Source organism: Paracoccus sp. (in: a-proteobacteria) (genome assembly GCF_039808215.1).
In the GTDB taxonomy this organism is placed as follows: domain Bacteria; phylum Pseudomonadota; class Alphaproteobacteria; order Rhodobacterales; family Rhodobacteraceae; genus Paracoccus.
This window is the reverse complement of record NZ_JBDHSP010000021.1, coordinates 1-50,092: the sequence shown is the minus strand read 5'-3', so window position 1 is coordinate 50,092 and position 50,092 is coordinate 1. Positions and strand designations below refer to the sequence as shown.

The window sequence follows — 50,092 nt, the reverse complement described above, 5'->3', positions numbered from 1 at the left end:
AGAGAAGCTGCGCTTCGCCATCCGCGAAGGCGGCCGCACCGTCGGCGCCGGCGTGGTGGCCAAGATCCTGAAGTAATGGTGCGGGGCGCGGGGTTGTCGCCGCGCCTGCTGCATGGGTTCAAAGGGCCGCCCCGGAAGGGGCGGCCCGCTCGCGTGTGGGGCCGAGACGGAGGACTGGTCAACACGCTGCTTGCGGTTCAGGCAGTCAGGAAGATCTTGTTCGTCGCGTCGAGATGGCGGGGATGCCCGCCCCTGCACGCAAGTTGTTCAGGCGTGGATCCTTGTGTGATGGCGACAAAATCAAGGTGGGCGCTTTTGTAATATCAGCCAATTGAGGAGAGTCGAATGACCAGTGCACGGCGTGGCAACAATCTCTCTTTCGATCTGAGGTCCGACGTGCGCTGCAGAGGCACCTCGCAGATGCCGGCCCACATCATCTTGATGGTGTCACCTACGCAAGAGGCGTGAAGTAATGGCCTCCTGGGTCGTGCGCCGTTCGAAGGTCGCGACATCGCTTTTCCGACGCGGATCGGCCTCGCCACCCCCTCCCGCTTGACGCCGCGACTCGTTTCCGGCATAGGACCGCATCGCTGCCGGCTTCTCGAGAATCGGCGGCCATCAGGCAGGGCCGCCACCAAGGCGGCCTGCCGCTGTTTTATACGGTTCGACGCTGGCGACGCGTGGTGTGTCGTCAGCCTCTCAACTTGAACTCCCCGCCAGAGGGATGAGAATGCAAAGCCAGAATATCCGCATCCGGTTGAAGGCGTTCGATTATCGCGTCCTGGATGCCAGCACGCAGGAAATCGTCAACACCGCCAAGCGCACCGGCGCTCAGGTCCGTGGCCCGATTCCGCTGCCCAACAAGATCGAGAAATTCACCGTTCTGCGCGGTCCGCATATCGACAAGAAGTCGCGTGACCAGTGGGAGATCCGCACGCACAAGCGTCTGCTGGACATCGTTGACCCGACCCCGCAGACCGTGGACGCGCTGATGAAGCTCGACCTCGCCGCGGGCGTCGATGTCGAGATCAAGGTCTGAGGAGGCTGCCATGCTGCGGACTGGTGTAATCGCCAAGAAGCTGGGCATGACCCGGCTGTTCCTGGAGGACGGGAAGCAGGTTCCCGTCACCGTGCTGCACGTCGACAACGTGCAGGTCATCGCGCAACGCACCGTCGAGACAGACGGCTATGTGGCGCTGCAACTGGGTGCGGGCGAGGCGAAGGCCAAGCGCGTGACCGGCGCCATGCGCGGCCATTTCGCCAAGGCGAATGTGGCCCCCAAGCGCAAGATAGCGGAATTCCGCGTCACCCCGGAGAACCTGGTGGAAGTGGGCGAGGAAATCGTCGCCGACCACTATTTCGCCGGCCAGTATGTCGACATCGCCGGCACCTCGATCGGCAAGGGCTTTGCCGGTGGCATGAAGCGCCACAATTTCGGCGGTCTGCGCGCCTCGCACGGCGTGTCGATCTCGCACCGCTCGCACGGTTCGACCGGCCAGTGCCAGGACCCCGGCAAGGTGTTCAAGGGCAAGAAGATGGCGGGCCATCTGGGTGCCGTGCGCGTGACCACGCAGAACCTGCAGGTCGTGCGCACCGATTCCGAACGTGGCCTGATCATGGTCAAGGGTTCGGTCCCGGGTTCCAAGGGCGGCTGGGTCACCATCAAGGACGCCGTGAAGAAGCCGCTGGCCGAGAACACCGTGTTCCCCGCCGCGACCCGTTCCAAGGCTGCCGCCCAGGCCGAGGCCCCGGTGGCCGAAGCTGCCGCGCCCGAAGGAGACAACTGATGAAACTCGACGTTATCACGCTCGATGCCGGCAAGGCCGGGGACATCGACCTGTGCGACGACATCTTCGGGCTGGAGCCGCGTGCGGACCTGCTGCACCGCGTGGTGCGCTGGCAGCGCGCCAAGGCGCAGGCCGGGACCCATTCGGTGCTGGGCAAGTCGGATGTCAGCTATTCGACCAAGAAGATCTACCGCCAGAAGGGCACCGGCGGCGCCCGCCACGGCTCGCGCAAGGCGCCGATCTTCCGTCACGGCGGCGTCTACAAGGGTCCGACCCCGCGTTCGCACGCCTTCGACCTGCCCAAGAAGGTCCGCGCCCTTGGCCTGAAGCACGCGCTGTCGGCGAAGGTTGCCGCGGGCGAGCTGGTCATCGTCGACAGCCTGAACATCGCGGATGCCAAGACCTCGGCCGTGGCGAAAGCGGTCCGGGAAAACGGCTGGAAGCGCGTTCTGGTGATCGACGGCGCCGAAGTGAACGAGAACTTCGCCCGCGCCGCCCGCAACCTCGAGGGCGTCGATGTGCTGCCCTCGATGGGTGCCAATGTCTATGACATCCTGCGCCGCGACACGCTCGTGCTGACGCGCGCCGGGGTCGAAGCCCTGGAGGCCCGTCTGAAATGACCACGAAGCCCGAACATTACGACGTGATCGTGAAGCCGCTCATCACCGAGAAGGCGACCATGGCCGGCGAGGCGAATGCCTTCGTCTTTCAGGTCGCCAAGGACGCGAGCAAGCCGGTGATCAAGGATGCGGTCGAGGCCCTGTTCAACGTCAAGGTGAAGGCGGTCAACACCACCATCACCAAGGGCAAGACCAAGCGCTTCAAGGGCCGTCCGGGCGTGCGCTCGGATGTCAAGAAGGCCTATGTGACGCTTGAGGCTGGCAACAGCATCGACGTGTCGACCGGCCTCTGACAGGACGCCTGCGGATCTGCGGCCCCGGCAGCGGGGCCGCAGGCATTTGACTGAAACGGACCAGCAACGGTCCAAAGCAACGGAAGACAGAAAGATGGCACTCAAGTCGTACAAGCCGACTACGCCTGGCCAGCGCGGGCTGGTTCTGATCGACCGTTCGGAGCTTTGGAAAGGGCGCCCGGTCAAATCCCTCACCGAGGGTTTGACCAAGCACGGCGGCCGGAACAATACCGGACGGATCACCATGCGCCGCCAGGGCGGCGGGGCGAAGCGTCTTTACCGCATCGTCGATTTCAAGCGCAGCAAGTTCGATGTCGCAGCGACGGTCGAGCGGATCGAATACGATCCCAACCGCACCGCCTTCATCGCGCTGATCAAATACGAAGACGGCGAGCAGGCCTATATCCTGGCGCCGCAGCGTCTGGCCGTGGGCGACAAGGTGATCGCCGGCGCCAAGGTCGACGTGAAGCCCGGCAACGCCATGCCCTTCTCGGGCATGCCGATCGGCACGATCGTCCACAACGTCGAACTGAAGCCCGGCAAGGGCGGCCAGATCGCACGTTCGGCCGGCACCTATGCCCAGTTCGTCGGCCGCGACGGCGGTTATGCCCAGATCCGCCTGTCGTCGGGCGAACTGCGCCTGGTGCGCCAGGAATGCATGGCGACCATCGGCGCCGTGTCGAACGCCGACCACTCGAACCAGAACCTCGGCAAGGCCGGGCGCAACCGCCACAAGGGCATCCGTCCGAGCGTGCGCGGCGTCGCGATGAACCCGATCGACCACCCGCATGGTGGTGGTGAAGGCCGGACCTCGGGCGGTCGTCACCCGGTCACCCCCTGGGGCAAGGGCACCAAGGGCAACAAGACCCGCACGAACAAATCGACCGACAAGTACATCCTGCGGTCGCGTCACGCCAAGAAGAAGGGGCGCTGATCCATGGCACGTTCTATCTGGAAGGGCCCCTTTGTCGACGCCTATGTGCTTCGCAAGGCCGAGAAAGCCCGCGAAGCCGGCAAGTCGGATGTGATCAAGATCTGGTCGCGCCGTTCGACCATCCTGCCGCAGTTCGTCGGCCTGACCTTCGGCGTCTACAATGGCAAGAAGCATATCCCGGTCGCCGTGACCGAGGAGATGATCGGCCAGAAGTTCGGTGAGTATTCGCCGACCCGGACCTATTACGGTCACGCCGCCGACAAGAAAGCGAAAAGGAAGTAATCGTCATGGGTAAGGAAAACAATCCGCGCCGCGTGGCGGACAACGAGGCGTTTGCCAAGCTGAAGATGCTTCGCACCTCGCCGCAGAAGCTGAATCTGGTCGCGGCGCTGATCCGTGGCAAGAAGGTGGACAAGGCGCTGGCCGATCTGACCTTCTCGCACAAGCGCATCGCCGTCGACGTGAAGAAATGCCTGCAGTCGGCCATCGCCAATGCCGAGAACAACCACAACCTCGACGTGGACAACCTGGTTGTCGCCGAGGCCTGGGTCGGCAAGAACCTGGTCATGAAGCGTGGCCGCCCGCGCGCCCGTGGTCGTTACGGCAAGATCATGAAGCCGTTTTCGGAAATCACCATCAAGGTGCGTCAGGTCGAGGAGCACGCATAATGGGTCAGAAGGTCAACCCGATCGGAATGCGTCTTCAGGTCAACCGCACCTGGGACAGCCGCTGGTATGCGGATGACAGGGACTACGGCAATCTGCTGCTGGAAGACCTGAAAATCCGCGATTTCATCCACAAGGAAGCCAAGCAGGCCGGCGTCAGCCGCGTCATCATCGAGCGTCCGCACAAGAAGTGCCGCGTCACGATCCATGCCGCGCGCCCGGGTGTCATCATCGGCAAGAAAGGCGCCGACATCGAGACCCTGCGCAAGAAGCTGGCGAATTTCACCGCCTCGGAACTGCACCTCAACATCGTCGAGGTCCGCAAGCCGGAACTGGACGCGCAGTTGGTCGCGGAATCCATCGCCCAGCAGCTCGAGCGCCGCGTCTCGTTCCGTCGCGCCATGAAGCGCTCGGTGCAGAACGCCATGCGCATCGGCGCGCTCGGCATCCGGGTGAACGTCTCGGGCCGTCTGGGCGGCGCCGAGATCGCCCGCACCGAATGGTACCGCGAGGGCCGCGTGCCGCTGCACACGCTGCGCGCCGACATCGACTATGCGCTGTCGGAAGCCTCGACCCCCTACGGGATCATCGGCGTGAAGGTCTGGATCTTCAAGGGCGAGATCATGGAGCATGATCCGCAGGCCCGCGACCGCCGCGCCGCCGAGGCGCAAGAAGGTCCGGCGCCGCGCGGTCCGCGCCGTGACCGCGACGCGCGCTAAGGAGAAGAAGCAATGCTGCAACCGAAACGGACGAAGTTCCGCAAACAGCACAAGGGCCGCATCCATGGCGAGGCCAAGGGCGGGTTCAACCTGAACTTCGGCTCCTACGCGCTGAAGGCCACCGAGCCGGAGCGGGTGACCGCCCGTCAGATCGAGGCGGCCCGCCGCGCGATCACCCGCCACATGAAGCGTCAGGGCCGGGTCTGGATCCGGATCTTCCCGGATGTGCCGGTTTCCTCGAAGCCGACCGAAGTGCGGATGGGCAAGGGCAAGGGCTCGGTCGATTTCTGGGCCGCCCGCGTGCACCCCGGCCGCATCATGTTCGAGATCGACGGCGTGTCCGACGAGATCGCCCGCGAGGCCCTGCGCCTGGGTGCGAACAAGCTGCCGGTGCTGACCCGCATCGTGGCCCGCGAAGACTGGTAATCCGGCCCGCGCGCCAAAGACATTGACGCCCCGCCCAAGTGGCGGGGCGCCGCCATTGCGGCCCCGGCGACAATCGGGGTTGCCAAGACCCGGCATAGCCTGTATGGGCAAGCCTTCATCACGAAACTCCACCGGAATCAGGGTGGCCCTGCGCTGCAGGGGCTCTCCGGTGATGTTGAAAGGAACAGGCGCATGAAAGCGCAGGAACTGAAAGACAAGACGCCGGACCAGCTGAAGGAACAGCTGCTCGCGCTGAAAAAGGAAGCGTTCAACCTGCGCTTCCAGCAGGCCACCGGCCAGCTCGAGTCGACCGCCCGCATGCGTGCCGTGCGTCGCGATGTCGCCCGGGTGAAAACCATTCTGAACCAGAAAGCGGCGGCAGCCGCGGCGTCGAACTGAGGAGTCCGGCCCATGCCCAAACGCATCCTGCAAGGCCGCGTCACCAGCGACAAGAACGCGCAGACCGTCACCGTGCTGGTCGAGCGCCGCTTCAAGCACCCGCTGCTGCAAAAGACCGTGCGTTCGTCGAAGAAATACCGCGCACATGACGCGGAAAACCAGTTCAAGGTCGGGGACATCGTTCGCATCGTCGAATGTGCGCCGATCTCGAAGACCAAGCGCTGGACCGTGCTGACCGAAGCCTCGGTCTGACGCCAGTTAATCGATACCCTGGGGCCGGGCCATGATCCAGGTCGTGGCGGTCCCCAAAGGTCGGGAGTAACCCAATGATCCAGATGCAGACCAATCTGGATGTCGCTGACAACTCCGGCGCGCGCCGGGTGCAGTGCATCAAGGTTCTGGGCGGTTCGCACCGCCGCTACGCATCCGTGGGCGACATCATCGTGGTGTCGGTCAAGGAGGCGATTCCGAAAGGTCGCGTGAAGAAGGGTGACGTTCGCAAGGCCGTCGTCGTGCGCACCGCCAAGGAAGTGAAACGCGAGGATGGCACCTCGATCCGTTTCGACCGCAACGCCGCCGTCATCCTGAACAACCAGGGCGAGCCGGTCGGCACCCGTATCTTCGGGCCGGTCGTGCGCGAGCTGCGTGCCAAGAACTTCATGAAGATCATCTCGCTCGCGCCGGAGGTGCTGTAATGGCTGCCAAGCTGAAAAAGGGCGACAAGGTCGTCGTGCTGGCCGGCAAGGACAAGGGCAAGCAGGGCGAGATCACCACGGTGTTCCCGAAAGAGAACAAGGCCGTGGTTGACGGCGTGAACATCGCCATCCGTCACCAGCGTCAGTCGCAGACCAGCCAGGGCGGCCGCGTGGCCAAGGCCATGCCGATCGACCTGTCGAACCTCGCGCTGATGGACAAGAACGGCAAAGCGACCCGCGTCGGCTTCCGCATGGAAGACGGCAAGAAGGTGCGTTTCGCCAAGACCACTGGGGATGCGATCTGATGCTGGACCAAGCCACCTACACGCCGCGCCTCAAGTCGCTGTACAATGACCAGATTCGTGCAGCCATGAAGGAAGAGTTCGGCTACAAGAACGACATGCAGATCCCGCGTCTGGACAAGATCGTCCTGAACATGGGCATCGGCGAGGCCGTCAAGGACACCAAGAAGGTCAAGCAGGGCGCGGAAGAGCTGTCGCTGATCGCGGGTCAGAAGGCCGTCATCACCCACGCCAAGAAGTCGATCGCCGGTTTTCGTGTGCGCGAGGAGATGCCGCTGGGCTGCAAGGTCACGCTGCGCGGCGCCCGGATGTATGAATTCCTCGACCGCCTGATCAACATCGCGCTGCCCCGCGTCCGCGACTTTCGCGGCGTCAAGGGCAGTTCCTTCGACGGCCGCGGCAATTTCGCCATGGGCCTGAAGGAGCACATCGTGTTCCCGGAAATCAACTTCGACAAGGTCGACGAAGTTCTGGGGATGGACATCATCATCTGCACCACCGCGCCGACCGACGCGGAAGCGAAGTCGCTGTTGAAGCATTTCAACATGCCCTTCAACAGCTGATCGCGGAGGTACGAAGATATGGCTAAGAAATCCATGGTCGAGCGCGAGAAGAAGCGTGAGCGCCTGGTCGCGAAATATGCCGCCAAGCGAGCCGCGCTGAACGAGGTCATCCACGACCAGTCGCGTCCGATGGAAGAGCGCTTCAAGGCCAGCCTGAAACTGGCTGAACTGCCGCGCAACTCCTCGGTCACGCGCCTGCACAACCGCTGCCAGCTGACCGGCCGTCCGCATGCGTATTATCGCAAACTGAAACTGTCGCGGATCATGCTGCGCGAGCTCGGCTCGTTCGGTCAGATCCCCGGCCTGGTCAAATCGAGCTGGTAAGGGGGCATTATGCTGATGAACGATCCTCTCGGCGATATGCTGACCCGCATCCGCAACGCGCAGATGCGCGGCAAGTCCACCGTCCGCACCCCGGCCTCGAAACTGCGCGCCTGGGTCCTGGACGTGCTGAAGGCCGAAGGCTACATCCGTGGCTATGAATCGGTCGAAACCCCCTCGGGTCACACCGAGCTGGAAATCGGTCTGAAATACTTCGAAGGCACTCCGGTGATCCGGGAACTGGCGCGCGTGTCCAAGCCTGGCCGCCGCGTCTATGCCTCGGTCAGGGAAATCCCGCAGGTCCGCAATGGCCTCGGCGTGTCCATCGTCTCGACGCCGAAAGGCGTGATGTCGGATGCAGCGGCTCGCAACGCCAATGTCGGCGGCGAAGTCCTCTGCACCGTGTTCTAAGGAGGGCAGGGATGTCTCGGATTGGTAAGAAACCGGTCGCCCTTCCCAAAGGCGTGACCGCAGAGATCAAGGGCCAGTCGATCGAGGTGAAGGGGCCGAAAGGCACCCGCAGCTTTGTCGCGACCGACGATGTGACGCTTTCGCTGGAAGAGGGTGCGGTGCAGGTTACGCCGCGCGGTCTTTCCAAGCGTGCGCGCCAGCAGTGGGGCATGACCCGCTCGATGGTCGAGAATCTGACCATCGGCGTCAGCACCGGCTTTAAGAAGGAGCTGGAAATCCAGGGCGTGGGTTACCGCGCCTCGATGCAGGGCAAGACCCTGAAGCTGCAGCTGGGCTATTCGCATGACGTGAACTTCGAAACGCCCGAAGGCGTGACGATCACCTCGCCGAAGCAGACCGAAATCGTGGTGGAAGGCATCGACCAGCAGCTGGTCGGCCAGGTCGCCGCGAACATCCGCGAGTGGCGCCGCCCCGAGCCCTACAAGGGCAAGGGCATCCGCTACAAGGGTGAGGTCGTCTTCCGCAAGGAAGGCAAGAAGAAGTAAGGGGCGCGAGAAATGGCACTGAACAAACGAGAGCTGTTCCTGAAGCGCCGCCTGCGCGTGCGGAACAAACTGCGGGCTATCTCGGACGGTCGTCCGCGGCTGTCCGTCCACCGTTCTTCCAAGAACATCAGCGTGCAACTGATCGACGACGTGAAGGGGGTCACCCTGGCCTCTGCCTCGTCGCTGGAAAAGGATCTGGGCGTTGTCGGCAAGAACAACCTGGAAGCCGCGGCCAGGATCGGCTCGGCGATTGCAGAGCGCGCGAAGGCTGCCGGCGTCGAGGACGTGATCTTCGACCGTGGCGGCTTCCTGTTCCACGGCAAGGTCAAGGCGCTGGCCGATGCCGCCCGCGAAGGCGGCCTGAAGTTCTGATCCTGCGGGTGGCGTCCGCGCCACCCCGATGATCCGGGGGCCGTTCCTTGCGGGATGGCCCACCTGGATTGACAGCAACGGCGCGGGTCGCGCCAGATGACAAGGAATGCCTGATGGCAGAACGTGACAACCGCCGGGGCCGCCGCGAAGAGCGCGAGGAAACCCCGGAATTCGCCGATCGCCTGGTCGCGATCAACCGCGTCTCGAAGACCGTCAAGGGCGGCAAGCGCTTTGGCTTTGCGGCCCTGGTGGTCGTGGGCGACCAGCGCGGCCGCGTCGGCTTTGGCAAGGGCAAGGCGAAAGAAGTGCCCGAGGCGATCCGCAAGGCCACCGAACAGGCGAAGCGCAGCCTGGTTCGCGTGCCGCTGCGTGACGGCCGCACGCTGCATCACGATGTCGAGGGCCGTCACGGCGCCGGCAAGGTGATCATGCGCACCGCCGTTCCGGGGACCGGCATCATCGCCGGCGGTCCGATGCGCGCCGTGTTCGAGATGCTGGGCGTCCAGGACGTGGTGGCCAAGTCGCAGGGCTCGCAGAACCCCTACAACATGATCCGCGCCACGCTGGACGGTCTGAAGAAGGAAGCCTCGCCCCGTAACGTCGCGCAGCGCCGCGGCAAGAAGGTGGCTGAGATCCTGCCCTCGAACGACAAGCCGGCTGACGCCGCCGTCGAAGCGTAAGGAGAGGCAGAATGGCCAAAACCATCGTCGTCAAGCAGATCGGCTCGCCGATCCGCCGTCCGGCCATCCAGCGCGAGACGCTGAAGGGCCTCGGGCTGAACAAGATGAACCGCACGCGCGAGCTGGAGGACACTCCGGCGATCCGCGGCATGGTCGCCAAGATCCCGCATCTGGCCATCATCATCGAGGAGCGCGGCTGATCCAGCCCGCTTCCCGCGACATCGAAAGCGCCCCGGATCGCCTCCTGGGCGCTTTCAGCTTTCGGCGTTAACCTTTCGCTAACCAGGCGCCGCTAGGCTTGGTTGCTGGCGCAGGTCGCGCCGGGGACCCAGGATGGCACGCGCATTCGGCTGCCTTGCATTGCTTCTGTCCCTGCTGTCTGCGGGCGGGGCTGCGGCCAACCCTTGGCCGCGGGCCGAGGGCAAGGGATTCGTCTCGCTTTCGGCCGAGGGCGACCGCGACGGCAACAGCTATGTGGCGCTTTACGGTGAATACGGGCTTGGTGCGCGCGACACGCTGGGGGCCGAACTTGGCCGCAGCAGCGGGCGCGAGACCAGCCTGATGTTCTGGTGGCAGCGGGCGCTGGATGACGGCCAGGGCCCGGACCGGCTGGCGCTGTCCCTGGGCACCGGCTTGCTGGCGCGGGACGGCGAATACCTGCCCATGCTGCAGATCGCCGCCGGCTGGGGCAGGGGGTTCGACGCCCTGCCGCTGGTCGAGCACATCCCCGGCGGCGGCTGGCTTTCGGCCGAGGCGCGGCTCAGCGTGGCCGGCGCGATGAAGGATCAGGCGGAACTGCACGATCTGGTGGCCAGCGACGCGGGACTTCTGTCCTACCTGACGCCCGAGACCTCGGCCAAGGCCGAACTGACCCTGGGCTGGCACGCAACCGAATCGCTCATGCTGATCAACCAGTTCCGCTTTGAGGAGCGCGACGATACCGGATTCGCCAGCAAGCTCTCGATCTCGGCGGTGCATGACCTGCCGGGCCCGGTCAGCCTTGAGGCGGGGCTTGTCGCGCCGCTGTCCGGCACCGGCGAGACGGCGCTGAAGATCGGCACCTGGCTGGAGTTCTGAGGCCTTGCCGAAACGGGCAGGGCCGTGCGGGCCGCCGATCTGACGGAAAGGACAGATTGCCCCCCCCCCCCCCCCCCCCGCATGCGACGCTCCGTCCAGATTTCAGGAGCGTTTGCGATGTTGACCATTTGCCGTTATGCCATGATCTGGCTGATTTCCTCGGTGTCATTTGCCCAAGCCGGCGCCTGTGACTGGCGGCCAAGCCAGTTGATCGGGGGCGGCGGCGCCGGGGCCGCCGCCGCGGGCGGCGGTGCTGCCGCCGCCGCGGGCTTGGGCATGAAGGCCGCGGGCTTTTACACGCTGACCCATGCGACATCGGGGCTGACGATGCTGGCATCGACCGCCGGGGGTGCCTCGGCGGCCGGAACGGTCGGCATCATGGGCGGAACTGCCGGCGCCATCGGCACTGCGGGCGCAATTTTGATGTCGCCGGTGACGGTGCTTGCCGGGGCGGTGACCGCGATCGGCGTCGGCGCCTATGAGGGGGTGTGCTATTTCGAGGACGAGCGGGTGACCGATTACGCCGAAATTGATGCGATGATGGCCAATTTGGGCGCGAATGCGGACCCGGTGCTTTTCCGCCATATCCCCGGCAATCGGTTTGCCGAGAATGGGCTCATCATGATCAGGAACCCGGATGGCGATTGGGACGAATACGAGATCAGGAAGCTCTACATCGTGAACGGCGTGCTCAAGGCGCGGAAATGGGGCCGGAACACGGTGATCGGCCAGGTGGGCTATGTCACGGCCCAGTTGCCTGCCGACTGAGACCCTCCGCGTCGGTCTGTCGCGCCGCAAACCTCGCCCAAGCGGCTTGAGTCTGCGGCGCTTCAAGCGTAAAAGCGCTCGTCTCGCATTTGCGCGGACGATTCGAACAAGCAAGAAATGCCGTGTCCGCCCCCCTACGCTTCCTGGGGCGCTTCCGGCTTCAAGGAGAAGCGATATGAAACTGCATGAAATCCGCGACAACGAAGGCGCGAACCGCAAGAAAAAGCGTGTGGCGCGCGGCCCCGGCTCGGGCAAGGGCAAGACCGCCGGCCGGGGCATCAAGGGTCAGACCTCGCGTTCCGGTGTGGCGCTGAACGGCTACGAAGGCGGCCAGATGCCGCTTTATCGCCGCCTGCCCAAGCGCGGCTTCAGCAAGCCCAACCGGCTGGAATTCGCGCTGGTCAACCTCGGCCAGCTGCAGGCCTTCGTCGACGCCGGCAAGCTGGATGCGGCCGCCGCGGTGACCGAGGATGCGCTGGTGGCCGCGGGGGTCATCCGCCGCAAGCTGGACGGTGTGCGCGTCCTGGCCAAGGGCGAGCTGACCGCGGCGCTGGATCTGACCGTGGCCGGCGCGTCGAAGGCCGCCGTCGAGGCGATCGGCAAGGCCGGCGGCAAGATCACCCTCACCCGCGCGGTGAAAGAAGACGCTGCGGCCGAATAAGCTGTTGAAGGGCGCGCTCGCGCCCAATAGACAGGCTTGCAAGTTTTCCAGGCGCCGCGGGATCGGGAGACGATCCGGCGGCGCTGCCACGAAGGGGCACAAGAATGGCGTCAGCCGCAGAACAGATGGCATCGAACCTTTCCTGGGGCGCGTTTGGCAAGGCGACCGAGCTGCGCCAGAGGATCTGGTTCACCCTGGGCCTTCTCATCATCTATCGTCTGGGCACCTATATCCCGGTGCCGGGCATCGACGGCGCGGCGCTGCGCAACTTCATGGACCAGGCGCAGGCCGGCATCGGGGGGATTCTCTCGATGTTCACCGGCGGTGCGCTGGGGCGGATGGGGGTCTTTGCCCTGGGCATCATGCCCTATATCTCGGCCTCGATCATCGTGCAGCTTCTGACCTCGATGGTGCCGGCGCTCGAGCAGCTCAAGAAAGAGGGCGAGCAGGGGCGCAAGAAGATCAACCAGTATACGCGCTATGCCACCGTGGCCCTGGCGCTGTTTCAGGCCTGGGGCCTGGCGGTCAGCCTCGAGGCCGGCAATCTGGCACATGACCCGGGCATGTTCTTCCGCGCCTCGGTGGTCATCACCCTGGTCGGCGGCACCATGTTCCTGATGTGGGTGGGCGAGCAGATCACCGCCCGCGGCATCGGCAACGGCATCTCGCTGATCATCTTCGTCGGCATCGTCGCCGAGATCCCGGCGCAGCTGGCGCAGTTCCTGGCACAGGGCCGCACTGGCGCCGTGTCCACCCCGGTGATCCTGGGCGTGATGGTGATGATCGCCGTGGTCGTCGCCTTCGTGGTGTTCATGGAACGCGCGCTGCGCAAGATCCACATCCAGTATCCGCGCCGCCAGGTCGGGATGAAGATCTATGACGGCCAGTCCTCGCATCTGCCGATCAAGGTGAACCCGGCGGGGGTGATCCCGGCGATCTTTGCCAGCTCGCTTCTGCTGCTGCCGATCACCATCTCGACCTTCTCGGGCAACCAGACCGGCCCGATCATGTCCACGATCCTGGCCTATTTCGGCCCCGGTCAGCCGCTTTACCTGATCTTCTTTGCGGCGATGATCGTGTTCTTCACCTTTTTCTACACCTTCAACGTCAGCTTCAAGCCTGACGACGTGGCCGAGAACCTGAAGAACCAGGGCGGCTTTGTTCCCGGCATCCGCCCGGGCAAGCGCACCGAGGACTATCTGACCTATGTGGTGAACCGCGTGCTGGTGATCGGTTCGGCCTATCTGGCCTTCGTCTGCCTGCTGCCCGAGATCATCCGCGACCAGCTGGCGATCCCGTTCTATTTCGGCGGCACCTCGGTGCTGATCGTGGTGGCGGTGGTCATGGACACGATCAGCCAGGTGCAAAGCCACTTGCTGGCGCATCAATACGAGGGTCTGATCGAGAAATCGCAGCTTCGCGGCCGGCGCGGCAAGACCGGTGCCGCCAAGCCGCGCAAGGCGCCGGCGCGCCGCTGAGGGAAAACCCGTCACTGGGGGCTAGGAGAGGGACGACATGCCGATCAACATCATTCTGCTGGGCCCGCCGGGCGCAGGCAAGGGCACCCAGGCCAGGCGCCTGATCGAGGACCGCGGGCTGGTCCAGCTCTCGACCGGCGACATGCTGCGCGAGGCGCGCAGTTCCGGCACCGAGATGGGCCAGCGCGTCGCCGCGGTCATGGACCGGGGAGAGCTGGTCACCGACGAGATCGTCATCGGCCTGATCCGCGAGAAGCTGGGCCAGGGCGGCAACGGCTTCATCTTTGACGGCTTCCCGCGCACCCTGGCCCAGGCCGATGCGCTGCAGGCGCTGATGGCCGAGATGGACCAGCGCATCAATGCGGTGATCGAGATGCGGGTGGACGATGCCGCGCTGGTGGCGCGCGTCTCGGGCCGCTACACCTGCGGCAATTGCGGCGAGGTCTATCACGACCAGACCCGGCCGACCAGGGAAGCCGGCAAATGCGATGTCTGCGGCTCGGCCGACCTGCGCCGGCGCGCCGATGACAATGCCGAAAGCCTCAAGACCCGGCTGATGGAATATTACAAGAAAACCTCGCCCCTGGTCGGTTACTACCACGTCAAGGGCAACCTGCATGCGGTGGACGGCCTGGCCGAGATCGACGAGGTTGCCGCGGCCGTGGCCAGGGTCATGGACGGGCTTGCGGGCCGGGGTTGACCTCGGCGGGCAAATCCCCTAATCCGCAGCATCCCGCCAGGGAATCATCCGGAGGTCCGGGTGTCGCTTCAAGACCCGAGAGCGAGGCTTTCGGGTCTTTGGTTGTGAAAAAAGGTTCCGGGGCTACGGAACCGCAACGATGAAAAGGAAAAACGCGTGGCTCGTATTGCTGGCGTCAACATTCCGACCGGGAAACGCGTCCCGATCGCACTGACCTATATCCATGGCATCGGCCCGAAATTCGCCGAGGAGATCATCGCGGGCGTCGGCATCGACCCGGCCCGGCGCGTCAACGAACTGTCGGATGCCGAGGTTCTGAAGATCCGCGAATACATCGACGCCAATTACACCGTCGAAGGCGACCTGCGTCGCGAGACCCAGATGAACATCAAGCGCATGATGGACCTGGGTTCCTATCGTGGCCTGCGCCACCGCCGCGGCCTGCCGGTTCGCGGTCAGCGCACCCACACCAATGCCCGCACCCGCAAGGGCCCGGCGAAACCGATCGCCGGCAAGAAGAAGTAAGGGGGAACGGACATGGCACGCGATAAAACCCGCATCAAGCGCAAGGAACGCAAGAACATCGCCACCGGCGTGGCGCATGTGAACTCGTCCTTCAACAATACCAAGATCCTGATCTCGGACGTGCAGGGCAATGCGATCTCGTGGTCGTCGGCCGGCACCATGGGCTTCAAGGGCTCGCGCAAATCGACCCCCTATGCCGCGCAGATGGCCGCCGAAGACGCGGGCCGCAAGGCGCAGGAACACGGCGTGCGTACGCTGGAGGTCGAAGTGCAGGGCCCCGGTTCGGGCCGCGAATCGGCGCTGCGCGCGCTGGCCGCCGTCGGCTTCAACATCACGGCCATCCGTGACGTGACGCCGATCGCGCATAACGGCTGCCGCCCGCCAAAGCGCCGCCGGGTCTGATCCCGCAGGAATTGGACGCGTTCCGCGTGGGGGATTCCCGCGCGGGCGCTTTTTCCCTTTTTACCTCGGGTGTTTCCGATCACCGGTCATGGATCGGAAACTGGAATGGAGGCAACGCATGATCCACAAGAACTGGGGCGAACTCATCAAGCCCGCCCAGCTTGAAGTCAGACCGGGCGCCGATGCCACGCGCGTGGCCACCGTCGTCGCCGAGCCGCTGGAGCGCGGCTTCGGGCTGACGCTGGGCAACGCGCTGCGCCGGGTGCTTCTGTCCTCGCTGCAGGGCGCCGCAATCACCTCGGTGCAGATCGACAACGTGCTGCACGAATTTTCCTCGGTGCCCGGCGTGCGCGAGGATGTGACCGACATCGTCCTGAACCTCAAGGGCGTGACGCTGAAGATGGACGTGGACACGCCCAAGCGCCTGGCGCTGTCGGCCAAGGGTCCGGGCGAGGTCAAGGCCGGCGACATCCAGGAAACCGCCGGCATCACCATCCTGAACCGCGAGCATGTCATCTGCCATCTCGACGACGGCGCCGAGCTGCACATGGAACTGACCGTGCAGAACGGCAAGGGCTATGTCGCGGCCGACAAGAACCGTCCCGAGGATGCGCCGATCGGCCTGATCCCGGTCGATGCCATCTTCTCGCCGGTCAAGCGTGTCAGCTATGAGGTCGCACCGACCCGCGAGGGCCAGGTGCTGGACTATGACAAGCTGACGATGAAGGTCGAGACCGACGGTTCGCTGACCCCGGAAGACGCCGTGGCCTATGCCGCGCGCATCATCCAGGACCAGCTCTCGGTCTTCGTGAACTTCGAGGAGCCCGAGACCGCGACGCGTTCGGACGCCGAGGACGGGCTGGAGTTCGACCCGCGCCTGCTGAAGAAGGTCGACGAGCTGGAACTGTCGGTGCGTTCGGCGAACTGCCTGAAGAACGACAATATCGTCTATATCGGCGACCTGATCCAGAAGACCGAGGCCGAGATGCTGCGCACCCCGAACTTCGGCCGCAAGTCGCTCAATGAGATCAAGGAAGTGCTCTCGGGCATGGGCCTGCACCTCGGCATGGATGTCGTGGACTGGCCGCCGGAGAACATCGAGGATCTGGCCAAGCGCTTCGACGACCAGTTCTGAGCCATACCGGGGGCGTGCGCGCCCCCGGAATCCGGGCAATCCCGCCCCAAGGAGAGCGGCCCGCAACGCATGGGCTGCCGGACAAAGAAAACACGTCATAGGAGACCATCATGCGTCACGCCCGCGGCTATCGCCGCCTGAACCGCACCCACGAGCACCGCAAGGCGCTTTTCGCCAATATGGCCGGCTCGCTGATCGAGCATGAGCAGATCAAGACCACCCTGCCCAAGGCCAAGGAACTGCGCCCGATCGTCGAGAAGCTGATCACGCTGGCGAAGCGCGGCGACCTGCACGCGCGCCGCCAGGCCGATGCACAGCTGAAGCAGGACCAGCATGTCGCCAAACTGTTCGACGTGCTGGGTGCCCGCTACAAGGACCGCCAGGGCGGCTATGTCCGCATCCTGAAAGCGGGCTTTCGCTATGGCGACATGGCGCCGATGGCGATCATCGAACTGGTCGACCGCGACACCAGCGCCAAGGGGGCGGCCGATCGCGCCCGCGTCGAGGCAGAGTCGGCCGACGAATCGTAAGCGGAGCGGCGCCTTTGCGCCGTTAAGCAAAGGTTTAAGCCCGCGACCGCGCATCGGTCGCGGGCTTTTTTGCCACAGTGCGGGATTTCTTCGGGCAAGGGTGCTTTTGCGGCTGCAGCAAGGCCCTGCCGCAGCGGTTGTCCCGGGGGTTCGGAAAACAAACAGAAATTGCGCAGCCGGGGTCGGGCCGCTGCGGGTGTTTGGCATCGGCGGAATCCCGCCGCAGGCTCAGGTTGACCCCGGGGCAAGCCGGAAATCGTCAATTGGTGGCGCAGTAGCGCTTGAATACATTGGCAACCGTGTCATTTTCCATGATACCTGCAGGAAATAGCAATCTGTCCAAATCGTCATGTCATCACGCGCCGAAATAAACGCAGCCCTTGCCAAGCTGAAAAAAATGTCGCCCGCGGGCTATTTCATCGGGCTGCATATCCGTTTTGCGGCGCCGCTGATGCAGTTCCAGACCTATAACAAGGACTGGGCGCAGCGCTATTCGGAACGTGCCTATGCGCTGCGCGATCCGACCATCGCCTGGGGGTTCTCGACCACCGGCGCCTGCCGCTGGAGCGTGCTGCCGATTCCGGATCCGTTCTCGATTCTGCAGGATGCCGCGGATCACGGGTTGTCCTACGGTCTGGCCGTCGCCCATGGCCCGATCAAGTCGCGCACGATCTGCTGCTTTGCCCATGACAAGCGGGAATTCACGGATGACGAGATCGAGGTGATCTCGACAATGATTCGGCGGCTGCATGAGATCACGGAGCCGCCGGAGAGCCTTACCAAGGCTCAACAAGAGGCCCTGAGGTGTATCGCAGAAGGGGATCGTCATGCAGCAGCGGCTGCCAAACTTGGCATTACCGAAAGCGCGTTCAAGGCTCGACTCATATCGGCGCGTGAAAGACTGATGGCACGCACGACGGCCGAGGCGCTGCAAAGGGCCAAGGATTACCGTTTGCTGTAGGGCGGTTCTCCGCAGCTGCGGTCCACCCCTGGGGGCCACCACCACAACCCCAGGAGAAGACCATGCAGACCACCACCCTTTCCTTCGCCAACCTGCACAATCACGGCGAACTGTTCGCCAATATCTTCCGCGCCCGCAAGCAGAGCTTCATCGTCCAGAAACGCTGGAACCTGCCCCAGACCGACGACATGGAGTTCGACCAGTACGACACGCCCATGAGCCGTTGGGTGGCGATCCATGAACATGGCCGCGTGCTGGCCGGCGTGCGCCTGACGCCCACGACCGCGCGCTGCGGCATGTACAGCTACATGATCCGCGATGCGCAGCAGGACCTGCTGGGCGGCTCGATCCCGCAGAACCTGCTGGACGCCGAAGCCCCGGTCGAGGCCGGCACCTGGGAGGCGAGCCGGCTGTTCGTTGATCACACCATCCCCCAGCGCGACCGCCGCCGGGTGCATGCCACGCTTGTGTCCGAGATGACCAACTCGGCGCGCGAGCTGGGCGCCTCGCGGCTGATCTGCCTTGTTGCCGCCACCTGGCCGCGCTGGCTGCGGCCCTGCGGGCTGGACGCCCAGGCCATGGGCCCGGTGGTCTGGATCGACGACGGCTATTTCCAGTGCGTCTCGATCAACCTCGCGACAAAGATGCATTGAACGGCGCATGGATCGAGGGCCTTTCGCGCGCCTTGCGGGCGCCGTAACATGGTGCCCGCATGGCAGACCTGTTCGATACCGCGCCTGCGGGCGCCCCGCCGCGCGACGCAGCGCGTCCCCTGGCCGACCGCATCCGGCCGGCCCGGCTGGCCGATGTCATCGGCCAGGACCGGGTGCTTGGCCCGGACGGCCCGCTGGGCGCGATGCTGGCGGCGGGCAGCCTTGGTTCGCTGATCCTCTGGGGGCCGCCGGGCGTGGGCAAGACCACCATCGCGCGGCTGCTGGCGCAGGAGACCGAGGCGGCCTTCGTGCAGATCTCGGCGATCTTTTCCGGCGTGCCGGAACTGCGCAAGGTCTTCGAGGCGGCGCGGCTGCGCCGGGGTCAGGGGCGCGGCACGCTGCTGTTCGTCGACGAGATCCACCGCTTCAACCGCGCGCAGCAGGACGGCTTCCTGCCGCATATGGAGGACGGCACGATCACCCTGGTCGGGGCCACCACGGAAAACCCGAGCTTTGAACTGAACGCGGCGCTGCTGTCGCGGGCGCAGGTGATCGTGCTGGAACGGCTGGGTCCGGCCGATCTGGAGCGCCTGGCGCAGCGCGCCGAGCAGGAGCTGCAGCGGGCGCTGCCGCTGACCGGCGAGGCGCGCGCGCGGCTGCTGGACATGGCCGACGGCGACGGCCGCGCCGTGCTGAACCTGATCGAGCAGGTCATGGCCTGGAAGCTCTCGGACCGGCTGGACCCCGACCAGCTGGCGCAGCGGCTGATGCGGCGCGCGGCGCGCTATGACAAGTCGGGGGACGAGCATTACAACCTGATCTCGGCCCTGCACAAATCCATCCGCGGCAGCGACCCGGATGCGGCGCTTTACTGGCTGGCGCGCATGTTCGAGGGGGGCGAGGACCCGCGCTATCTGGCCCGGCGCCTGACGCGCATGGCGATCGAGGACATCGGCCTGGCCGATCCGGCGGCGCAGCGCCATTGCCTGGACGCCTGGGCGCTGTATGAACGCCTGGGCAGCCCCGAGGGCGAACTGGCGCTGGCGCAGGCGGCGATCTATCTGGCGCTGGCGCCGAAATCCAACGCGGGCTACGCGGCCTACAAGCAGGCGCGCGATCTGGCGCGGCGCTCGGGCAGCCAGATGCCGCCCAAGCACATCCTGAACGCGCCGACCGGGCTAATGGCCGAGCAGGGCTATGGCAAGGGCTATGCCTATGACCATGACGCCGAGGATGCCTTCTCCGGGCAGGACTACTTCCCCGAGGGCATGAAACGCCCGGTTCTTTACCTGCCGGTCGAGCGCGGATTCGAGCGCGAGTTGAAAAAGCGCGTTGAATGGTTCGCCGGCCTGCGTCACAAGCGGCGCATCGAGGGCAAGACATGACACATACTTTCCTGCAGGTCGCGCTGGGCGGCGCCCTGGGTTCAAGCGCGCGTTACGGCGTGAACATCCTGGCCGGGCGCCTTGCCCCCGGCCTGCCGCTGGGCACGCTTGCGGTGAATATCGCCGGTTGCTTCCTGATGGGCGTGCTGGCGGCGGGCCTGGCGCATCGCGGCGGCCAGCATCTGGCGCCCTTTCTGCTGACCGGGGTGCTGGGCGGATTCACCACGTTTTCCGCCTTTGCGCTGGACACGCTCAGCCTGTGGCAGCGCGGCGCCGCGGGCATGGCGGCGGCCTATGTGCTGGCCTCGGTGGCGGTGTCGCTGCTGGCCGTCGGCCTCGGGCTGGCGCTGGGCCGGGGGGTCTTCGCATGAGCGTGCAGACCATCCGCATCGCCGCCGAGGAGGGCGAGCAGCGCCTTGATCGCTGGCTGAAGAAGCGCTTTCCGCAGCTGACCCAGGGCGCGATCGAGAAATGGTGCCGCACCGGGCAACTGCGCGTCGATGGCGGCCGCGTCAAGGCCAGCAGCCGCATCGACGCCGGGCAGGAGGTGCGCGTGCCGCCGCTGCCCGATGCGGCCCCTGCCGCGATCCGGGCGCCAAAGCCGCGCGTCAGGCACAGCGACGCCGAGATGATCCAGTCCTGCGTGCTGTGGCGCGACGAACATATCATCGCGCTGAACAAGCCGCCGGGCCTGCCCTCGCAGGGGGGCTCGGGCCAGGGAGACCGGCATGTGGACGGGCTGACCGAGGCCTTGATGTTTGGCTACAAGGACCGACCCAAGCTGGTGCACCGGCTGGACAAGGACACCTCGGGCGTGCTGCTGCTGGCGCGTACCGACCGCATCGCCCGCGCGCTCTCCGAGGCCTTCCGCCACCGGTTGACGCGCAAGATCTACTGGGCGGCGGTGGCGGGCGTGCCCAGCCCGCGCATGGGCTCGATCAAATACGGGCTGGTGAAGGCGCCGGGCCGCGGCCGCGGCGGCGAGGGCGAGAAGATGATCGCCGTGCATCCCGCGCAGATGGCCACGACCGAGGGCGCCAAGCGCGCCCATACCGATTACGCGGTGCTGGACGCGCTGGGCAGCCGCGTCAGCTGGGCCGCCATGGTGCCGGTCACCGGCCGCACGCATCAGCTGCGCGCCCATATGGCCGAGATCGGCCATCCGATCGTCGGCGACGGCAAATATGGCGGCTCGGGACAGGAAAATCTCGGCGACGGCTGGGGCGCGCAACTGGGCGGAGAGATCAGCCGCAAGCTGCACCTGCACGCCCGCCTGATCCGTTTCGAACATCCGATCAGCAAGAAGCTGATCACCATCACCGCGCCGCTGCCCGAGCACATGGTGCGCACCTGGGCGACGCTTGGCTGGTCCGAGAATGACGTGCCCGAAGACCCCTTTGCCGAGGCGCCATGAAACTTGTCGTATTCGATGTCGATGGCACGCTGATCGACAGCCAGCACATGATCGTCGCCGCGATGGCTGCGGGTTTCGAGGAGGCCGGCCTGGCGCCGCTGCCGCGCGAGACCGTGCTCTCGATTGTCGGCCTGTCGCTGCCGGTGGCGGTGGCGACGCTGGCGCCCGAGGCCGGGCCTGCGCAGCAGGAACGCGCCGTGGCGGGCTATCGCGCCGCCTGCCAGCGGGCGCGGGCGCAGCACGCCTCGCCGCTGTATCCCGGGGCGCAGGACTGTCTTGATCTGCTGGCCGGGCGCGATGACGTGCTGCTGGCGATCGCCACCGGCAAGGCGCGGCGCGGGCTGGATGCGCTGATCGACAGCCGGGGCTGGGGCGGGCTGTTCGTCAGCCGGCAGACGGCGGATTTCCACCCCTCGAAACCGCATCCGGCGATGCTGCTGGCCGCCGTCGAGGAGGCCGGGGTCAGCCCCGGCCAGGCGACGATGGTGGGCGACACGGAATTCGACATCGCCATGGGGGTGGCGGCCGGGACGCGGGCGCTGGGCGTCGGCTGGGGCTATCACCCGCGCGAGCGGCTTTTGGCCGCCGGTGCCGCGCTGGTGGCCCCGGACTATCCGGCGCTGACCCGGGCGCTGCTGGAGTGGATCGATGGCTGAATGGCAGGCGCGGCGGTTCTGGACCGAGGCCGGGACCCGGGCGCGGGACGGCGGCTGGGAGGTGGTGCTGGACGCGCGGGTGCTGCGCACCCCCGGCAAGCAGGCGCTGCTTTTGCCGACCGAGGCGCTGGCGCAGGCCATCGCCGCGGAATGGGACGCACAGGCCGATGTGATCGACCCCAATCTGATGCCGCTGACCCGCGGCGCCAATTCCGCCATCGAAAAGGTCACGCCGCAATTCGGCGCCGTCGCGGCGATGCTGGCCGAATATGGCAGCACCGATCTGCTGTCCTATCGTGCCGATGAGCCCGAGGCGCTGGCCCTGGCCCAGGCTGCGGGCTGGGACCCGCTGCTTGACTGGGCCGCCAGCGCGCTGGGCGCGGCCTTGCGCATCACCCATGGTGTGATCCCGGTACCGCAGCCGCCCGAGGCGCTGGCACGGCTGGCGGCCGAGGTCGCGGGGCTCGATGTCTTTGGCCTGACGGCGCTGCACGATCTGGTGACGCTGCCCGGCTCGCTGGTGCTGGGGCTGGCGGTGATCCGCGGCCGCATCGGTGCGGCGCAGGCCCATGCCCTGGCCCGCATCGACGAAAGCTTTCAGGCCGAGCGCTGGGGCCGCGACGACGAGGCCGAGGCGGCCGCCGCCGGCCGTCTGGCCGCCATGCTGGCGGCCGAGCGGCTGTGGTCGCTCAGCCGGACGTAGGGTCGCTTTCGGCTTAATTCTTGACGCAAGCCTGTGCATCGGCACAGTGGTGCCCAGGGGGCGCTGCAAGCCCCTTGCAAAAGGGGCCTGCCGATCGCCCGCACCCGGGACCTGCCGACCGGCCCGAAAACAACAGTGAGGAAATCCATGAAGAAATCCCTGTTCCTCGGCTCGGTGACCGCGCTTGCTCTTGTGGCGACGGGGGCCATGGCCGGCGAAGGCGACACGCTGAAAGAGGTCAAGGCCCGCGGCATGCTGAACTGCGGCGTCAATACCGGTCTGGTCGGTTTTGCCGCCCCCGACGCCAATGGCAACTGGTCGGGCTTTGACATCTCGTTTTGCAAGGCGGTGGCCGCGGCGGTGCTGGGCGACCAGACCAAGGTGAAATACGTGCCGACCACCGGCCAGACGCGCTTTACCGCCCTGTCCTCGGGCGAGGTGGACCTTCTGGCGCGCAACTCGACCTGGTCCTTCCAGCGCGACACCGACCTGAAGCTCGATTTCATCGGGGTGAACTATTACGACGGCCAGGGCTTCATGGTGCGCAAGGATCTGGGGGTCAGCTCGGCCAAGGAACTGGACGGCGCCACGATCTGCATCCAGACCGGCACCACCACGGAACTGAACCTGGCGGATTACTTCAAGTCGAACGGCATGAAATACGAGGCGGTGAACATCGACAGCAATGCCGAGGGCGAGCAGCAGTATCTGGCCGGCGCCTGCGACGCCTATACCACCGACGCCTCGGGCCTGGCCGCGACACGCGCCGCCTTTGCCGATCCGGAAAACCACATCATCCTGCCCGAGATCATCTCGAAAGAGCCGCTGGCCCCGGCGGTGCGCCATGGCGACAACAACTGGGGCGACATCGCCCGCTGGACGCTTTACGCGCTGATCGCCGCCGAGGAATACGGCATCACCTCGGCCAATATCGACGAACTGGCGAAATCCTCGCAAAACCCCGAGGTGCAGCGCCTGCTGGGCAGCAGCGACGACCTGGGCAAGATGATCGGGCTGGATGCCGAATGGGCCAGGCGCGCCATCAAGGCCAATGGCAATTATGGCGAGATCTTTGCCGCCACCATCGGCGAGCAGACCCCGATCGGGCTGGCGCGCGGGCTGAACGCGCAATGGACCCAGGGTGGCCTGATGTATGCGATGCCCTTCCGCTGAGCCGGGCATGAGGCGGGCGCGCGGGAGAACCCCTCGCGCGCCGGCAGCACGAGGCCGGCCCAGAGGTCACAAGACCCGAACCCCGCCGGCCACAGGGGGGTAATGCCATGGTGACCTATCCGGAGGCGGAGAACCCGCCGTTCCGACTGTCGATGCTGATCTACGACCGGCGCTATCGCGCGCTGACGCTGCAGGCGGTCGTCTTCATCCTGGTGATGCTGGCGGCCAGCTGGCTGATCAACAACACGATCTACAACCTGCAGACTATGGGCAAGACCATCAGCTTCGATTTCCTGTTCCGGCGGGCGGGCTATGACATCCCGCAGCAGCTGATTCCGTTCAATTCCGACGACACGCATCTGCGCGCCGCGGTGGTCGGGCTGCTGAACACGCTGCTGGTCTCGGTACTGGGCTGCATCGCCGCGACGGTGCTGGGCGTGTTCGTGGGGGTGCTGCGGCTGTCGTCGAACTGGCTGATCGCGCGGCTGATGACCTTCTATGTCGAGGTGTTTCGCAACATCCCGCTGCTGCTGTGGATCCTGGTGATCCTCGCGATCTTTACCGAGGTGATGCCGCCGCCCAACGCCTATCGCGGCGAGAACCCGGCCGCGGGCATGATCCTGTTCGACACCATCGCCCCGACCAACCGCTATACCGCCATCCCGTCCCTGGGCATGACCAATCCGCCGGCGACGCTGGCCATCGGGCGCGAGGGCATCAGCTGGGCGCTGATTGCCTATGTCGTGGCGCTGATCGCCAGTATCGCGGCCTATCGCCTGCTGCGCGCCCGCGCCCATCGCCTGCAGGACGAAAGCGGGGTGCGGCCGACGACCTGGTGGAAAAGCCTTGCGATCTTTGTCCTGCCGCCCGCGGTCCTGACCTGGTATTTCGGCCTGCATCTGATCCGGCCGGTGCTGCGCGGCTTCAACTTTGCCGAGGGCATCAACCTTGACAATGCCTTCGTCGTGCTGTGGCTGGCGCTGACGCTTTACACCGGCGCCTTCATCGCCGAGATCGTGCGCGCCGGCATCCAGGCGGTCAGCCGCGGCCAGAGCGAGGCCGCCTTTGCCCTGGGGCTGCGCCCGCACCGGACCATGTCGCTGGTGGTGCTGCCGCAGGCGCTGCGGGTGATCGTGCCGCCGCTGATCTCGCAATATCTGAACCTGACCAAGAACAGCTCGCTGGCCATCGCGGTCGGCTACATGGATCTGCGCGGCACGCTGGGCGGCACGACGCTGAACCAGACCGGGCGCGAAATGGAATGCATGGTGCTGATGATGGGGATCTATCTGGCGCTTTGCCTGATCATCTCGGGCGGCATGAACGTGTTCAATGCCAGCGTGCGGCTGAAGGAGCGCTGAGATGGCCGAGACGCACCCCGAGCCCTTCGTCCGCGACGCCATGCTGCCGCCGCAGCCGCCGCCGCTGCGCGATTCCGGCGCCATCCTGTGGCTGCGCAGCAACCTGTTTTCCAGCCCGCTGAACATCCTGCTGACGCTGGCGGGGCTGGGCATCGTCTGGCTGGTGCTGGGCACGGTCGGGCCGTGGCTGGCGCGATCGGTCTGGCATGCCGACAGCATGGCCGAGTGCCGCAAGATCATCGCCGAGCGCTGGGGGCCGGATGTCACCGGCGCCTGCCTTGCGATCATCAAGCACCGCTGGAACCAGTTCATCTTCGGCTTCTATCCGCAGCATCTTTACTGGCGGCCGGCGCTGGCCTTCGGGCTGCTGTTCCTGGCGCTGGCGCCGGTGCTGTTTTCCGACAGCGCCCGGGCGCGGCGCATCGTGCTGGCGCTGGCGCTGCTGCTGACGCTGACGGTGTCGCTGCTTCTGGGGGCGGGGGCCACGGTGCTGCTGGCCATGGCGGCGCTGATGCTGGCCTGGGCGGCACTGATCGAGACGCGGCCCGGCTGGGCGCTGCTGGCCAGCCTGCTATACCCTTTCCTGGCGGTCTGGCTGCTCTGGGGCGGCAAGCTCTGGGCGCCGGCGATGGCGCTGGCGGGTTTCGGTCTTGGCTTTCTGGTCTGGCGGGCGCTGGCGGCACGGCTTGGCCTTCTGGCCTTCGGCATCGCGGTGGTGGCGACGGTGGCGTGGTGGCTGCTGGCCGCGGCGCCGCTGGCGGCGGCGCTGGCCTCGGTGCTGCCGCTGCGGCTCGAGCCGGTGGCCTCGGACCAGTTCGGCGGCTTCGTGCTGTCGATCACCATCGGCGTCGCCGGCATCGCGCTGTCGCTGCCCATGGGCGTCGTGCTGGCGCTGGCGCGGCGTTCGGACATGCCGCTGATCAAGATGCTGGCGGTGATGTTCATCGAGTTCATCCGCGGCGTGCCGCTGATCACGCTCTTGTTCGTGGCCTCGTTGCTGCTGAACTATTTCCTGCCGCCGGGGGCGAATTTCGACATCATCCTGCGGGTGATCATCATGGTGACGCTGTTCGCCGCCGCCTATATGGCCGAGGTGATCCGCGGCGGCCTGGCCGCCCTGCCCAAGGGGCAATACGAGGCCGCGGACGCGCTGGGCCTCGACTACTGGAAGGCGCAGCGGCTGATCATCTTGCCGCAGGCGTTGAAGATCTCGATCCCCGGCATCGTCTCGACCTTCATCGGCATGTTCAAGGACACCACGCTGGTGGTCTTTGTCGGGCTTTACGATCCGCTGAAGGCCATGGCCGACACCATCCGCGCCAGTTTCGAATGGAAGGGCGCCTATTGGGAGCCCTACATCTTCGTCGGCGCGATCTTCTTCATCCTGTGTTTCGGCATGTCGCGCTATTCGATGTATCTCGAGCGCCGGCTGAAGCGCGACCATCGCTGAGGACATCCCCATGCAGACCCAGACCCATGCGCAGCCCGACGACATCGCCATCCAGATCAGCAAGCTGAACAAGTGGTATGGCAGCTTCCATGTGCTGCGCGACATCGACCTGACCGTCAGCCGCGGCGAGCGCATCGTCATCGCCGGACCCTCGGGTTCGGGCAAGTCGACGCTGATCCGCTGCATCAACCGGCTCGAGGAACATCAGGCGGGCATGATCGTCGTCGACGGCACGGAACTGACCCATGACCTCAAGAACATCGACAAGGTGCGCTCCGAGGTCGGCATGGTGTTCCAGCATTTCAACCTGTTCCCGCATCTGACGATCCTCGAGAACTGCACCCTGGCGCCGATCTGGGTGCGCAAGGTGCCCCGACGCGAGGCCGAGGAGACGGCGATGCATTTCCTGACCAAGGTCAGGATCCCCGAACAGGCGCAGAAATATCCCGGGCAGTTGTCGGGCGGCCAGCAGCAGCGCGTGGCCATCGCGCGCGCGCTGTGCATGCGCCCGCGCATCATGCTGTTTGACGAGCCCACCTCGGCGCTGGACCCCGAGATGATCAAGGAGGTGCTCGACACGATGATCGAACTGGCCAATGACGGCATGACCATGCTTTGCGTCACCCATGAGATGGGCTTTGCCCAGGCGGTGGCGCATCGGGTGATCTTCATGGATCAGGGCCAGATCGTCGAGCAGAACACGCCCGTGGAATTCTTCAACAACCCGCAGTCGGAACGCACCAAACTGTTCCTGAGCCAGATCCTCGGGCATTGACGGCTGTCGATGCCCGGTTGCCGCCGGCCGCGGCCGCGGTCTAAGCTGCCGGCCGTAGTTTCCGAGAGGCAGCAATGAACCAAACGCTATTCCTGATCCTGGGTCTGCTGGGCCTGGCGGGCATCGGCTCGCTGGTGTCGGGCAATGACGACGATCACCCGCCCGAGGAGCCGGGCGACCCCTTCGGCGGGCGCGACCGCATCGAGGGCACCGAGGGGGACGACACCATCACCGGCACCGATGGCGACGATGCCATCCGCAGCTTTGCCGGCGATGATTCCGTCGAACCCGGGGCCGGCGACGATCTGGTCTTTGCCGGGCTGGGCAATGACACGGTGGGCGCCGATGCGGGCGACGACGAGATCTTTCTGGGCGGCGGCGACGACGTTTACGGCGGACTCGATCTGGGCGCGGACGAGGGTGCGGACACCATCGCCGGCGGCAGCGGCAATGACACGATCATCACCAATCTTGGCACGCATCAGGTCAGCGGCGACGAGGGCGACGACCGCATCGAGGATCACGGCGGTTCGGCCAGCATCGACGGCGGCGACGGCGACGACCTGATCCTGTCGCCCGACGCCTCGGATCCCGAAGCGCCCGACAGCCTGCTGGGCGGCGAGGGCAATGACACCATCCATGCCGGCGCCGGCGATCTGGTGGATGGCGGCAAGGGCCGGGACGCGATCATGCTGCGCAGCGATGCCGGCGGCGCCGCGGACATCGTGCTGGGCAGCGCCGACAGCCTGACCATCACCCTGGCCGAGGATTACGCCGGCCCAGAGGATTACGAGTTGGTGCAGGACGGCGAGGACGTGCGCGTGCTGCTGGACGGCGCCGACATCGCGGTGCTGCGCGACATGGAACTGCGTGACGTGCGCGACATCACCCTGCTGCGTGAGACCTCCGGCGGCTGACCGCCCGGGGGGGGGGGGCGCGCGTCCCCCCGCCGGTTCAGATCGCGGTCTTCAGCGATTCCTCGATATAGATCTCGCGCAGGCGCGTGGCGACCGGACCTGGGCGGCCGTCGCCCAGCCTGGTGCCATCGACCGCGACCACCGGCATCACGAAGGCCGAGGCCGAGGTGCAGAAGGCCTCGTCCGCGGCCTGGGCCTCGGCGATGGTGAAGGGGCGCTCCTCGATCTGCATCTGCGCCTCGGCGGCATAGCGCAGGAGCGAGGCGCGGGTGATACCGTGCAGTATGTCATGGGACAGCTGGCGGGTGACGATCCTGCCGTCCTTGACGATATAGGTGTTGTTCGAGGTGCCCTCGGTCACGAAACCGTCCTCGGTGAACCAGGCGTCATCGGCGCCGCGCGCCCTGGCCTCCATCTTGGCCATCGAGGGGTAGAGCAACTGCACCGTCTTGATGTCGCGCAGGTGCCAGCGCAGGTCGGGGACCGAGACGACGCTGATGCCGGCCCGCGCCTGCGGGTTCTGGGCCAGGCCGGGTTTCGACTGCGTGAACATCACCACCGTCTGCGGCGTGTCGGCAGGCGGATAGGCAAAGTCGCGGTCGCCGGGATTGCCGCGCGTGACCTGCAGATAGACCAGCCCGTCGCTGACCCCGTTCAGTTCCAGCAGCCGGCGATGCGCCGCCAGCCAGTCATGTTCGCCCAGGGGATTGCCCATGCCAAGCGCCGTCAGCGAACGCTCGAGCCGGGCCAGATGCGCGGCGAAATCCAGCAGCTTGCCGCCCAGCACGCTGGTCACCTCATAGACGCCGTCGGCCATGACGAAACCGCGGTCGAAGATCGAGACCCTGGCCTCGGTCTCGGGCAGGTAGTCGCCATTCAGATAGACGGTGCGGGTCATGCGCTTCTCCTTTCGCCACGGCGTCCTTGCGGTCCTGCGCCGAAAGCCGCGGGGCGTCAAGCGCCCAGCAATGCCGCCCGGCAAGGATGCGGGTGCAGAATGGGCTTGATGCTGGCGCAGCAATTATCTATCGCTTCGGGGAAGCAGATTGAAACATCATTACCGAAAGGCTGGACATGTCCTTCCGCACGCAACCCCCCGCCCCGGCGCGCCTGAACCGCTGCCAGCTGTTCGGCCCCGGCTCGCGCCCGGCGCTGTTTGAAAAGATGGCGGCCTCGGCGGCCGATGTGATCAACCTCGACCTCGAGGATTCGGTGGCGCCCGACGACAAGGCGCAGGCGCGGGTGCAGATCATCCAGGCGATCGGCGACATCGACTGGGGCAGCAAGACGCTGTCGGTCAGGATCAACGGGCTCGATACCCCCTGGTGGTATCGCGATGTCGTCGATCTGCTGGAACAGGCGGGCGAGCGGCTGGACCAGATCATGATCCCCAAGGTCGGCAATGCCGCCGACATCTATGCCGTCGATGCCCTGGTCAGCGCCGTCGAGGCGGCGAAGGGCAGGAAGAAGCGCATCAGCCTGGAGGTGATCATCGAATCCGCCGCCGGCATCAGCCATGTCGAGGAGATCGCCGCCGCCTCGCCGCGGCTGCAGGCGATGAGCATCGGCGCCGCCGATTTCGCCGCCAGCATGGGCATGGCCACCACCGGCATCGGCGGCACGCAGGAAAACTACTACATGCTGCATGCGGGGGCGCGGCACTGGTCGGACCCCTGGCACTGGGCACAGACCGCGATCGTCGCCGCCTGCCGCACGCATGGGCTTTTGCCGGTCGACGGGCCCTTCGGCGATTTCGGCGACGAAGAGGGCTTTCGCGCCCAGGCGCGACGTTCGGCCACGCTGGGCATGGTCGGCAAATGGGCGATCCACCCCAAACAGGTGGCGCTGGCCAATGAGGTGTTTTCCCCTGGCGAGCAGGCGGTCTCCGAGGCGCGCGAGATCCTCGCCGCCATGGAGGAGGCCAAACGCAGCGGCGCGGGTGCGACAGTCTACAAAGGCAGACTTGTTGACATCGCCTCCATTCGTCAGGCAGAAGTGATCGTGCGTCAGGCAGAGTTGATCGGCGCCTGAGCAGAGCGGAATTTCATCGCCATACCTGGGCGGCCACGCGGGGAGGCTGGCCGCCATTCAGGGGAGGAGCAACAGGCCCTGCCACGCGTGGGGCCTGTTGTTTTTTGTGCCATGTCCCGGAACGGATCGCGTCATCTCAGACACTTGCATGGCGCGCCCGCTGCGGCGGCGCGCCGGCATCCGGCGGTGCCGCGGGGCGCGCAGTGGGCGGCTGCAGGGGGCTCGGCGGGGCAGGGGGTGATTCGCCCCTGCCTCAGCCCGTCGGCTGCCAATCGACGGGCAGGCGCGGGGTCGCGGCCAGAAGCGCCCGGGTATGGGGGTGCTGCGGCCGGTCCATGATCTCATGCGTGGGGCCGGATTCGATGATCCTGCCCTGATGCATGATCAGCACCCGGTCGGTGATCTGGCGCACCACGGACAGGTCGTGGCTGATGAACAGATAGGCAAGGCCGTGGCTGACGCGCAGCCGCGCCAGCAGATCCAGCACCTGCGCGCGCACACGCACGTCCAGCGCGCTGACCGCCTCGTCCAGCACGATCAGCCGCGGCTTGATGATCAGGGCGCGGGCGATGGCGATGCGCTGGCGCTGCCCGCCGGAGAATTCGTGGATATGGCGGCGCATGGCATCGCCGGGGATGCCGACCTCATAAAGCGCCTCGGCCACCTGTTCGCGCCAGTCGCCGGGCAGGCCGGTCAGGTGGAAGGGCTCGGCCACCAGCCGCTCGACGCGCCAGCGCGGATCGAAGCTGCCATAGGGGTCCTGGAACACCACCTGCATGCGGGCGCGCAGCGCGGCGGACATGGCGCGGCCAAAGCGCACCTCCTCGCCATCAAGCCGGATGCGCCCGGCCTGCAGCGGCTCCAGCCCGAGGATGGCGCGGGTCAGCGTGGACTTGCCGCAGCCGGATTCGCCGATCAGCCCCAGCGATTCCCCGCTGTCGATCTGCAGGCTGACATCCGCGACGGCGCGCAGGGGCTGGGGGCGGCCGCGGGTGGGCGGGTATTCGCGCGTCACGCCCTCGACCCGCAGCAGCGGCTCGGCCTGCGCCGGCGCCAGCACCAGCCGCGGCTGGTGATGCGCGGCGGCGAACAGCTCGCGCGTATAGGGGTGGCTGCGGTTGCGAAACACCTGTTCGACCGGCCCCTGTTCGACGATCTGGCCGCTCTGCATGACCGCCACATGGTCGGCGATGCCGGCGACCACGGCAAGGTCATGGGTGATCAGCAGCAAGGCCATGCGCTCGTCGCGCACCAGTCCCTTCAGCAGGTCGAGGATCTGCGCCTGGGTGGTCACGTCCAGCGCCGTCGTCGGCTCGTCTGCGATCAGCAGGTCGGGGCGCTCGGCGATGGCCATGGCGATGGCGACACGCTGGCGCTGGCCGCCCGACAGCTCGTGCGGGTAAAGCGTCAGCGGAAAGTGCGGCGCTGCCAGGCCGACGCGGTCCAGCCGGTCGCGGGCGCGGGCCAGCGCCGTCTGGCGGTCGTGACCCTGATGGATGCGCAGCACCTCGGCGACCTGATCGCCGATGCTCATCAGCGGGTTCAGCGCCGTTATGGGTTCCTGAAAGATCATGCCGATGCGCTGGCCACGGATGCGGCACATGGCCAGTTCCGGCAGTTCCAGCAGGTTGCGCCCGTCCATCTCGACCCGGCCCGAGGCGCGCATGCCCGGCGGCAGCAGCCCGATGATCGACAGCGCCGCCATGGACTTGCCCGAGCCGCTTTCGCCCACGAGGCCGGTGATCTCGCCCGGGGCGAGGCGCAGGTCCAGCCCGTGCAGGATCTCGCGCGGGCCCAGCGACAGGCCGAGGTTGCGGGTTTCGATCATGGTTGCCTGCGCAGTCTGGGGTCCAGCGCGTCGCGCAGCCCGTCGCCCAGCAGGTTCAGCCCCAGCACGGTGATGACGATGGCAAGGCCCGGAACGATGGCGACATGCGGCGCCAGCGCGATCATGGTCTGCGCCTCGGCCAGCATGCGGCCCCAGCTGGGCGTGGGCGGCTGCGCGCCGAGGCCGACATAGGAAAGCCCGGCCTCGGCCAGGATGCCGAGGCTGAACTGGATGGTGCCCTGCACGATCAGCAGATTGGCGATATTGGGCAGGATGTGCTGGCTGCTGATGCGGGCCGCGCCCTTGCCCGCCACCCGCGCGGCGCGGATGAAGTCCAGCGTCCAGATCGGCAGCGCCGCGCCGCGGCTGACGCGGGCAAAGACCGGAATGTTGAAAATGCCGATGGCGATGATCGCATTCACCGCCGAGGGCCCCAGCGCCGCGGTGATCAGGATGGCGATCACCAGGCTGGGAAAGGCAAAGACCAGATCGTTGCCGCGCATGATCGCCTCGTCCAGCCAGCTGCCGTGGCGGGCGGCGGCCAGCAGGCCCAGCGGCACACCAAGCCCCATGCCGATGCCCACCGCGACCAGCGCCACCGCGATCGAGGTGCGCGCCCCCACCATGATCATCGACAGCATGTCGCGGCCGAAATGGTCCGTGCCCAGCCAATGTGCCGCCGAGGGCGGCTGCAGCTTCTGCGCGATGGCCAGTTGCGTCACATCCGCCGGCGTCCAGAGAAACGACAGCGCCGCCGCCAGCAGCGCCAGCCCCGACAGCAACCCGCCAAGGACCAGCGACCACCTCATCCGCGCAGTCTCGGATCGACCAGCGCATAGGACAGGTCCACGAGAAAGGTCACCAGGATCACTGCGGCGACCAGCACCAGCACCGCGCCCTGCACCACGATCAGGTCGCGCTGGGTGATGGCCTGAAAGATCAGCCGCCCCAGCCCCGGCAGGTAGAACACGTTCTCGATGATGATGGCGCCGGCCAGCAGGAACGAGAACTGCATGCCCAGAATGGTCAGCACCGGGATCAGCGCATTGCGCAGCGCATGGCGCCACAGGGCCTGGGCCTGGCTCAGCCCCTTGGCGCGGGCTGTGCGGACATAGTCCTGGCCCAGGGTCTCGACCAGGGAGGAGCGCAGCACGCGGGCGAGAATCGCCGCCTGCGGCAGCGCCAGTGCCACCGCGGGCAGGATCAGCGATTTCAGCGCCGCGCCGGGCTGGCCCCAGCCCGGAAAACCGCCGGCGGGCAGCAGCCGCAGGTTGACCGCGAACAGCAGCACCAGCAGCATGGCAAACCAGAAGTTCGGCAGCGCGATGCCGATCTGCGTCGCGCCCATGACCACGGTATCGCCCGCCGTCCCGCGCCGTCCGGCGGCAAAGATGCCGATGGGCAGCGCGACCAGCGCCGCCAGCGCCAGCGCCAGCAGCGCCAGCGGCAGCGAGACCTGCATGCGGTCGAGGATCATGCCCGCCACCGGCGTCTTGTAGGTGAAGCTGTGCCCCAGGTCGCCGCTCAGCACGCCGCCCAGCCAGCGCAGGTAGCGCAGCGGCAGCGGCAGGTCGAGGCCCATCTGCTGGCGTAGCGCCGCCACGGTGTCGGGCTGCGCGCCGGTGCCCAGCATGAAGCTGGCGGGATCCCCCGGCACCAGTTCGACCACGGAAAAGATCAGCGCCGAGGCCAGGAGCAGGCTCAGGCCCAGCGAGATCATGCGTCGGGTCAGATAGCGCAACATGGGAAAAACGCTAGTGCGGCGGCGGGTTCCGGTAAAGCCCCTTGGTAGGGCCCGATGCCGGCGCGTGCGGCGCTCAGGGCAGTTCCAGCTTGCCCACCAGCGGCACGTCGTCGTCCAGGCTGACGGTATGGCGCTCGATCATGCGGTGCACCGCCGGCGGGCCGGCTCCGCGATGCAGCTTGCGCAGGTCCTCATAGGTGCCGAAATCGGCCTTGGTGCGGCGCAGGTTGTGACGCACATATTCGTCCCAGGTGGCGATGTGATAGCTTTCCGTCCAGTGCGAGGGGTTTTCCAGGTCGCGCAGCAAGGACCAGTTGCGCGCCCCGTCGCGGCGGCGGATATTGCGGCGCAGCGCCATCAGGCGCAGGAACTCGGGCACGTCCTTCTGGTCGATCTCGTAATCCACCATGACCATGATCGGCCCCGAGCGGCCGCGCAGATCCAGCGCCAGCTCGGGCTCGCGGAAGCGGTTCACCGGGTCCAGATCCAGTGTGCCGAATTCCGGGATGCGCAGCCAGCGGCCCAGAGCCGCGCCCAGCGCCAGCGGCACGGCGGCCGCGACCAGCGCCATGTCGACGCCATGCGCCGAGGCCACCGCCCCCCAGGCCCAGCTGCCGATGGCCATGCCGCCAAAGACCGCGGTCTGATACAGCGCCAGCGCCCGCGCCACCACCCAGCGCGGCGTCGACAGCTGTACCGTGACGTTGAACAGCGACAGCGCCAGCACCCAGCTTGCCCCCGCGGGCAGCATGGCGATCCCGTGCAGCCAGGTGCTTTCGGTCAGGCCCAGCGCCAGCGCCGAGGCGGCAAAGCCGGCAAACGAGATGCGCACGATGTTTTCATTGTCCAGCCGCGCCCGCACCCGCGGATTGAGCAGCGCGCCCAGGATGGCGCCGATGCCGAAACAGCCCAGCAGCAACCCGAAGATCAGCGAGCCGCCCTCGGGATTTTCCTTCACCACCAGCGGCAGCAGCGCCATGATCACCACGGCGGAAAAACCGAACAACGCGCCCCGCGCCAGCACCCGCACCAGATTGGGCGACAGCGCCACATAGCGCAGCCCGGCGCCCACCGCCGAGACGAAGGGCTCGGGCGTGGTGGTGCGCGGCGGCGTCACCGGATGCCAGCGCAAGAGCGCCCCCAGCAGCGGCACATAGCTGACCGCGTTCACGGCAAACGCCGCCGCGGCGCCGAAGGCCGCGGTAATGATGCCGCCCACCGCCGGGCCGACGCTGCGCATCAGGTTGAAGCCGACCGAGTTCAGCGATACCGCCGCCGGCAGATCCTCGCGCGGGACCAGATCCTGCATGCTGGCCTGCCAGGGCGGGTTGTAGATCGCCTGCCCGACCCCGATCAGGAAGGTCAGCGACAAAAGCAGCAGCGGCGTCATCCAGCCCTGCCAGGTCATCACCGCCAGCAGCAGCGACACGCCCGCCATCAGCAGCTGCGCCGCCACCAGCAGCGTGCGGCGGTCGAAGATGTCGGCCAGCGCCCCCGAGGCCAGCGCAAAGATCATGATCGGCAGCGTGTTCGAGGCCTGAACCAGGGCGATCAGCGTCGCCGATTCGGTCAGCTGCGTCATCATCCAGGCCGCACCCACCGCCTGCACCAGCCCGCCAAAGTTCGACACCAGCGTCGCCGTCCACAGCAGGCGGAAATCGCGGTGTCGGAACGGGGCGAGCGGGCTTTCGCGGGCGGGCGTGGCCATGGCGGATCATCCTGGGACAGAAGCCCAACTTAGGCCAGGGTCGCACCGGGCCGCAATCGCGGCGCGGCAATGCTGATCGGAACGTGATATCTTCGGCGGTTTCCTGACCTTGCGGCAGAATTTCCGACCTATTGTGGTATGGTCGGTGGATTCTTGCAAAAAACGTCGATTCCGGGGCCCGCTTTGAAAGCACATTTCCGCGATTCGGGGTATTCTCTCTGCAATCTCCTTCGAAAGGGTGCGCAAAATGAAAGTCATCGTTCTGGGTGCGGGCGTTCTGGGTGTCACTTCGGCCTGGTATCTGGCCAAGGCCGGCCATGAGGTCACGGTGGTGGACCGCCAGGAAGGTCCGGCGCTTGAGACCAGCTATGCCAACGCCGGCGAGATCTCGCCCGGCTATTCCTCGCCCTGGGCGGCGCCGGGCATTCCGCTGAAGGCGCTGAAATGGATGTTCCAGCGCCATGCGCCGCTGGTGCTGCAGCCGAGACTGGACTGGCAGCGCCTGTCCTGGATGACCCGGATGCTGGCGAACTGCACCTCATCGGCCTATGCGGTGAACAAGAGCCGCATGGTGCGCTTGGCCGAATACAGCCGCGACTGCCTGGGCGAGCTGCGCGCCGAGACCGGCATCAGCTATGACGAGCGCACCCAGGGCACGCTGCAGGTGTTCCGCAAGCAGGAACAGATGGACGGCGCCGGCAAGGACATCGAGGTGCTCAAGGCCGATGGCGTGCCCTTCGAGGTGCTGGACCGCGCCGGCTGCGTCGCCGCCGAGCCCGGCCTTGCCGCCTCGGCCGATCGCATCGTCGGCGGGCTGCGCCTGCCCGGCGACGAGACCGGCGACTGCTTCAAGTTCACCAATACCCTGGCCGAAATGGCCGCGGCGGCCGGCGTGACCTTCAAATGGGGCGTGTCGATCGAGGCGCTTGAGGCCGAGGGCGGCCGCATCACCGGGGTCAGGACCGACAAGGGCCGCATGACCGCCGACCGCTATGTGCTGGCGCTGGGCCCCTATTCGCCGCAGCTGGTGCGCCACCTGGGCATCAAGCTGCCGATCTATCCGCTCAAGGGCTATTCGCTGACCATCGACATCGAGGACGAGAGCCGCGCCCCGGTCTCGACCGTGATGGACGAGACCTACAAGGTCGCGATCACCCGCCTTGGCGACCGCATCCGCGTCGGCGGCCTGGCCGAGATCGCCGGCTATGACCTGAGTCTGAACCCGCGCCGCCACGCCACGCTGGCGAAATCGGTCAGCGAGCTGTTCCCGAATTCGGGCGACCCGCAGAAGGCCGAGTTCTGGACCGGGCTGCGGCCGATGACCCCCGACGGGACCCCGATCGTCGGCGCCACGCCGATCGCCAACCTGTTCCTGAACACCGGCCACGGCACGCTGGGCTGGACCATGTCGGCGGGTTCGGGGCGGCTGCTGGCCGACCTGATCTCGGGCCGCCGGCCGGACATCGTGGCCGAGGATCTGGGCTATGCCCGCTACCTGCGCGGTGCGAAGGCCCGCGGTGCCGTCACCCTGCAGCCCGCCCGCGCCTGAGCGCGGTCCCGCCGAGCGGCAACAGTTCCGTCACGATCTGCGGCGTCATGCGGCCTTGCCCTTGACGCCGCAATGCTGTCTGCGGCTGATGTGACTATCCGAATCGCGCCTTGCCCTCTGCTCGGGCGGGGCGGTTGATCTGACGTTCATTCGTCCAGGCTGCCACGGGTGCGCCCTGCCGGCGCGCCATGCTACAAAGGAAAATACCGATGCGCCTTGCACCGATCATGCTGGCGTTGGGCTTTGGCCTTGCCGCCTGCGCCCCGACGCCGCAGACGTCCGCCACGCCGCCCGCCGACCGCGCCATCTATGGCGCCCGCACCGACTCTGGTCCCAATGGCGAGCCGATCGAGATCCACGCCGTCCGCCCGGCCTATCTGACCGAGCGCAACCGGCGCCAGCGCGTGGCCTATAACGGCCCCGAGGCGCCTGGCACCATCGTCGTCGATCCCTATGCCCGTTTCCTGTATCACGTGCTGGAAAACGGCGAGGCGATGCGCTTTGGCGTCGCGGTGGGCAAGGCCGGCAAGAACTTTCAGGGCAATGCCAGCATCCGGCGCAAGGCCGCCTGGCCCAGCTGGACGCCCACCGCCAATATGGTGCGCACCCAGCCCGAACTTTACGGCCCGCTGAAGGGCGGCCTGTCGGGCGGGGTGGACAATCCGCTGGGTTCGCGGGCGCTGTATCTCTACAAGGGCGGGCGCGACACCATGTATCGCATCCACGGCACCATGGACCCGTCCTCGATCGGCAAGGCGACCTCGGCCGGCTGCATCCGCCTGTTCAACCAGGATGTCATGGACCTCTATGACGAACTGCCGAACGGCGCCCCGGTCAAGGTCCGCACCAAGGGCGAAAGCCTGGAACTGGAAGGACCGCTGGTCGAACAGCCGAACGGCTATCTGGCCCCGGCCGGCGACATGCAGACCGCCGAGGCGACCCCGGCCTGAGACCGGCCGGGCCACTGCCTAAAATGCGTGTAAATTCCGTCGGTCAATTCTCTGGCGCGGGTAATCTGTCCATGGCAGAACAACCGCAAGGTGCCAAAGAGGAGATTTGCATGGCCGCGACTGCCGAGAAGATCGACCCGGTTTCGCCCCCGGATCTGGATGACATTGCCGAAAGGACGCAGGTGGCGGCCTTGCGGCTGCTGAAGCTGCCGGCGCTGAACCGGCTGCGGCACGAGCTGCGCGAGCTGAAGGCCGCGGCCGCCGATGACAGCGCGCGCCGGGCGCTGGGGCGGGCGATCCGCCGCGCCTCGGCCGAGAAGCATCTGCGCCAGGGCGAGGCCGCCGAGCCGGGCACGCCCGAGGCGGTGAAGGCGGCGCAGAAATGCGGCGCGGATGCTGACAGGTCGCGCAAGGCGGCGTTGAAACAGGGCGAGCGCGGCGAGCGCAAGCAGGCCCGCGAGGCAGAACGCTCGCTGCGCAAGACCACGCGCCTGGCCGGTCGTGCCGCGCCGGAAGCCTCGACCAAGCCGGAGTGACGGGCGCGCCCGCGCAGCCCCTCGGCGGCGCGGGACTTGCGGTTTGCAAGTCGCGCGCCGCCTGCTATCTGGGAAGCAGTCGGTTCCTGCCCGGGTCTTCGCATGCGTTCTCTGCTTCTGGCGCTTGTCGTCTCGCTTTTCGCCCTGCCGGCGCCGGCATATGAGGCGCTGGATGCGCAAGCGGGCCTGCGCGCCCCGCGCATCGACGAGGGCATGCGCTGCACGGCGGATGCGCGCCACTGCATTTCGGTCGCCAGCTATGTGCCCGATGTCTGCCACTCCATCGAGCGCGCCGCCGGCCGCAACGGGCTGGATCCGCATTTCCTCGCGCGATTGCTGTGGAAGGAAAGCCTGTTCGAGGCCGGCGCGGTCAGCCCGGTGGGCGCCATGGGCATCGCGCAATTCATGCCCGGCACTGCCGAGATCGTCGGGCTGGACGATCCCTTCAACCCGGCCAAGGCCATCGAGGCTTCGGCGCGCTATCTGGCGACGCTGAGCGCGAATTTCGGCAATGTGGGCCTGGCCGCCGTCGCCTATAACGGTGGCGAGAACCGGGCCGCGCGCTTTGTCGCGCAGGGCGGCAGCCTGCCCTGGGAGACGCAGGATTACGTGCAGGCGATCACCGGCCGCGACGCCTGGAGTTGGCGCGACCATCCGGCGGCGCAGGTGGACCTGCGGCTGGACCGGGACCGGCCCTTTCGCAGCGCCTGCATCGAGATGGCGGGCAAGCGCAAGCTGCGCGAATTCCGCACCCCCGAGCATCCCTGGCCCTGGGGCGTCATCGTGGCCACCCATGCCAGCCAGTCCGGGGTCAGCCAGCAGGTCACGCGGCTGAACCGGCAGCTGCGGCCGATCCTGGGCGGCAAGCGCGTCAGCTATGTGCGGCGCAAGATCTCGGGCGGGCCGCGCAAGCTGTTCACGGCGCAGATCGGCTATTCCTCGAAGACCGAGGCGCATGCCTTCTGCGACCGGCTGCGCAGCGTCGGCGGCCGCTGCCTGGTGCTGAAGAACTGAGGCGCCGCGCCGCGGGCCGCGTCCCGCGGGTATCTGCAGGACGGAAAGCCCGCGCGGCTCTCACTCTTTCCAGCGCACGCCGGTCAGGTCGTTGGCCGGCATCGGGCTGTTTTCCCACAGCCCCTCAAGCTCTGCCTTGGCAACCCCGGTCTTGGCCAGCTGGAAGAGGAAGGCATTGGCATAGTCCGAGGCGATGATCTCTTGCGCCCGGGCCAGCAGCGCCGAGCGTTGCGCCGGGTCGGTGGCGGCGTCGAGTTTCGCCATCGCCGCGTTGAAGTCCGGGTTGTGGTAGTTGAAATAGTATTTGTCGCGGCCATAGATGCCGATGTCCATCGGCTCGACATGGCTGATGATGGTCAGGTCATAGTCGGCGTTCCTGAACACCTGCTCAAGCCATTGCGCCCATTCCATGTTGGTGATCTGCGTGTCGATGCCGACGGCACGCAGCTGCGCCGCGACGATCTCTCCGCCGCGTCGGGCATAGGGGGTGGGCGGCAGCGCGAGGCGCAGCGACAGCTTGCCCATGCCGGCATCAGTCAGCAGTTTTCGGGCCAGGTCGGGGTCGTGCTGCGATTTTGCCGTCAGATCGACGTAATCGGGGTTGTGCGGCGCGAAATGCGTGCCGATCGGCGTGCCATAGCCGAACATGGCGCCGTCGATGATCTCCTGGCGGTCGATCGCATGGGCGATGGCCTCGCGCACGCGGCGGTCGGCCAGCGCCGGGTTGGCGTGGTTCATGGCGAGGATGGTCTCGCCCTCGGTGGTGCCGACCAGCACCTGGAAGCGGGGGTCGGCGCGCAGCTGCTCCAGGGTCTCGGGCGCGGGATAGATCGGGAAGGCGTCGATGTCGCCAGCCATCATCGCCGCGAAGGCCGCCGAAGGATCGGCGATGAAGCGGAAGGTGGCGGTCCTGATCTGCGGCTTTGGACCCCAGTAGCCGTCGAAAGCGTCCAGCGTGATGTGGTCGCCCTGCTTCCATTCGCCGAAGCGGAAGGGGCCGGTGCCGACGGGATGGGTGGCGATGCCCTTGATGCTGGCCTGGTCGACCATGACCGCGTCGCCCCAGGCCATCTTGAAGGGAAAGCCGCCGTCGGGAGATTTCAGCGCGATGCGCACGGTCAGCGGGTCCGGCGCCTCGACGGTGGCAATGCCCTCGAACAGGCCCTTCTGCGCGTTGGTGCTGTCGGGCGCGCGGGCGCGGTCCAGCGAAAAGATCACGTCCCGGGCGTCGAAATCGCTGCCGTCGTGGAATTTCACCCCCTGGCGCAGGTGAAAGACATAGGTCCGGCCACCGTCGAGCGCCTGCCAGCTTTCGGCCAGGCCGGGCTGCACGCTGCCGTCCGGACCGATTCGTGTCAGCCCCTCAAAGACATTGGCATAGACCACCTCGTCGATGGCGGCGGCGGCGCCCCCGGTCGGGTCGAGATTGGGCGGCTCAAGCACCATGGCCAGGGTGATCCGGTCCTGCGCCGCCAGTGCCGGCGTGGCCAGAAGCGCGGCCAGCGCCGCCGCCCGGATGAGTTTCGCAAACATGTCATGCCCCCGTGGCCGATGCCCATGGGCGCACATTCCGGGCAAAACCCGCGGCGATCAAGCCCTTCGCTCGGTCAGCTGCTGCGCGAGCCCGGCGAAGGTCAGCCAGAGCGAGGTCAGCAGCAGGCCCCAGCGGGCAAAGCTTTCCGTGTGGAAATCCACCATGACCGCCCAGATCGCGAAGGCGACCCAGGCCGCGGTCACCGGCAGCGAGATCGCCCGCCAGCGCTGGGTGCGCACCGGATGGATGAATTTGACATTGGTGAACATGGTCGCGGCCAGCGCCACCACCACCACGAGAATGATCCAGAAATTCGGGCGCAGCGCGAACAGCACCAGCACTACCATGTTCCAGCAGGCGGGAAAGCCGGCAAAGGAATTGTCGCGGGTCTTCATGCGCGTGTCGACGAAATAGATCACGCTGCCATAGGTGATGGCAATGATGGCGATCCAGCCGGTCCAGCCCGGCAGAAGGCCCGAGCTGAACAGGGCATAGGCCGGGATGAACACATAGGTCAGATAGTCGATGATCAGGTCCATCAGCACGCCGTCATAGGTCGGCCAGTGCTGCTTGACCTGATAGCGTCGCGCCAGGGGCCCGTCGATGCCATCGACGATCAGCGCGATGACCAGCCAGAAGAACATCTGCGACCAGTCGGCGCGCGCCGCCGCCAGCAGCGCCAGCATGGACAGCACCGCACCCGAGGCGGTGAGCAGATGGACCGATAGGGCCTTGAGGCGATTGTTCATGCTTTCGCTTCTGTCACCGAAACGTCGCTTCCGCAAGTTCGCGTGGGGCTGGGGGCCTGCCGTTGCGCCTCAGGGCACGAATTCCTCGGCGGCGTAGCCCTGCAGATAGAGCAGCGCCGTCAGGTCGCCGTGGTTGATGCGCAGATCGACCTGCTGCGCCACCACCGGCTTGGCGTGCAGCGCCACCCCCATGCCGGCAAGCTGCAGCATGCCCAGGTCATTGGCGCCGTCGCCCACCGCCAGCACGTCGCCGGGGCCAAGGCCGCGCGCCGCGGCGATGTCGTGCAGCGCCTCGACCTTGGCCTCGCGGCCCAACACCGGCAGGGTGACCTGGCCGGTCAGCACCCCGTCCTCGGCCAGCAGCGTGTTGGCGCGATGTTCGTCAAAGCCCAGCGCCGCCGCGACCGGGCCGGTGAAGACGGTGAAGCCGCCCGAGACCAGCGCCGCATAGGCGCCCTGGGCGCGCATGGTGGCGACCAGCTGCCGCCCGCCCGGCGCCAGGGTGATGCGGCTGTCCAGCACCGCGCCGATGGCCGATTCGGCGAGCCCGGCCAACAGGCCGACGCGGGCGATCAGCGCCTCGTGAAAGTTCAGCTCTCCGTTCATCGCCCGGGCGGTGATGGCCGAGACGCGTTCGCCCACGCCGGCGAAATCGGCCAGTTCGTCGATGCATTCCTGACCGATCATCGTCGAATCCATGTCGGCCAGCAGCACCGCCTTGCGCCGGCCCGGCGTGGGCTGGATGGCCAGGTCGAAGCCCTGCTCCTGCAGCCGCGCCCAGAGTTGCCAGAAATCCCCGGGCCGCTGCGCCAGCGGGAATTCGGCGGCGATGCCGGGTGCCAGCCAGATGGCGGGGCCGCCGTTCCAGCCGCGGCGCAGTTCCTCGAGCAGCGAGGCAGAGAGATCGGCGCGGCCGGGCGCGGCCAGAAGCGTGACGGTCAGCATGGCATCCTCGGGCCGGTTCGGGTGGCGCAGCACTAGCGCAAGGCCGGGGGCGGGTGCAATCATTGCCGCGGGCGGGGCCGCATCAGAATTTTCTTGCGCGCGCATCCGCGCCCCTGTAATGCAGTCAGCGGGACACGCCGCCCCAACGCGGCGCTTTTAGCTGGAAGGCTAGCTATATGAGCAAGACTGCTCCGGCCGCGCGGCCGGTCAACCCGCGCTTCTCTTCGGGCCCCTGTGCCAAGATCCCCAATTTTTCGCTGGACATGCTTGCTGACGCGCCGCTGGGTCGTTCGCATCGCGCCGCCATCGGCAAGGCCAAGCTGGCCGAGGCGATCGCGCTGACGCGCGAGGTGCTGGGCGTGCCGGCCGATTACCGCATCGGCATCGTGCCGGCCTCGGACACCGGCGCGGTCGAGATGGCGCTGTGGTCGCTGCTGGGCCCGCGCAAGGTCGAGGCGCTGGCCTGGGAAAGCTTTGGCGAGGGCTGGGTCACCGATGTGGTCAAGCAGCTGAAGCTGGATGCGGTGGTGCGCAAGGCGCCCTATGGCCGCATCGTCGATTTCGCCGAGGTCGATTTCGACCATGACGTGGTCTTCACCTGGAACGGCACCACCTCGGGGGTGCGGGTGCCGGATGGCGAGGCGATTCCGGCCGACCGCGCCGGGCTGACCATCTGCGACGCCACCTCGGCCGCCTATGCGATGGACCTGCCCTGGGACAGGCTGGATGTGGTCACCTTCAGCTGGCAGAAGGTGCTGGGCGGCGAGGGCGGCCATGGTGTGCTGATCCTGAGCCCCCGCGCCGTCGAACGGCTGGAAAGCCACACGCCCGCCTGGCCGCTGCCCAAGATCTTTCGCATGACCAAGGGCGGCAAACTGATCGAGGGCATCTTTGCAGGCGAGACCATCAACACCCCCTCGATGCTGTGCGTCGAGGATTATCTGGTGGCGCTGAAATGGGCCCGGGCCTTGGGCGGGCTGCCGGCGCTGATCGCGCGCTGCAACGCCAATGCGGGCGCGGTGCGCGACTTCATCGCCAGCCGCGACTGGATCGCCGATCTGGCCGAGGATGCGGCCACCGCCTCGACCACCAGCGTCTGCCTGAAATTCACCGATCCGCGCATCCGCGACGGCGCGGCCTTCGCCAAGGCGGTGGCGAAACGGCTGGAGAAGGAGGGCGTGGCGCTGGACGCCGGCGCCTATCGCGACGCGCCCCCGGGTCTGCGCATCTGGTGCGGCGCCACGGTCGAGGCCTCTGATGTCGCGGCGCTGATGCCCTGGATCGAATACGCCTTCGAGGCCGAGATCGCGGCGCAGCCCGCCCTGGTCTGAGGGGCCGGACCGGGGGCGCGGCCCCCGGATCCCCGCGATATTTGGACAAGAAAGACCATCAGGCGCGGGGCCGTGGCGGCCCTGCACGGACCCTGCATATCCAGAAGGATCGAGAAATGCCCAAGGTTCTTGTTTCAGACAAGCTTTCGGAAACCGCCGTCCAGATCTTCCGCGATCGCGGCGTCGAGGTGGATTACCTGCCCGATGTCGGCAAGGACAAGGAAAGGCTGGCCGAGATTATCGGCCAGTATGACGGGCTGGCGATCCGCTCGGCCACCAAGGTGACGGCGAAGCTGCTGGAGCACGCGCCCAACCTGAAGGTGATCGGCCGCGCCGGCATCGGCGTCGACAATGTCGAGATCCCGGCGGCGTCGAAAAAGGGGGTGATCGTGATGAACACGCCCTTCGGCAACAGCGTCACCACCGCCGAACATGCCATCGCGCTGATGTTTGCCGTGGCGCGGCAGCTGCCCGAGGCCAGCGTCTCGACCCATGCCGGCAAGTGGGAAAAGAACCGCTTCATGGGGGTCGAGCTGTTCAACAAGGTGCTGGGGGTGATCGGCGCGGGCAATATCGGCTCGATCGTCATCGACCGGGCGCTGGGGCTGCGCATGAAGGTGCTGGCCTATGACCCCTTCCTGTCCGAGGAACGCGCCACGGAACTGGGGGTGAAGAAGGTCGAGCTGGACGAACTGCTGGCGCGCGCCGATTTCATCACCCTGCATGTGCCCCTGACCGAGCGCACCCGCAACATCCTGTCGCGCGAGAATCTGGAAAAGACCAGGCGCGGCGTGCGCATCATAAATGCCGCCCGCGGCGGGCTGATCGACGAGGAGGCGCTGGCCGATCTGCTGCAATCGGGCCATGTGGCCGGGGCGGCGCTGGATGTCTTTGCCACCGAGCCCGCGACCGACAGCCCGCTGTTCGGTCTGCCCAATGTGGTGGTGACCCCGCATCTGGGCGCCTCGACCAGCGAGGCGCAGGAAAACGTGGCGCTGCAGGTGGCCGAGCAGATGGCCGACTATCTGCTGACCGGCGCGGTCTCGAACGCGCTGAACATGCCCTCGGTCAGTGCCGAGGAGGCGGCGGTCATGGGCCCCTGGCTGAAGCTGGCCGGGCATCTGGGCGCCTTCATCGGCCAGATGACCGACGAGCCGATCAAGGCGATCAACGTGCTTTATGACGGTGTGGCCGCCGAGATGAACCTCAAGGCGCTGAACGCGGCGGTGATCGCCGGCGTGATGAAGGCCACCAATCCGGATGTGAACATGGTCTCGGCCCCGGTCATGGCGCATGAGCGCGGCGTGCAGGTGGCGACCACCACCCAGGGCAAGACCGGCGTATTCGATGGCTATGTCAAGGTCACCGTGGTCACCGATTCGCGCGAACGCTCGATCGCCGGCACGGTGTTCAGCGACCACAAGCCGCGCTTCATTCAGATCCGCGGCATCAATGTCGATGCCGAGATCGGCGAGCACATGCTGTATACCCGCAACCGCGACGTGCCGGGGGTGATCGGCGCCCTGGGCATGACGCTGGGCGATCTCGGGGTGAACATCGCGAACTTTACCCTTGGCCGCACCAGGGCGGGCGACGATGCCATCGCCATCCTTTATCTGGACGAGGCGCTGAGCGAGGATACGCTGGCGGCGCTGCGCGCCACCGGCAAGTTCCTGCAGGTGCGCCCGCTGCATTTCGAGGTCTGAGACGCGCGCCCCCGGCCAGCGCCGGGGCCGGTTCAGGGGGCGGTTCAGGGGGGGGCAGCATGACCATCTATGCCATCGGCGACATCCACGGCCAGCTTGAGCTGCTGCGCGCGGCGCATGCGCGCATTGCCCGCGACGCGGCCGCGCATGGCGTTGCGGCGCAGGTGGTGCATGTCGGCGATCTGCTGGACCGCGGCCCCGATTCGCGCGGCGTGGTCGACTATCTGATGCAGGGCCAGGCCGCCGGCCAGCCCTGGGTCGTGCTGCGCGGCAATCACGACCGGTTCCTGCCGCGCTTTGCCGCGCAGCCGGATTGGGTCGACCCCGGCCTCGCCTCGGGCCGGCACTGGCTCGAGCATCCCGGGCTGGGCGGGGCGGCGACGCTGGCCTCTTACGGGATCGCGGCTGGCGATCTGGCCGAGGCCCATGCGGCGGTGCTGCGCCTGGTGCCGGCGACACATCTGCGCTGGCTGCGGGCGCTGCCGCTTTGGCATCTGACGCCGCAGGCGCTGTTCGTGCATGCGGGCATCCGCCCCGGTCTCGACCTGACCCGGCAGAGCGAGCAGGACCTGATCTGGATCCGCGGCGGCTTTCTGGAAGATACGCGCGACCATGGCGTGCTGGTGGTGCACGGCCATACCGTCGTCGAGCAGGTGACGCATTTCGGCAACCGGCTGGCAATCGATACCGGCGCCGCCTATGGCCGGGCGCTGAGTACGGTGGTGCTGGACAGTGCCGGCCCGCAATTGCTGACCGACCACGGGCGCGAGCCCGTCCCGGCGCCCTGAGCCGTCGCCGCTTTGCGACCGGCAAATGCCTCAAATCGCGGGCGTCCATTGACGCCTTGCCGCCCGCGGCCAAATATGGCGTGACGCCCCGGTTTCAGGAGGTGAGGCGCCGTGCAATCCCTGTCCGTTCTTCTCCAGCTTGCCGGGGCGGTGGCGCTGCTGCTGTTCGGCCTCGGCCTGGTGCGCGATGGCATGGTGCGGGCCTTCGGCACCAAGCTGAACGTGGCGCTGGGGCGCGGCACGGAAACCGGGCTGCGCGCCTTCTTTTCCGGGCTGGTGGCGACCTTGGGGCTGCAAAGCTCGACCGCGACGGCATTGATGACGGCCTCGTTCGTGGATCGCGGCATGATCCAGCCCAGGATGGCGCAGATCGTGCTTCTGGGTGCCAATCTGGGCACGGCGCTGACGGCATGGATCGTCGCCTCCGGCCTTGAGGCGCTGGCGCCGGGGCTGCTGGTGCTGGGCTATGTGCTGCGCCGGCAGTCGCGGCGGCGGTGGTCCGGGGCGGGGTTGGCGCTGATCGGCATCGCGCTGATGCTGCTGTCGCTGTCGCTCTTGTCGCAGGCGACCACGCCGTTGCGCGATTCGCCGGCGATGGCGGCCTTCCTGGGGTTGCTGGACGATGCCTGGCCGGTGGCGCTGGCCTTTTCGGCCGGGCTGGCGGTGATCTGTTCCTCGTCGCTGGCGGTGGTGATGCTGGTGCTGTCGCTGGGGCTTGCGCCGGCCTTGACCGTGGTGCTGGTGCTGGGCGCGAACCTTGGCGGAGCGGTGGGGCCGGTGATCGTGACCGCCGGGCAGGGGCTGTCGGCGCGGCGCGTGGTGCTGGGCAATCTGGTCGCGCGCGCCATCGGCTGTCTGCTGGTGCTGCCGCTGGCCGAGCAGGCGGCGGGGTTGCTGACGCTGTTGCCGCTGCCCGAGACCGGGCTGGCGGTCGAGGCGCATCTGGTCTTCAACCTGGTGCTGGCGATGGTGATCTGGCCCTTTGCCGGCCTGGTCACCCGCCTTGCCGCCCTTGCCCTGCCCGAGCGTGACCGGCCGGCGGTGATCGAGGCGGATCTGCTGGATTCGAACGCGCTTGACACGCCGACCATCGCGCTGGCCCGCGCCAGCCGGGCGGCGCTGGCCGTCGGCGATGTGGTCGAGCGCATGCTGCAGCAGGCCCGCGTCGCCTTTTCGCGCAGCGACGACGCACCACTGGCCGAGGTCTCGGTGCTGGAAGAGCGGGTCGACCGCATGCAGCAGGAGGTCAAGTCCTTCCTGTCCCGGCTGGGCCGCGACGCGGGCGAGGCCGAGCGGCGGCAGGCGATCACCATCCTCGACTATGTCATCAACCTCGAACATGTCGGCGACATCATCGACAAGGGGCTCGGCCCCGAGATCCGCAAGAAGGCCGGCATGGCGCTGCGCTTTTCCGACGAGGGCTACCGCGAGCTTGACGGGCTGTTCCTGATGACCATCGAGAACCTGCGCGTGGCCCAGACCGTGTTCATGACCCGCGACCGCGAACTGGCCAGGCAACTGATGGAAGAAAAGCTCGAGATCCGCCGGCTCGAGCGCTCATCCTCGCGGCGCCACCTGATGCGGCTGCGCGAGGGGCGGGCGGAAAGCCAGCAGACCTCGTCGCTGCATCTCGACATCCTGCGCGACCTGAAGCGGATCAACGCCCATGTGGTCTCGGTGGCGCATCCGATCCTTGATGAGGCGGACCTGCTGGTGGAAAGCCGGCTGAAGACCGGCTAGCCCGGCGCGGGGACATCTGGCCGCAGCCCGGCCGGCGAAAGGTGGACAGCCGCGCCCGGACAGGCTATGAGCCGCGTGAAATCAGGTTGGGTAAGATGCGGATTCCGTCCACGACGGCGAAATACACTCTGGGCCAGGTCGTCCGCCACCGCGAACATCCGTTCCGCGGCGTGGTCTTTGACGTGGATCCCGAATTCTCGAATACCGAGGAATGGTACGAATCCATTCCCGAGGATTCGCGGCCGGCCCGCAACCAGCCCTTCTATCACCTCTATGCCGAAACCGAGGCGACCTTCTATGTCGCCTATGTCTCGGAGCAGAACCTGGTTCCCGACCAGTCGGGCGAGCCGCTGGAACATCCCGAAGTGACCGAGATGTTCGGCGAATTCGACAATGGCCGCTATCCGCTGCAATTCGGCCTGAACTGAGCCGCGCCGGCACGCGTCCGGGGCGCTTGCGGCCCTGCCGGCTTTGCTTGCTTCCTGATGTCTCGCGCGTCTGCCATCCTCGCCGCCGCGGATTGCCGCCCGGGCGTTCTGGCCATGCCCGACGGCGATCAGCCCGCAGCTGGTCGAGCGGGCCGCCCGGGGAAGGGCGCAGACGGTGCCGGGGGAGAAGATTCCCATGGCAGACGCGATTTCGGCTTGAGGAATGCCGTCCCGCTGCGGCTGTATGTGGGCAGCGCCGGGGGCATGGCCGCAGCTCTCGGGGATCGTCTGATTTCGGTCAGGCTATGCGCATGCCGCCCCGATTTGCGGCGCCGAACAGCGGCCCCGAAGGCGAGGGCCGGGGTGAGCCGCCTCTCGATCCGCAGATCGAATCGCGTCCGGCCCTGTGCGCCAGGGACGATCCGGGGACGATCCGGGGCGCCATCGGGTCGGCGCAAATGAGGCCGGCGATGCGGGCCCGGCCGGAAGGCGGGCCGGTCAGCAGCTTGCCGCCTGACCTGCAGGGCCGGATCTGGCCGTTGCGCACAGGGGCATCGGTGACGGAAACCAACAGGTGCGGCGCCTGATGCTGGCGGCGCAACCCTGCGTCCCGCGCGCGGCAGGCCGGTGCCATCTGCGACGGCGATCAGGCGCTTTGCATCTGCATGGCCAGTGGCCTCAAGCATATCCGGTGCCGTGGCAACGGATTCCTCCCTGAGCTCTCGGCCTTGCGCAAGGCGCGGCGCATTTTTTTTTTTGCTGTGCGACTGCAGGTTTCGTGCATGATTCTCCGAAGTGGGCATGAGGTGGTCCGACCCAGCAACGGCGCAGCCCGAAGCTGGCCGCACGCCGACATTCGGTTGCCGTAATCCCGGCCTTTCGGGGCCGCGGCTCTTGCTGGTTTGCGACCGCGTTGGGGGCGGGGCGAGGCAAGACATCTTGCAGGCGCGGCGCTTCATCCGGTGATTTTCCCTGGTCTGGTTAGCGTCCACGGGCGTGGTGTAATTTCACCGGCGCTGCCGGTGTGATCCCTGTTGGCCATCGAGGTGTATGTT

At 66.8% G+C, this 50,092-nt stretch carries 59 protein-coding genes; 51 read left to right on the top strand and 8 right to left on the bottom strand.

All coding sequences use genetic code 11. The features are described from left to right. The first annotated feature begins 730 nt into the window (after nucleotides 1–730). From rpsJ to WMK75_RS09190, 41 genes are all read left to right on the top strand, one after another. Nucleotides 731–1,039, top strand: coding sequence for a 30S ribosomal protein S10 (rpsJ, locus tag WMK75_RS09390; protein WP_010400227.1), 309 nt, complete (start codon nucleotides 731–733; stop codon nucleotides 1,037–1,039). A 10-nt stretch (nucleotides 1,040–1,049) separates the two neighbouring features. Continuing rightward, nucleotides 1,050–1,787, top strand: coding sequence for a 50S ribosomal protein L3 (rplC, locus tag WMK75_RS09385; protein ID WP_347267419.1), 738 nt, complete (start codon nucleotides 1,050–1,052; stop codon nucleotides 1,785–1,787). Beyond that, nucleotides 1,787–2,407: a 50S ribosomal protein L4 gene (gene rplD / locus WMK75_RS09380; RefSeq protein WP_347267418.1), complete on the top strand. Its 621-nt coding sequence runs from the start codon at nucleotides 1,787–1,789 to the stop codon at nucleotides 2,405–2,407. Before rplC ends, rplD begins: the two co-directional genes overlap by 1 nt. After that, a complete protein-coding gene (locus tag WMK75_RS09375) occupies nucleotides 2,404–2,700 on the top strand; it encodes a 50S ribosomal protein L23 (protein ID WP_347267417.1) in 297 nt (98 codons plus the stop codon). The genes rplD and WMK75_RS09375 overlap by 4 nt, the downstream gene beginning before the upstream one ends. 94 nt (nucleotides 2,701–2,794) lie before the next feature. Beyond that, complete coding sequence (rplB, locus tag WMK75_RS09370) at nucleotides 2,795–3,634, top strand: 50S ribosomal protein L2 (RefSeq protein ID WP_347267416.1); 840 nt, start codon at nucleotides 2,795–2,797, stop codon at nucleotides 3,632–3,634. 3 nt (nucleotides 3,635–3,637) lie between these two features. Beyond that, a complete protein-coding gene (gene rpsS, locus WMK75_RS09365) occupies nucleotides 3,638–3,916 on the top strand; it encodes a 30S ribosomal protein S19 (protein ID WP_347267415.1) in 279 nt (92 codons plus the stop codon). Nucleotides 3,917–3,921: 5 nt separating this feature from the next. Continuing rightward, on the top strand, nucleotides 3,922–4,302 hold the full coding sequence (rplV, locus tag WMK75_RS09360) for a 50S ribosomal protein L22 (RefSeq protein WP_347267414.1): 381 nt from the start codon (nucleotides 3,922–3,924) through the stop codon (nucleotides 4,300–4,302). Continuing rightward, nucleotides 4,302–5,018: a 30S ribosomal protein S3 gene (gene rpsC, locus WMK75_RS09355; protein WP_347267413.1), complete on the top strand. Its 717-nt coding sequence runs from the start codon at nucleotides 4,302–4,304 to the stop codon at nucleotides 5,016–5,018. The genes rplV and rpsC overlap by 1 nt, the downstream gene beginning before the upstream one ends. 12 nt (nucleotides 5,019–5,030) lie before the next feature. Further along, on the top strand, nucleotides 5,031–5,444 hold the full coding sequence (rplP, locus tag WMK75_RS09350) for a 50S ribosomal protein L16 (RefSeq protein ID WP_347267412.1): 414 nt from the start codon (nucleotides 5,031–5,033) through the stop codon (nucleotides 5,442–5,444). Nucleotides 5,445–5,636: 192 nt separating this feature from the next. Next, nucleotides 5,637–5,843 (top strand): 50S ribosomal protein L29, encoded by a 207-nt coding sequence (gene rpmC / locus WMK75_RS09345; protein WP_058097362.1) that lies wholly within the window; start codon nucleotides 5,637–5,639, stop codon nucleotides 5,841–5,843. 12 nt (nucleotides 5,844–5,855) lie between these two features. Next, entirely contained in the window at nucleotides 5,856–6,095 is a 240-nt protein-coding gene (gene rpsQ, locus WMK75_RS09340; protein WP_347267411.1) for a 30S ribosomal protein S17, read from the top strand. A 74-nt stretch (nucleotides 6,096–6,169) separates the two neighbouring features. Continuing rightward, on the top strand, nucleotides 6,170–6,538 hold the full coding sequence (gene rplN / locus WMK75_RS09335; protein WP_020951873.1) for a 50S ribosomal protein L14: 369 nt from the start codon (nucleotides 6,170–6,172) through the stop codon (nucleotides 6,536–6,538). Then, nucleotides 6,538–6,843: a 50S ribosomal protein L24 gene (rplX, locus tag WMK75_RS09330; RefSeq protein WP_347267410.1), complete on the top strand. Its 306-nt coding sequence runs from the start codon at nucleotides 6,538–6,540 to the stop codon at nucleotides 6,841–6,843. The genes rplN and rplX overlap by 1 nt, the downstream gene beginning before the upstream one ends. Next, nucleotides 6,843–7,403, top strand: a complete 561-nt coding sequence (gene rplE, locus WMK75_RS09325; protein WP_347267409.1) for a 50S ribosomal protein L5 — start codon at nucleotides 6,843–6,845, stop codon at nucleotides 7,401–7,403. Before rplX ends, rplE begins: the two co-directional genes overlap by 1 nt. 18 nt (nucleotides 7,404–7,421) lie before the next feature. Then, complete coding sequence (gene rpsN, locus WMK75_RS09320) at nucleotides 7,422–7,727, top strand: 30S ribosomal protein S14 (RefSeq protein ID WP_347267408.1); 306 nt, start codon at nucleotides 7,422–7,424, stop codon at nucleotides 7,725–7,727. Nucleotides 7,728–7,736: 9 nt separating this feature from the next. Beyond that, the gene (gene rpsH, locus WMK75_RS09315) at nucleotides 7,737–8,135 is read left to right on the top strand and encodes a 30S ribosomal protein S8 (RefSeq protein ID WP_347267407.1); all 399 of its coding nucleotides are present in this window, start codon (nucleotides 7,737–7,739) and stop codon (nucleotides 8,133–8,135) included. Between the two features lie 11 nt (nucleotides 8,136–8,146). After that, the gene (gene rplF / locus WMK75_RS09310; RefSeq protein WP_347267406.1) at nucleotides 8,147–8,680 is read left to right on the top strand and encodes a 50S ribosomal protein L6; all 534 of its coding nucleotides are present in this window, start codon (nucleotides 8,147–8,149) and stop codon (nucleotides 8,678–8,680) included. Nucleotides 8,681–8,692: 12 nt separating this feature from the next. Continuing rightward, nucleotides 8,693–9,052 (top strand): 50S ribosomal protein L18, encoded by a 360-nt coding sequence (gene rplR, locus WMK75_RS09305; RefSeq protein ID WP_347267405.1) that lies wholly within the window; start codon nucleotides 8,693–8,695, stop codon nucleotides 9,050–9,052. A gap of 113 nt (nucleotides 9,053–9,165) precedes the next feature. After that, nucleotides 9,166–9,732 (top strand): 30S ribosomal protein S5, encoded by a 567-nt coding sequence (rpsE, locus tag WMK75_RS09300; protein WP_347267404.1) that lies wholly within the window; start codon nucleotides 9,166–9,168, stop codon nucleotides 9,730–9,732. Between the two features lie 11 nt (nucleotides 9,733–9,743). Next, nucleotides 9,744–9,932, top strand: a complete 189-nt coding sequence (gene rpmD / locus WMK75_RS09295) for a 50S ribosomal protein L30 (protein WP_347267403.1) — start codon at nucleotides 9,744–9,746, stop codon at nucleotides 9,930–9,932. Nucleotides 9,933–10,065: 133 nt separating this feature from the next. Beyond that, nucleotides 10,066–10,809 (top strand): hypothetical protein, encoded by a 744-nt coding sequence (locus WMK75_RS09290; RefSeq protein ID WP_347267402.1) that lies wholly within the window; start codon nucleotides 10,066–10,068, stop codon nucleotides 10,807–10,809. Nucleotides 10,810–10,833: 24 nt separating this feature from the next. Next, nucleotides 10,834–11,577, top strand: a complete 744-nt coding sequence (locus WMK75_RS09285) for a hypothetical protein (protein WP_347267401.1) — start codon at nucleotides 10,834–10,836, stop codon at nucleotides 11,575–11,577. A gap of 175 nt (nucleotides 11,578–11,752) precedes the next feature. Further along, a complete protein-coding gene (gene rplO / locus WMK75_RS09280; protein ID WP_347267400.1) occupies nucleotides 11,753–12,238 on the top strand; it encodes a 50S ribosomal protein L15 in 486 nt (161 codons plus the stop codon). 104 nt (nucleotides 12,239–12,342) lie between these two features. Continuing rightward, nucleotides 12,343–13,716: a preprotein translocase subunit SecY gene (gene secY / locus WMK75_RS09275; protein ID WP_347267399.1), complete on the top strand. Its 1,374-nt coding sequence runs from the start codon at nucleotides 12,343–12,345 to the stop codon at nucleotides 13,714–13,716. Between the two features lie 37 nt (nucleotides 13,717–13,753). Then, entirely contained in the window at nucleotides 13,754–14,416 is a 663-nt protein-coding gene (locus WMK75_RS09270) for an adenylate kinase (protein WP_347267398.1), read from the top strand. A gap of 156 nt (nucleotides 14,417–14,572) precedes the next feature. Continuing rightward, nucleotides 14,573–14,941, top strand: coding sequence for a 30S ribosomal protein S13 (rpsM, locus tag WMK75_RS09265; RefSeq protein WP_347267397.1), 369 nt, complete (start codon nucleotides 14,573–14,575; stop codon nucleotides 14,939–14,941). Between the two features lie 12 nt (nucleotides 14,942–14,953). Next, nucleotides 14,954–15,343, top strand: a complete 390-nt coding sequence (rpsK, locus tag WMK75_RS09260) for a 30S ribosomal protein S11 (RefSeq protein ID WP_028713553.1) — start codon at nucleotides 14,954–14,956, stop codon at nucleotides 15,341–15,343. Between the two features lie 118 nt (nucleotides 15,344–15,461). Further along, a complete protein-coding gene (locus tag WMK75_RS09255; RefSeq protein WP_347267396.1) occupies nucleotides 15,462–16,478 on the top strand; it encodes a DNA-directed RNA polymerase subunit alpha in 1,017 nt (338 codons plus the stop codon). A gap of 110 nt (nucleotides 16,479–16,588) precedes the next feature. Beyond that, on the top strand, nucleotides 16,589–17,008 hold the full coding sequence (rplQ, locus tag WMK75_RS09250) for a 50S ribosomal protein L17 (protein ID WP_347267395.1): 420 nt from the start codon (nucleotides 16,589–16,591) through the stop codon (nucleotides 17,006–17,008). A 349-nt stretch (nucleotides 17,009–17,357) separates the two neighbouring features. Further along, nucleotides 17,358–17,969, top strand: coding sequence for an autoinducer binding domain-containing protein (locus tag WMK75_RS09245; protein WP_347267394.1), 612 nt, complete (start codon nucleotides 17,358–17,360; stop codon nucleotides 17,967–17,969). A 62-nt stretch (nucleotides 17,970–18,031) separates the two neighbouring features. Then, nucleotides 18,032–18,622 (top strand): acyl-homoserine-lactone synthase, encoded by a 591-nt coding sequence (locus WMK75_RS09240; RefSeq protein ID WP_347267393.1) that lies wholly within the window; start codon nucleotides 18,032–18,034, stop codon nucleotides 18,620–18,622. A gap of 59 nt (nucleotides 18,623–18,681) precedes the next feature. Continuing rightward, the gene (locus WMK75_RS09235; protein WP_347267392.1) at nucleotides 18,682–20,007 is read left to right on the top strand and encodes a replication-associated recombination protein A; all 1,326 of its coding nucleotides are present in this window, start codon (nucleotides 18,682–18,684) and stop codon (nucleotides 20,005–20,007) included. Next, entirely contained in the window at nucleotides 20,004–20,378 is a 375-nt protein-coding gene (crcB, locus tag WMK75_RS09230) for a fluoride efflux transporter CrcB (RefSeq protein ID WP_347267391.1), read from the top strand. Before WMK75_RS09235 ends, crcB begins: the two co-directional genes overlap by 4 nt. Continuing rightward, a complete protein-coding gene (locus tag WMK75_RS09225) occupies nucleotides 20,375–21,421 on the top strand; it encodes an RluA family pseudouridine synthase (protein ID WP_347267390.1) in 1,047 nt (348 codons plus the stop codon). Before crcB ends, WMK75_RS09225 begins: the two co-directional genes overlap by 4 nt. Next, on the top strand, nucleotides 21,418–22,077 hold the full coding sequence (locus WMK75_RS09220) for an HAD-IA family hydrolase (protein WP_347267389.1): 660 nt from the start codon (nucleotides 21,418–21,420) through the stop codon (nucleotides 22,075–22,077). Before WMK75_RS09225 ends, WMK75_RS09220 begins: the two co-directional genes overlap by 4 nt. Continuing rightward, entirely contained in the window at nucleotides 22,070–22,780 is a 711-nt protein-coding gene (locus WMK75_RS09215; protein WP_347267388.1) for an ATP12 family protein, read from the top strand. Before WMK75_RS09220 ends, WMK75_RS09215 begins: the two co-directional genes overlap by 8 nt. A gap of 147 nt (nucleotides 22,781–22,927) precedes the next feature. Next, nucleotides 22,928–23,953, top strand: a complete 1,026-nt coding sequence (locus WMK75_RS09210; RefSeq protein WP_347267387.1) for an amino acid ABC transporter substrate-binding protein — start codon at nucleotides 22,928–22,930, stop codon at nucleotides 23,951–23,953. Between the two features lie 107 nt (nucleotides 23,954–24,060). Beyond that, entirely contained in the window at nucleotides 24,061–25,314 is a 1,254-nt protein-coding gene (locus WMK75_RS09205; protein ID WP_347267386.1) for an ABC transporter permease subunit, read from the top strand. Nucleotide 25,315: 1 nt separating this feature from the next. Then, complete coding sequence (locus tag WMK75_RS09200; RefSeq protein WP_347267385.1) at nucleotides 25,316–26,764, top strand: amino acid ABC transporter permease; 1,449 nt, start codon at nucleotides 25,316–25,318, stop codon at nucleotides 26,762–26,764. A gap of 10 nt (nucleotides 26,765–26,774) precedes the next feature. Further along, complete coding sequence (locus WMK75_RS09195; protein WP_347267384.1) at nucleotides 26,775–27,539, top strand: amino acid ABC transporter ATP-binding protein; 765 nt, start codon at nucleotides 26,775–26,777, stop codon at nucleotides 27,537–27,539. A gap of 74 nt (nucleotides 27,540–27,613) precedes the next feature. After that, a complete protein-coding gene (locus WMK75_RS09190) occupies nucleotides 27,614–28,456 on the top strand; it encodes a calcium-binding protein (RefSeq protein WP_347267383.1) in 843 nt (280 codons plus the stop codon). Nucleotides 28,457–28,493: 37 nt separating this feature from the next. Here the strand turns inward: WMK75_RS09190 and WMK75_RS09185 are convergent, their stop codons facing one another. Beyond that, nucleotides 28,494–29,354: a D-amino-acid transaminase gene (locus WMK75_RS09185; RefSeq protein WP_347267382.1), complete on the bottom strand. Its 861-nt coding sequence runs from the start codon at nucleotides 29,352–29,354 to the stop codon at nucleotides 28,494–28,496. A gap of 176 nt (nucleotides 29,355–29,530) precedes the next feature. On the opposite strand from WMK75_RS09185, the gene WMK75_RS09180 reads away from it, so the two are divergent. After that, nucleotides 29,531–30,487, top strand: coding sequence for an L-malyl-CoA/beta-methylmalyl-CoA lyase (locus tag WMK75_RS09180; RefSeq protein WP_347267381.1), 957 nt, complete (start codon nucleotides 29,531–29,533; stop codon nucleotides 30,485–30,487). 253 nt (nucleotides 30,488–30,740) lie between these two features. Here WMK75_RS09180 and WMK75_RS09175 read toward each other — a convergent pair whose 3' ends face one another. From WMK75_RS09175 to WMK75_RS09160, 4 genes are all read right to left on the bottom strand, one after another. Then, nucleotides 30,741–32,315 carry a dipeptide ABC transporter ATP-binding protein gene (locus tag WMK75_RS09175; protein ID WP_347267380.1) on the bottom strand — a complete coding sequence of 525 codons (1,575 nt, stop codon included), beginning with the start codon at nucleotides 32,313–32,315 and terminating at the stop codon, nucleotides 30,741–30,743. Beyond that, the gene (locus WMK75_RS09170) at nucleotides 32,312–33,124 is read right to left on the bottom strand and encodes an ABC transporter permease (RefSeq protein ID WP_347267379.1); all 813 of its coding nucleotides are present in this window, start codon (nucleotides 33,122–33,124) and stop codon (nucleotides 32,312–32,314) included. The genes WMK75_RS09175 and WMK75_RS09170 overlap by 4 nt, the downstream gene beginning before the upstream one ends. Next, nucleotides 33,121–34,059 carry an ABC transporter permease gene (locus WMK75_RS09165; protein ID WP_347267378.1) on the bottom strand — a complete coding sequence of 313 codons (939 nt, stop codon included), beginning with the start codon at nucleotides 34,057–34,059 and terminating at the stop codon, nucleotides 33,121–33,123. The genes WMK75_RS09170 and WMK75_RS09165 overlap by 4 nt, the downstream gene beginning before the upstream one ends. Before the next feature lie 73 nt (nucleotides 34,060–34,132). Next, nucleotides 34,133–35,767: an MFS transporter gene (locus WMK75_RS09160; RefSeq protein ID WP_347267377.1), complete on the bottom strand. Its 1,635-nt coding sequence runs from the start codon at nucleotides 35,765–35,767 to the stop codon at nucleotides 34,133–34,135. Nucleotides 35,768–36,014: 247 nt separating this feature from the next. On the opposite strand from WMK75_RS09160, the gene WMK75_RS09155 reads away from it, so the two are divergent. The 4 genes from WMK75_RS09155 to WMK75_RS09140 all read left to right on the top strand — a co-directional run bounded on the left by WMK75_RS09155 (nucleotide 36,015) and on the right by WMK75_RS09140 (nucleotide 39,816). Continuing rightward, nucleotides 36,015–37,316: a D-amino acid dehydrogenase gene (locus WMK75_RS09155; protein ID WP_347267376.1), complete on the top strand. Its 1,302-nt coding sequence runs from the start codon at nucleotides 36,015–36,017 to the stop codon at nucleotides 37,314–37,316. A 209-nt stretch (nucleotides 37,317–37,525) separates the two neighbouring features. Then, entirely contained in the window at nucleotides 37,526–38,266 is a 741-nt protein-coding gene (locus tag WMK75_RS09150) for a L,D-transpeptidase (protein ID WP_347267375.1), read from the top strand. Between the two features lie 110 nt (nucleotides 38,267–38,376). Then, nucleotides 38,377–38,802: a hypothetical protein gene (locus WMK75_RS09145; protein ID WP_347267374.1), complete on the top strand. Its 426-nt coding sequence runs from the start codon at nucleotides 38,377–38,379 to the stop codon at nucleotides 38,800–38,802. A 102-nt stretch (nucleotides 38,803–38,904) separates the two neighbouring features. Next, on the top strand, nucleotides 38,905–39,816 hold the full coding sequence (locus tag WMK75_RS09140) for a lytic transglycosylase domain-containing protein (protein WP_347267373.1): 912 nt from the start codon (nucleotides 38,905–38,907) through the stop codon (nucleotides 39,814–39,816). 60 nt (nucleotides 39,817–39,876) lie between these two features. On the opposite strand, the gene WMK75_RS09135 is transcribed toward WMK75_RS09140, so the two are convergent. From WMK75_RS09135 to serB, 3 genes are all read right to left on the bottom strand, one after another. Then, nucleotides 39,877–41,349 (bottom strand): ABC transporter substrate-binding protein, encoded by a 1,473-nt coding sequence (locus WMK75_RS09135; protein WP_347267372.1) that lies wholly within the window; start codon nucleotides 41,347–41,349, stop codon nucleotides 39,877–39,879. A 57-nt stretch (nucleotides 41,350–41,406) separates the two neighbouring features. Next, entirely contained in the window at nucleotides 41,407–42,099 is a 693-nt protein-coding gene (locus WMK75_RS09130; RefSeq protein ID WP_347267371.1) for a CDP-alcohol phosphatidyltransferase family protein, read from the bottom strand. A 69-nt stretch (nucleotides 42,100–42,168) separates the two neighbouring features. Then, entirely contained in the window at nucleotides 42,169–43,044 is an 876-nt protein-coding gene (gene serB, locus WMK75_RS09125) for a phosphoserine phosphatase SerB (protein ID WP_347267420.1), read from the bottom strand. 176 nt (nucleotides 43,045–43,220) lie between these two features. Between serB and WMK75_RS09120 the strand changes: the two genes are divergently transcribed. The 5 genes from WMK75_RS09120 to hspQ all read left to right on the top strand — a co-directional run bounded on the left by WMK75_RS09120 (nucleotide 43,221) and on the right by hspQ (nucleotide 49,037). Next, nucleotides 43,221–44,375 (top strand): phosphoserine transaminase, encoded by a 1,155-nt coding sequence (locus WMK75_RS09120; protein ID WP_347267370.1) that lies wholly within the window; start codon nucleotides 43,221–43,223, stop codon nucleotides 44,373–44,375. 116 nt (nucleotides 44,376–44,491) lie between these two features. Next, a complete protein-coding gene (gene serA, locus WMK75_RS09115) occupies nucleotides 44,492–46,081 on the top strand; it encodes a phosphoglycerate dehydrogenase (RefSeq protein ID WP_347267369.1) in 1,590 nt (529 codons plus the stop codon). Between the two features lie 59 nt (nucleotides 46,082–46,140). Further along, the gene (locus WMK75_RS09110; RefSeq protein ID WP_347267368.1) at nucleotides 46,141–46,869 is read left to right on the top strand and encodes a metallophosphoesterase; all 729 of its coding nucleotides are present in this window, start codon (nucleotides 46,141–46,143) and stop codon (nucleotides 46,867–46,869) included. Nucleotides 46,870–46,980: 111 nt separating this feature from the next. Next, nucleotides 46,981–48,609 (top strand): Na/Pi cotransporter family protein, encoded by a 1,629-nt coding sequence (locus WMK75_RS09105; protein WP_347267367.1) that lies wholly within the window; start codon nucleotides 46,981–46,983, stop codon nucleotides 48,607–48,609. A 95-nt stretch (nucleotides 48,610–48,704) separates the two neighbouring features. Further along, nucleotides 48,705–49,037: a heat shock protein HspQ gene (gene hspQ, locus WMK75_RS09100; RefSeq protein WP_347267366.1), complete on the top strand. Its 333-nt coding sequence runs from the start codon at nucleotides 48,705–48,707 to the stop codon at nucleotides 49,035–49,037. Nucleotides 49,038–50,092 lie beyond the last annotated feature (1,055 nt).

What these genes read in the sequence shown, in the direction of transcription:
- rpsJ (WP_010400227.1), top strand. Translation starts at nt 731, where the DNA reads ATGCAAAGCCAGAATATCCGCATCCGGTTGAAGGCGTTCGATTATCGC.
- rplC (WP_347267419.1), top strand. Translation starts at nt 1,050, where the DNA reads ATGCTGCGGACTGGTGTAATCGCCAAGAAGCTGGGCATGACCCGGCTG.
- rplD (WP_347267418.1), top strand. Translation starts at nt 1,787, where the DNA reads ATGAAACTCGACGTTATCACGCTCGATGCCGGCAAGGCCGGGGACATC.
- WMK75_RS09375 (WP_347267417.1), top strand. Translation starts at nt 2,404, where the DNA reads ATGACCACGAAGCCCGAACATTACGACGTGATCGTGAAGCCGCTCATC.
- rplB (WP_347267416.1), top strand. Translation starts at nt 2,795, where the DNA reads ATGGCACTCAAGTCGTACAAGCCGACTACGCCTGGCCAGCGCGGGCTG.
- rpsS (WP_347267415.1), top strand. Translation starts at nt 3,638, where the DNA reads ATGGCACGTTCTATCTGGAAGGGCCCCTTTGTCGACGCCTATGTGCTT.
- rplV (WP_347267414.1), top strand. Translation starts at nt 3,922, where the DNA reads ATGGGTAAGGAAAACAATCCGCGCCGCGTGGCGGACAACGAGGCGTTT.
- rpsC (WP_347267413.1), top strand. Translation starts at nt 4,302, where the DNA reads ATGGGTCAGAAGGTCAACCCGATCGGAATGCGTCTTCAGGTCAACCGC.
- rplP (WP_347267412.1), top strand. Translation starts at nt 5,031, where the DNA reads ATGCTGCAACCGAAACGGACGAAGTTCCGCAAACAGCACAAGGGCCGC.
- rpmC (WP_058097362.1), top strand. Translation starts at nt 5,637, where the DNA reads ATGAAAGCGCAGGAACTGAAAGACAAGACGCCGGACCAGCTGAAGGAA.
- rpsQ (WP_347267411.1), top strand. Translation starts at nt 5,856, where the DNA reads ATGCCCAAACGCATCCTGCAAGGCCGCGTCACCAGCGACAAGAACGCG.
- rplN (WP_020951873.1), top strand. Translation starts at nt 6,170, where the DNA reads ATGATCCAGATGCAGACCAATCTGGATGTCGCTGACAACTCCGGCGCG.
- rplX (WP_347267410.1), top strand. Translation starts at nt 6,538, where the DNA reads ATGGCTGCCAAGCTGAAAAAGGGCGACAAGGTCGTCGTGCTGGCCGGC.
- rplE (WP_347267409.1), top strand. Translation starts at nt 6,843, where the DNA reads ATGCTGGACCAAGCCACCTACACGCCGCGCCTCAAGTCGCTGTACAAT.
- rpsN (WP_347267408.1), top strand. Translation starts at nt 7,422, where the DNA reads ATGGCTAAGAAATCCATGGTCGAGCGCGAGAAGAAGCGTGAGCGCCTG.
- rpsH (WP_347267407.1), top strand. Translation starts at nt 7,737, where the DNA reads ATGCTGATGAACGATCCTCTCGGCGATATGCTGACCCGCATCCGCAAC.
- rplF (WP_347267406.1), top strand. Translation starts at nt 8,147, where the DNA reads ATGTCTCGGATTGGTAAGAAACCGGTCGCCCTTCCCAAAGGCGTGACC.
- rplR (WP_347267405.1), top strand. Translation starts at nt 8,693, where the DNA reads ATGGCACTGAACAAACGAGAGCTGTTCCTGAAGCGCCGCCTGCGCGTG.
- rpsE (WP_347267404.1), top strand. Translation starts at nt 9,166, where the DNA reads ATGGCAGAACGTGACAACCGCCGGGGCCGCCGCGAAGAGCGCGAGGAA.
- rpmD (WP_347267403.1), top strand. Translation starts at nt 9,744, where the DNA reads ATGGCCAAAACCATCGTCGTCAAGCAGATCGGCTCGCCGATCCGCCGT.
- WMK75_RS09290 (WP_347267402.1), top strand. Translation starts at nt 10,066, where the DNA reads ATGGCACGCGCATTCGGCTGCCTTGCATTGCTTCTGTCCCTGCTGTCT.
- rplO (WP_347267400.1), top strand. Translation starts at nt 11,753, where the DNA reads ATGAAACTGCATGAAATCCGCGACAACGAAGGCGCGAACCGCAAGAAA.
- secY (WP_347267399.1), top strand. Translation starts at nt 12,343, where the DNA reads ATGGCGTCAGCCGCAGAACAGATGGCATCGAACCTTTCCTGGGGCGCG.
- WMK75_RS09270 (WP_347267398.1), top strand. Translation starts at nt 13,754, where the DNA reads ATGCCGATCAACATCATTCTGCTGGGCCCGCCGGGCGCAGGCAAGGGC.
- rpsK (WP_028713553.1), top strand. Translation starts at nt 14,954, where the DNA reads ATGGCACGCGATAAAACCCGCATCAAGCGCAAGGAACGCAAGAACATC.
- WMK75_RS09255 (WP_347267396.1), top strand. Translation starts at nt 15,462, where the DNA reads ATGATCCACAAGAACTGGGGCGAACTCATCAAGCCCGCCCAGCTTGAA.
- rplQ (WP_347267395.1), top strand. Translation starts at nt 16,589, where the DNA reads ATGCGTCACGCCCGCGGCTATCGCCGCCTGAACCGCACCCACGAGCAC.
- WMK75_RS09245 (WP_347267394.1), top strand. Translation starts at nt 17,358, where the DNA reads ATGTCATCACGCGCCGAAATAAACGCAGCCCTTGCCAAGCTGAAAAAA.
- WMK75_RS09240 (WP_347267393.1), top strand. Translation starts at nt 18,032, where the DNA reads ATGCAGACCACCACCCTTTCCTTCGCCAACCTGCACAATCACGGCGAA.
- WMK75_RS09235 (WP_347267392.1), top strand. Translation starts at nt 18,682, where the DNA reads ATGGCAGACCTGTTCGATACCGCGCCTGCGGGCGCCCCGCCGCGCGAC.
- crcB (WP_347267391.1), top strand. Translation starts at nt 20,004, where the DNA reads ATGACACATACTTTCCTGCAGGTCGCGCTGGGCGGCGCCCTGGGTTCA.
- WMK75_RS09225 (WP_347267390.1), top strand. Translation starts at nt 20,375, where the DNA reads ATGAGCGTGCAGACCATCCGCATCGCCGCCGAGGAGGGCGAGCAGCGC.
- WMK75_RS09220 (WP_347267389.1), top strand. Translation starts at nt 21,418, where the DNA reads ATGAAACTTGTCGTATTCGATGTCGATGGCACGCTGATCGACAGCCAG.
- WMK75_RS09215 (WP_347267388.1), top strand. Translation starts at nt 22,070, where the DNA reads ATGGCTGAATGGCAGGCGCGGCGGTTCTGGACCGAGGCCGGGACCCGG.
- WMK75_RS09210 (WP_347267387.1), top strand. Translation starts at nt 22,928, where the DNA reads ATGAAGAAATCCCTGTTCCTCGGCTCGGTGACCGCGCTTGCTCTTGTG.
- WMK75_RS09205 (WP_347267386.1), top strand. Translation starts at nt 24,061, where the DNA reads ATGGTGACCTATCCGGAGGCGGAGAACCCGCCGTTCCGACTGTCGATG.
- WMK75_RS09200 (WP_347267385.1), top strand. Translation starts at nt 25,316, where the DNA reads ATGGCCGAGACGCACCCCGAGCCCTTCGTCCGCGACGCCATGCTGCCG.
- WMK75_RS09195 (WP_347267384.1), top strand. Translation starts at nt 26,775, where the DNA reads ATGCAGACCCAGACCCATGCGCAGCCCGACGACATCGCCATCCAGATC.
- WMK75_RS09190 (WP_347267383.1), top strand. Translation starts at nt 27,614, where the DNA reads ATGAACCAAACGCTATTCCTGATCCTGGGTCTGCTGGGCCTGGCGGGC.
- WMK75_RS09185 (WP_347267382.1), bottom strand. Translation starts at nt 29,354, where the DNA reads ATGACCCGCACCGTCTATCTGAATGGCGACTACCTGCCCGAGACCGAG.
- WMK75_RS09180 (WP_347267381.1), top strand. Translation starts at nt 29,531, where the DNA reads ATGTCCTTCCGCACGCAACCCCCCGCCCCGGCGCGCCTGAACCGCTGC.
- WMK75_RS09175 (WP_347267380.1), bottom strand. Translation starts at nt 32,315, where the DNA reads ATGATCGAAACCCGCAACCTCGGCCTGTCGCTGGGCCCGCGCGAGATC.
- WMK75_RS09170 (WP_347267379.1), bottom strand. Translation starts at nt 33,124, where the DNA reads ATGAGGTGGTCGCTGGTCCTTGGCGGGTTGCTGTCGGGGCTGGCGCTG.
- WMK75_RS09165 (WP_347267378.1), bottom strand. Translation starts at nt 34,059, where the DNA reads ATGTTGCGCTATCTGACCCGACGCATGATCTCGCTGGGCCTGAGCCTG.
- WMK75_RS09160 (WP_347267377.1), bottom strand. Translation starts at nt 35,767, where the DNA reads ATGGCCACGCCCGCCCGCGAAAGCCCGCTCGCCCCGTTCCGACACCGC.
- WMK75_RS09155 (WP_347267376.1), top strand. Translation starts at nt 36,015, where the DNA reads ATGAAAGTCATCGTTCTGGGTGCGGGCGTTCTGGGTGTCACTTCGGCC.
- WMK75_RS09150 (WP_347267375.1), top strand. Translation starts at nt 37,526, where the DNA reads ATGCGCCTTGCACCGATCATGCTGGCGTTGGGCTTTGGCCTTGCCGCC.
- WMK75_RS09145 (WP_347267374.1), top strand. Translation starts at nt 38,377, where the DNA reads ATGGCCGCGACTGCCGAGAAGATCGACCCGGTTTCGCCCCCGGATCTG.
- WMK75_RS09140 (WP_347267373.1), top strand. Translation starts at nt 38,905, where the DNA reads ATGCGTTCTCTGCTTCTGGCGCTTGTCGTCTCGCTTTTCGCCCTGCCG.
- WMK75_RS09135 (WP_347267372.1), bottom strand. Translation starts at nt 41,349, where the DNA reads ATGTTTGCGAAACTCATCCGGGCGGCGGCGCTGGCCGCGCTTCTGGCC.
- WMK75_RS09130 (WP_347267371.1), bottom strand. Translation starts at nt 42,099, where the DNA reads ATGAACAATCGCCTCAAGGCCCTATCGGTCCATCTGCTCACCGCCTCG.
- serB (WP_347267420.1), bottom strand. Translation starts at nt 43,044, where the DNA reads ATGCTGACCGTCACGCTTCTGGCCGCGCCCGGCCGCGCCGATCTCTCT.
- WMK75_RS09120 (WP_347267370.1), top strand. Translation starts at nt 43,221, where the DNA reads ATGAGCAAGACTGCTCCGGCCGCGCGGCCGGTCAACCCGCGCTTCTCT.
- serA (WP_347267369.1), top strand. Translation starts at nt 44,492, where the DNA reads ATGCCCAAGGTTCTTGTTTCAGACAAGCTTTCGGAAACCGCCGTCCAG.
- WMK75_RS09110 (WP_347267368.1), top strand. Translation starts at nt 46,141, where the DNA reads ATGACCATCTATGCCATCGGCGACATCCACGGCCAGCTTGAGCTGCTG.
- hspQ (WP_347267366.1), top strand. Translation starts at nt 48,705, where the DNA reads ATGCGGATTCCGTCCACGACGGCGAAATACACTCTGGGCCAGGTCGTC.